41 protein-coding genes and 1 pseudogene are annotated in these 48,233 nt (G+C 65.1%); 21 read left to right on the plus strand and 21 right to left on the minus strand.

The features are described from left to right. Positions 1 to 93 precede the first annotated feature (93 nt). From FFS52_RS18990 to FFS52_RS23775, 4 genes are all read left to right on the plus strand, one after another. A complete protein-coding gene (locus FFS52_RS18990) occupies positions 94 to 903 on the plus strand; it encodes a DUF4194 domain-containing protein (RefSeq protein ID WP_137810591.1) in 810 nt (269 codons plus the stop codon). Then, a complete protein-coding gene (locus FFS52_RS18995) occupies positions 900 to 4,244 on the plus strand; it encodes an SbcC/MukB-like Walker B domain-containing protein (RefSeq protein ID WP_137810592.1) in 3,345 nt (1,114 codons plus the stop codon). The genes FFS52_RS18990 and FFS52_RS18995 overlap by 4 nt, the downstream gene beginning before the upstream one ends. Positions 4,245 to 4,713: 469 nt before the next feature. After that, on the plus strand, positions 4,714 to 5,577 hold the full coding sequence (locus FFS52_RS19000) for an AAA family ATPase (protein WP_137810624.1): 864 nt from the start codon (positions 4,714 to 4,716) through the stop codon (positions 5,575 to 5,577). After that, positions 5,574 to 6,113 carry a hypothetical protein gene (locus tag FFS52_RS23775; protein WP_212743655.1) on the plus strand — a complete coding sequence of 180 codons (540 nt, stop codon included), beginning with the start codon at positions 5,574 to 5,576 and terminating at the stop codon, positions 6,111 to 6,113. Before FFS52_RS19000 ends, FFS52_RS23775 begins: the two co-directional genes overlap by 4 nt. 228 nt (positions 6,114 to 6,341) lie before the next feature. Here the strand turns inward: FFS52_RS23775 and FFS52_RS23780 are convergent, their stop codons facing one another. After that, the gene (locus FFS52_RS23780) at positions 6,342 to 7,034 is read right to left on the minus strand and encodes a hypothetical protein (protein ID WP_137810593.1); all 693 of its coding nucleotides are present in this window, start codon (positions 7,032 to 7,034) and stop codon (positions 6,342 to 6,344) included. A gap of 500 nt (positions 7,035 to 7,534) precedes the next feature. Continuing rightward, the gene (locus FFS52_RS19015) at positions 7,535 to 9,202 is read right to left on the minus strand and encodes an AAA family ATPase (protein ID WP_137810594.1); all 1,668 of its coding nucleotides are present in this window, start codon (positions 9,200 to 9,202) and stop codon (positions 7,535 to 7,537) included. A 128-nt stretch (positions 9,203 to 9,330) separates the two neighbouring features. On the opposite strand from FFS52_RS19015, the gene FFS52_RS19020 reads away from it, so the two are divergent. Next, positions 9,331 to 10,653, plus strand: a complete 1,323-nt coding sequence (locus tag FFS52_RS19020) for a site-specific DNA-methyltransferase (protein WP_137810595.1) — start codon at positions 9,331 to 9,333, stop codon at positions 10,651 to 10,653. Between the two features lie 583 nt (positions 10,654 to 11,236). On the opposite strand, the gene FFS52_RS19025 is transcribed toward FFS52_RS19020, so the two are convergent. The 4 genes and pseudogenes from FFS52_RS19025 to FFS52_RS19040 all read right to left on the minus strand — a co-directional run bounded on the left by FFS52_RS19025 (position 11,237) and on the right by FFS52_RS19040 (position 13,898). Continuing rightward, positions 11,237 to 11,842, minus strand: coding sequence for a class I SAM-dependent methyltransferase (locus FFS52_RS19025; RefSeq protein WP_137810596.1), 606 nt, complete (start codon positions 11,840 to 11,842; stop codon positions 11,237 to 11,239). A gap of 71 nt (positions 11,843 to 11,913) precedes the next feature. Continuing rightward, the gene (locus FFS52_RS19030) at positions 11,914 to 12,432 is read right to left on the minus strand and encodes a hypothetical protein (protein WP_137810597.1); all 519 of its coding nucleotides are present in this window, start codon (positions 12,430 to 12,432) and stop codon (positions 11,914 to 11,916) included. A 151-nt stretch (positions 12,433 to 12,583) separates the two neighbouring features. After that, a pseudogene (locus FFS52_RS23930) lies at positions 12,584 to 12,895 on the minus strand (uracil-DNA glycosylase); the annotation flags it as partial. A 244-nt stretch (positions 12,896 to 13,139) separates the two neighbouring features. Next, complete coding sequence (locus tag FFS52_RS19040) at positions 13,140 to 13,898, minus strand: DUF3558 family protein (protein WP_137810598.1); 759 nt, start codon at positions 13,896 to 13,898, stop codon at positions 13,140 to 13,142. Positions 13,899 to 14,412: 514 nt separating this feature from the next. Here FFS52_RS19040 and FFS52_RS19045 point away from each other — a divergent pair. From FFS52_RS19045 to FFS52_RS19060, 4 genes are read left to right on the plus strand one after another with little or no spacing between them, the layout of a single operon-like run. Then, positions 14,413 to 14,805, plus strand: coding sequence for an SseB family protein (locus FFS52_RS19045; protein ID WP_137810599.1), 393 nt, complete (start codon positions 14,413 to 14,415; stop codon positions 14,803 to 14,805). Beyond that, positions 14,802 to 15,446 carry a hypothetical protein gene (locus FFS52_RS19050; RefSeq protein WP_137810600.1) on the plus strand — a complete coding sequence of 215 codons (645 nt, stop codon included), beginning with the start codon at positions 14,802 to 14,804 and terminating at the stop codon, positions 15,444 to 15,446. The genes FFS52_RS19045 and FFS52_RS19050 overlap by 4 nt, the downstream gene beginning before the upstream one ends. Then, the gene (locus tag FFS52_RS19055) at positions 15,447 to 21,893 is read left to right on the plus strand and encodes a putative T7SS-secreted protein (RefSeq protein WP_249358713.1); all 6,447 of its coding nucleotides are present in this window, start codon (positions 15,447 to 15,449) and stop codon (positions 21,891 to 21,893) included. Position 21,894: 1 nt separating this feature from the next. After that, a complete protein-coding gene (locus FFS52_RS19060) occupies positions 21,895 to 22,413 on the plus strand; it encodes a hypothetical protein (RefSeq protein ID WP_137810601.1) in 519 nt (172 codons plus the stop codon). 157 nt (positions 22,414 to 22,570) lie between these two features. On the opposite strand, the gene FFS52_RS19065 is transcribed toward FFS52_RS19060, so the two are convergent. From FFS52_RS19065 to FFS52_RS19075, 3 genes are read right to left on the minus strand one after another with little or no spacing between them, the layout of a single operon-like run. Beyond that, positions 22,571 to 23,056, minus strand: a complete 486-nt coding sequence (locus FFS52_RS19065) for an SRPBCC family protein (protein WP_137810602.1) — start codon at positions 23,054 to 23,056, stop codon at positions 22,571 to 22,573. Between the two features lie 33 nt (positions 23,057 to 23,089). Next, complete coding sequence (locus FFS52_RS19070) at positions 23,090 to 23,815, minus strand: TetR/AcrR family transcriptional regulator (RefSeq protein WP_249356538.1); 726 nt, start codon at positions 23,813 to 23,815, stop codon at positions 23,090 to 23,092. Positions 23,816 to 23,859: 44 nt separating this feature from the next. Beyond that, complete coding sequence (locus FFS52_RS19075; RefSeq protein ID WP_137810603.1) at positions 23,860 to 24,615, minus strand: M23 family metallopeptidase; 756 nt, start codon at positions 24,613 to 24,615, stop codon at positions 23,860 to 23,862. 167 nt (positions 24,616 to 24,782) lie between these two features. On the opposite strand from FFS52_RS19075, the gene FFS52_RS19080 reads away from it, so the two are divergent. Continuing rightward, the gene (locus FFS52_RS19080) at positions 24,783 to 25,073 is read left to right on the plus strand and encodes a hypothetical protein (RefSeq protein ID WP_137810604.1); all 291 of its coding nucleotides are present in this window, start codon (positions 24,783 to 24,785) and stop codon (positions 25,071 to 25,073) included. Between the two features lie 7 nt (positions 25,074 to 25,080). On the opposite strand, the gene FFS52_RS19085 is transcribed toward FFS52_RS19080, so the two are convergent. Continuing rightward, positions 25,081 to 25,686, minus strand: a complete 606-nt coding sequence (locus FFS52_RS19085) for a TetR/AcrR family transcriptional regulator (protein WP_137810605.1) — start codon at positions 25,684 to 25,686, stop codon at positions 25,081 to 25,083. Between the two features lie 356 nt (positions 25,687 to 26,042). On the opposite strand from FFS52_RS19085, the gene FFS52_RS19090 reads away from it, so the two are divergent. The 5 genes from FFS52_RS19090 to FFS52_RS19110 all read left to right on the plus strand — a co-directional run bounded on the left by FFS52_RS19090 (position 26,043) and on the right by FFS52_RS19110 (position 31,790). Continuing rightward, a complete protein-coding gene (locus FFS52_RS19090; protein ID WP_137810606.1) occupies positions 26,043 to 27,278 on the plus strand; it encodes an ABC transporter substrate-binding protein in 1,236 nt (411 codons plus the stop codon). A gap of 66 nt (positions 27,279 to 27,344) precedes the next feature. Continuing rightward, positions 27,345 to 30,128 (plus strand): branched-chain amino acid ABC transporter permease/ATP-binding protein, encoded by a 2,784-nt coding sequence (locus FFS52_RS19095; protein ID WP_137810607.1) that lies wholly within the window; start codon positions 27,345 to 27,347, stop codon positions 30,126 to 30,128. Further along, a complete protein-coding gene (locus tag FFS52_RS19100; RefSeq protein WP_137810608.1) occupies positions 30,125 to 30,847 on the plus strand; it encodes an ATP-binding cassette domain-containing protein in 723 nt (240 codons plus the stop codon). The genes FFS52_RS19095 and FFS52_RS19100 overlap by 4 nt, the downstream gene beginning before the upstream one ends. Positions 30,848 to 31,074: 227 nt before the next feature. Then, positions 31,075 to 31,395 (plus strand): helix-turn-helix domain-containing protein, encoded by a 321-nt coding sequence (locus tag FFS52_RS19105; protein WP_171011678.1) that lies wholly within the window; start codon positions 31,075 to 31,077, stop codon positions 31,393 to 31,395. Then, positions 31,386 to 31,790 carry a VOC family protein gene (locus tag FFS52_RS19110; protein WP_137810609.1) on the plus strand — a complete coding sequence of 135 codons (405 nt, stop codon included), beginning with the start codon at positions 31,386 to 31,388 and terminating at the stop codon, positions 31,788 to 31,790. The genes FFS52_RS19105 and FFS52_RS19110 overlap by 10 nt, the downstream gene beginning before the upstream one ends. Here FFS52_RS19110 and FFS52_RS19115 read toward each other — a convergent pair whose 3' ends face one another. After that, positions 31,791 to 32,972 carry a DUF2235 domain-containing protein gene (locus FFS52_RS19115; protein ID WP_137810610.1) on the minus strand — a complete coding sequence of 394 codons (1,182 nt, stop codon included), beginning with the start codon at positions 32,970 to 32,972 and terminating at the stop codon, positions 31,791 to 31,793. 103 nt (positions 32,973 to 33,075) lie between these two features. Between FFS52_RS19115 and FFS52_RS19120 the strand changes: the two genes are divergently transcribed. The 4 genes from FFS52_RS19120 (at position 33,076) to fadD5 (ending at position 37,446) form a co-directional block, all read left to right on the plus strand. Then, positions 33,076 to 33,576, plus strand: coding sequence for a M15 family metallopeptidase (locus tag FFS52_RS19120; RefSeq protein WP_137810611.1), 501 nt, complete (start codon positions 33,076 to 33,078; stop codon positions 33,574 to 33,576). 463 nt (positions 33,577 to 34,039) lie between these two features. After that, positions 34,040 to 34,417, plus strand: a complete 378-nt coding sequence (locus FFS52_RS19130; RefSeq protein WP_137810613.1) for a YciI family protein — start codon at positions 34,040 to 34,042, stop codon at positions 34,415 to 34,417. Beyond that, positions 34,414 to 35,646, plus strand: a complete 1,233-nt coding sequence (locus FFS52_RS19135) for a DUF6596 domain-containing protein (protein ID WP_137810614.1) — start codon at positions 34,414 to 34,416, stop codon at positions 35,644 to 35,646. Before FFS52_RS19130 ends, FFS52_RS19135 begins: the two co-directional genes overlap by 4 nt. A gap of 189 nt (positions 35,647 to 35,835) precedes the next feature. Beyond that, entirely contained in the window at positions 35,836 to 37,446 is a 1,611-nt protein-coding gene (gene fadD5, locus FFS52_RS19140) for a fatty-acid--CoA ligase FadD5 (RefSeq protein WP_137810615.1), read from the plus strand. Positions 37,447 to 37,688: 242 nt separating this feature from the next. On the opposite strand, the gene FFS52_RS19145 is transcribed toward fadD5, so the two are convergent. From FFS52_RS19145 to FFS52_RS19190, 10 genes are all read right to left on the minus strand, one after another. Beyond that, positions 37,689 to 38,489, minus strand: coding sequence for a crotonase/enoyl-CoA hydratase family protein (locus tag FFS52_RS19145; RefSeq protein ID WP_137810616.1), 801 nt, complete (start codon positions 38,487 to 38,489; stop codon positions 37,689 to 37,691). 4 nt (positions 38,490 to 38,493) lie between these two features. After that, on the minus strand, positions 38,494 to 39,219 hold the full coding sequence (locus tag FFS52_RS19150) for a hypothetical protein (protein ID WP_137810617.1): 726 nt from the start codon (positions 39,217 to 39,219) through the stop codon (positions 38,494 to 38,496). A gap of 56 nt (positions 39,220 to 39,275) precedes the next feature. Further along, the gene (locus FFS52_RS19155) at positions 39,276 to 40,394 is read right to left on the minus strand and encodes an FAD-dependent oxidoreductase (RefSeq protein WP_137810618.1); all 1,119 of its coding nucleotides are present in this window, start codon (positions 40,392 to 40,394) and stop codon (positions 39,276 to 39,278) included. Next, entirely contained in the window at positions 40,391 to 41,323 is a 933-nt protein-coding gene (locus FFS52_RS19160; protein ID WP_137810619.1) for a DUF1295 domain-containing protein, read from the minus strand. Before FFS52_RS19160 ends, FFS52_RS19155 begins: the two co-directional genes overlap by 4 nt. Beyond that, on the minus strand, positions 41,323 to 41,799 hold the full coding sequence (locus FFS52_RS19165) for a glutathione peroxidase (protein ID WP_058250513.1): 477 nt from the start codon (positions 41,797 to 41,799) through the stop codon (positions 41,323 to 41,325). Before FFS52_RS19165 ends, FFS52_RS19160 begins: the two co-directional genes overlap by 1 nt. 60 nt (positions 41,800 to 41,859) lie before the next feature. Further along, a complete protein-coding gene (locus FFS52_RS19170) occupies positions 41,860 to 42,576 on the minus strand; it encodes a ferredoxin reductase (protein WP_137810620.1) in 717 nt (238 codons plus the stop codon). Continuing rightward, positions 42,573 to 43,169, minus strand: coding sequence for a sulfite oxidase-like oxidoreductase (locus FFS52_RS19175; RefSeq protein WP_058250515.1), 597 nt, complete (start codon positions 43,167 to 43,169; stop codon positions 42,573 to 42,575). Before FFS52_RS19175 ends, FFS52_RS19170 begins: the two co-directional genes overlap by 4 nt. 178 nt (positions 43,170 to 43,347) lie before the next feature. Continuing rightward, positions 43,348 to 44,691, minus strand: coding sequence for a permease prefix domain 1-containing protein (locus FFS52_RS19180; RefSeq protein ID WP_058250516.1), 1,344 nt, complete (start codon positions 44,689 to 44,691; stop codon positions 43,348 to 43,350). After that, entirely contained in the window at positions 44,688 to 45,047 is a 360-nt protein-coding gene (locus tag FFS52_RS19185; protein WP_137810621.1) for a helix-turn-helix transcriptional regulator, read from the minus strand. Before FFS52_RS19185 ends, FFS52_RS19180 begins: the two co-directional genes overlap by 4 nt. 74 nt (positions 45,048 to 45,121) lie before the next feature. Continuing rightward, positions 45,122 to 45,325 (minus strand): DUF2945 domain-containing protein, encoded by a 204-nt coding sequence (locus FFS52_RS19190; RefSeq protein ID WP_004018570.1) that lies wholly within the window; start codon positions 45,323 to 45,325, stop codon positions 45,122 to 45,124. Positions 45,326 to 45,422: 97 nt separating this feature from the next. Between FFS52_RS19190 and FFS52_RS19195 the strand changes: the two genes are divergently transcribed. Together FFS52_RS19195 and FFS52_RS19200 are read left to right on the plus strand one after the other, a co-directional pair. Further along, entirely contained in the window at positions 45,423 to 46,388 is a 966-nt protein-coding gene (locus FFS52_RS19195) for an ABC transporter ATP-binding protein (RefSeq protein ID WP_137810622.1), read from the plus strand. A 4-nt stretch (positions 46,389 to 46,392) separates the two neighbouring features. Then, entirely contained in the window at positions 46,393 to 47,982 is a 1,590-nt protein-coding gene (locus FFS52_RS19200) for a multidrug ABC transporter permease (protein ID WP_137810623.1), read from the plus strand. Positions 47,983 to 48,233: the final 251 nt, after the last annotated feature.

The following is a 48,233-nucleotide window of genomic DNA, read 5'->3' on the forward strand; positions in this document are numbered from 1 at the left end:
TCGACCGGAGTTCCGGGCCGACACATCTCGCCCATGACAGCACCGTCAGCCACGAAGTAAGTCAGACCCAAACCCGGTCAACCACCCACACCCATTCTCACTGCCACGAAGGGTCCCGACACTGACCCCAGCGCCCCCACAACCCCCGACGAATTCGCCGGCTTCGACGACCTGCCCACCGTCGCGAACCGCGCGGCAACCCACACGCCGAACGCACCGCGCTTCGACGGCGACGTCAGCGAGCTGCCCGACCGCGCGTGCTGGGCGCTGCAGAACCTGTTGACCCGCCGCTACATCAGCGGCGACCGGCAGCCGCAGCTGTGGTCGTGGGTGGCCGAGTACCAGGACGTGCTGCGCGGTCGTCTCTCCGAACTCGACCTCCGGCTACGCATCGTCGACGAGCTGCAGGTCGCCTTCGTCGAGCAGGCCGGCTACGACTCCCGCTGGGGCCGAAAGATTCTCAAGCGCGAGACGATTCACACCTACGACGCCATCCTGGCGTTGCACCTGGCCAAGTACGTGCGCGCCGCCCGCGACGAGCCGGTGCTGATCACCCGCGAGGAGATCCACGAGCTCTTCGCGGGCGTCACCAACACCATCGACCGCGACCTCGCGCTCTTCGACAAACGCATCGAACGCGCCCTCGACAAGATGGAGGAGCTCGAGTTCCTCCGCAAGCAGCGCGACGACGCGGACACTTTCATCGTCAGCCCGGTGATCTCCGCGGTGATGACGGCGTCGGTGATCACCGATCTGCAAAGACAGTTCGAGCAGTTCATCGGTTCCGGTGACACCGGGGAAGTGCCGCCGGAGGACCTCGCCGACGAGCCTGCCGAACGCGACGACGACGCAGCCGACCTCGACGGGGCCTACGGCGAGAACGACGAAGGAGACGACTGGTGAGCGGGCAGGTCGACCAGTACCACCTGTCCCGGTTGCAGCTGATCAACTGGGGCGTGTTCGACGGGTATCACTCGATCCCGTTCAGTCCCAACGGTTCTCTAATTACCGGTTCGTCGGGTAGCGGTAAGTCGTCGTTGCTCGACGCCATCTCGCTGGCGTTCTTGCCAGATCATCGACGCAACTTCAACGCCTCGGGCGATGCGACGGCGGCCGGATCCTCCAGCGGTAAGCGCACGGTCGGCAAGTACGTGCGCGGCGCGTGGGGTGAGCGGCGCGACGGCACCAACGCCCACCGCGAGATCATGTACCTGCGTGGCACCGGCCCGGCATGGGCGGCCATCGCGGTCACCTACACCTCCAGTTCCGGCGAGGCCATCACCGGCCTGGTACTGAAATGGCTTGCCGCGGGCAAGATGACCGACGCGCACAGTTCGTACTTCATCTACGACGGTGACGCCGACATCGTCGAGGCCTGCAACGAGTGGGCCGCCAACAACTACAACTCGGCCAAGTTCCGCGACCGCGGCTGGCGTGGCGGCCCCGGCGAGGGCAAGTACCTCTCGACGCTGTACTCGCTCATCGGGATCCGCGGCTCCGACGCCGCGCAGCAGCTTCTCGGAAAGGCAAAGTCGCTCAAGAGCGTCGGCGGTCTCGCGCAGTTCGTGCGGGAGTTCATGCTCGACGCCCCGACCAGCATCGTCGGGATCGCCGACGCCCTCGACCAGATCGATCCGCTCGTCGAAGCGCGCGAACTGCTGGACGTCGCCCGCCGCAAGCGCACCATTCTCGGCAACATCGAGGAGGTGCACGAGCGGTACGCGGGGGAGGCGGCCACCTTCTCGGTCCTCGACACCATCGACAACACCACCATCCGCAGCTACGTCAACAACCTGCGGATCCACAACGCGCAGCCCGAGGTCGCCGACCTCGACGACCAGATCACCCGTCTCGACGGTGATCTCGCCGCGCTGACCACCCAGCACGACCAGCTCCGCCAGGACCACAGCCTGCTGCTGTCCCGGATCGCCACCTCCACCGGCGACCTCGCGCCGCTTCGCGAACAGCTCGGTGGTGCACAGAAACTCAGCACCGAGGTCACCGCCCGACGCAACGCGTATGAGGACAAGGTCTCCGCGCTCGGCTTCACCCCACCCACGCGGGCCGAGGGCTTCTGGCTGCTGCGCGAGGAACTCACCGAGGAGGCCGCCAAGATCGACGGCCAGCTCGACGCCGGGCGCGCCCACTACGCAGAGGCGCTGGCCAGCGAGGTCGCCGCGCGTACCCGCCGCGACGCCGCGATGGAGGAACTCGGCCGCGTCGAGAACGCCGGCTCCGCGCTGCCGCGCACCGAACACGAGATGCGCCGCGCCATCGCCCACGGACTCCAGATCGACGAGTCCGAGCTGAAGTACGTCGCCGAACTCGTCGAACTCGATCCCGACGAAGAGCGCTGGCGTCTGGCCGTCGAGAAGGTGCTGCGCAACGTCGGCCTGCGTCTGCTGGTGCCCGACAAGCACTTCCGCGCGGCCCTGCGGTTCGTGAACTCGCACGACATGCGCGGCCGGATCCAGCTGCACCAGGCCGACTCCCGCCCGATGCCCGTTCTGGAGCCGGGGACCTTGGCGTCGAAGCTGCGTCCCGTCGACGCCTCGCACCCGTGTGCCCCCGAGGCGATGACGGTCCTGTCGAAGCTGGGCAACCACATGTGCGTCGACAGTCCCGGCGAGTTCTCCCAGCATGCCAAGGCCGTCACCGACCAGGGCCTGCGCAAGGATTCGGCGAAGCTCGCGGTGAAGGACGACCGCCAGCAGCTGCGGCGGTCACAGTACATCTTCGTCGGCGACGTCGCGTCGAAGATCGCCGCACTCCGCGACGAACTCGATTACGAGGAGCGGGCGTTCGAGGATGCCCGCCAGGATTGCGCCGAGCTCGACCGTGAACGCAGTGCCAAGGAACGACGCCGCGACGCGTATCGCCGTGTGTGCGAGCAGTTCACGCAGTGGAACGAGATCGACGTCGATTCCGTCGATGACCGCGTCGACCAGCTCACCGATCAGTACGACCTGCTGATCGAGGAGAACCCCGACGTCGAAGCCCTGCAGCGCAAGGCCGAAGACCTGTGGGAGCAGGTGCGCAACGCGATTTCGCAGGCCGCGCTGGTCAAGGACAAGATCGCCCGCCAGGATTCGCGGCGCACGCAGCTCCTCGACCTCATCGACCGGCTGAAGCCCGAAGACGTTCCCGCACAGGCGGAGAAGACCCTCGACGGTTTCCGCGAGGACCTGTCCGCGACCCTCGACGTGCTCAACCCGGAGCCGTACCGCCAGGAGATCGTCAAGGCCGCAAGCCGCGAGCGCGACCGTATGCGTTCAGATGCTCGACGCTCCCGTGATGAGCTGGCTCGCATCCTCGACACCTACGACGAGGAGTTCCCGGACGCCATCCCGAACGACAGCGACGACTTCGACGAACGTCTGCACGACTACGTCGCCGTCTGCCGCCGCATCGACGAGCGTGAGCTGCCGGCCGCCTACGAGCGGATGCGCCGCCTCATCACCGAGCAGGCCCCGGGCGCGATCCTGGGTTTGCACATGGCCGCCGACGCCGAGGAACGACGCATCGTCGAGCAGATCGAGCGCGTCAACACCGGCCTGGGCGCGGTCGCCTTTAACCGCGGCACCCGCCTGCGGCTGCGACCGGGCCGCAAGAAGCTCGCCGCGGTCGAGGAACTGACCGAGAAAGCCCGGCAGATCTCCAACCGCGCAACCGCGGTCAGTTTCGGCGACGAGCAGGCCATCCTCGAGCAGTACTCCGACATCCTGCTGCTGCGCGAACGCCTCGCCGGCAACACCCCGGAGGACCGCCAGTGGACGCGCGACGCCCTCGATGTGCGCAACCGCTTCGACTTCTACTGCGAGGAGCACGACGCCGAATCGGGGGAGACCATCCGCACCTACTCGAACGCCGGCGACAACTCCGGTGGCGAGCAGGAGAAGCTGATGGCGTTCTGCCTCGCCGGTGCGCTGAGCTTCAACCTGGCCAGCCCCCACGGCAACGACAACCGGCCGATCTTCGCTCAGCTGATGCTCGACGAGGCGTTCTCCAAGTCCGACCCGCAGTTCGCCCAACAGGCGTTGAGCGCGTTCCGGAAGTTCGGGTTCCAGCTGATCATCGTTGCGACAGTCCAGAACACCAGCACGATTCAGCCATACGTGGACAACGTCGTGATGGTGTCGAAGACAGAGGCTGGGCCGGAGTTGCGGCCGGTTGCTACCGCTACGTCGACAGGGATCAGAGCGTTCTCGGAGCTGAGGCGGTCGGGGAGTCAGTTGCCAGTGTGAGTGTCCCTACCCGCCGACATCGAAGGTCGAAGGGAAGGCGTCCTTGAGCCTCGGCGTACACCCAAAAGGACACAGTATTCACGCTTTCTGGCGCGCCTGCGTTGCAGGCCAGACCTCCTCCATCAGGTTGCAACCCTGCTAGTTCCGTCACAGCAGGTCGGCGCCGAGTCATCGAAACCGATGGGCGGGGACTGTCGGTCGTTCTGCCCGAAGGAGGGTCCTATCTTGACAGCTGCGTGAACAAGGTTCACACTAGTCCTTACGTGAACATTTTTCACAGGGGAAGGCGATGGCGGACGAACTCGTCGGACTGGCGGAGGTTGCGGAACTCGCAAAAGTAGGCCGCAACGTGGTCGCAAACTGGAGAAACAGGGATGATCGCTTTCCGACGCCTGTGGCTGAGTTGCGGAGCGGTCCCGTATTTAGTCGCGGATCTATCGATAGGTACTTACGAAGAAGGGGTAGACACATGGCGAGTGTTATTTCGACAATAAACCTAAAGGGTGGGGTGGGAAAGACTACAACTACCATTGGTTTAGCGGAATTACTGGCGACGCAATTCAAGAAACGCGTTCTGGTGATTGATCTCGATCCGCAAACCAACGCAACTACTGTGCTAATCGGCGAAGAGAAGTGGCGCAAACTCAACGACCACGGTTTCACCTTGGCCTCACTGTTCGAGGATGCCTTGCGGGCAGAGGGGGAGGACAGTCGATTCGTATTGGAGAAGGTTTTACAGAAGAACGTCAGCCCAGTTGCGGAAGTCCGCAACGTTGACTTACTTCCTTCGTCCCTGGACCTGATTGACGTCCAAGACCGTTTAGCCTCAATGTCGTCTGGCAAATTCTATTCGAACAATCCAACTGATCTTCTTCGTCGTGCTGTGAAACCGATTCTTGATAACTATGACTACGTGCTTGTTGATTGCCCGCCAAACCTCGGGATTGTCACTTTGAATGGGCTCAGGATTAGCGATGGCTACATCATCCCAACGATCCCAGATGTGTTAAGTACATACGGAATTCCCCAGATCCAATCGCGAGTAGAGGCTTTTGCGCACAATCTTGGAGACACGATCCATGAATTAGGAATCGTCGTCACCAAGTACAGGGCCGCTTCCACCGTGCACAACGCGACCATTAAACGTCTTCGCGAGAGTGATGACTTGCCGGTTGTGTTCGATACGGTAATACCCGAGGCGAACGCCATAGCCGGGTCCGCGGAGTTTGCGGGCACGTCTACCCTCCGCCAGAAGTATCAATACCAGGGAGGTCACGAAGTTTTTCGGACCTTGGCTGGCGAGTTCATCAAGGCAGTCGAGGATGTGACATGAAAAAGGAAATGGATGATTCTTTGGTTGTAGACAGTGCGGCCGCCGCATTGGCGGCGTTACATAGAAAGGATCCGAATCTCGCAAAGTGTTTGGCTCGATTGACGGAAGCCGTGGCAACCGAAGCGATGCGTAGTCCTAGATTCGCGACTGCGATCGCCGGCGCGCTCGTGTCGGATGAAGAGCTGGTGAACCCGTCCAAACGAATCGGACGCCGTTCGCCGGGTGTGCTCAATCCATTCGAAGTGTACGCGGACTCGGGAGAATTAGGCCTCCGTAGCCAGCTTGGTGCTCTCAAGTTGGATGAGTTACGTGACATCGTTGCTGAACATGGAATGGACCACGATCGTCTAGCGATGAAATGGAAAACCCCTAGCCGGGTGATTGATCGAATTGTTGAGAAGGTCTCGTCACGGACAGCTAAGGGCTCTGCATTCCGCACGTCTACAGAATCATCGCACGGCCGTGATGCCGACCGAGGCACTGGAATGAGTCTTCGGACCCATGAGAACTCGGATTTGCCTCCCGAAGGGCATTGAACCTAGCGGTGGGTAGATTTGTGGTTTTCACTGTCCTGGGCTCTTAGCAACGATGCAGCCAGACCGTTACCGAAACGGTATCCGTGAAGTTGACAACTCGTAAATAGACCGCTGAAGGCGGCGTGTCATCCGGGGCCGCTCTCAGAGGAGACGAGATCAAACTCGCACGGCAGCGGCTCTCGTGTGAACTGCAATTCACGAACCTTCCGGTCGGGCCTCAGAGTTGGGCTACAAGATCACCACTTCCCGCACGAGCTGGGACACGTGATCAATATTGCCCACCCCGATCATCGCAGCCCCTCCGGGCCACGCCAGTGCGGTTTCGCTACGGTCAGGCACAACCTCGGAGGGACCGATCACGTAGGACCATCCGTCTGTCGCGAAACCCGACCGCGCCTCTATTAGGTACGACGACGATTGGTGGTACCCATCTCGGCCCACATAAGTGCCGTCAATGCTCCACTTACATTCGAACATCAATGCTCTCGATCCCGCCCGGCAGAGCATCACGTCAGCTCCGATCGTTTTACGGGCGACGTTCACAGCAGACGTAGCAGACCAGTAGGGCGATTCGACACCGTACCGCTTCGCGGCGCCTGACGCTTCGAACCAAAGGTCCCAAACGTCCTGTCCTATCGCGACTTCAAATTGCGGACCAACTGACTGGGATGCGCTCAGCGGGGCCTTCCACCGGACGCGTCCATTTAGCCCACGCAGTGCCTGGAGAACCTCGCCAAGGACAGACAGGTGGAACAGGCGCCACTGCAAGTCCGGGATCGGTTCAATAATTTCGTACGCGAGGAACTCGAGGTCGGTCTCTGCTCGTACGAGAGCGTCTGACACCACCGCGAGCGTTGACCACGGTGCGCCGGAGCCGGCAAGCGACCGAATGTCGAGGCGATCAGGGCGTACGGGTTCCACGTCATCAAATTCTAGGTCTACTACCGCCGCCATCGATGTGATGTACGGTTCGATCTGTTCCGCGAGTAGCTTCGACGTCGGCTGGACTCCATGCAACATTGCGTCCAACCGACGAGCTACCCACACCAAGACCTGCACCGTAGTTTCATCGTGCGTACGCGACCGGGGGTTCCCGACCCAGGCGGACGGCGGCCACCCAAAGCGCCGCGCCGTCGAAGCCCAATCCGTCGGCCTTAGCGGCCGGGAAGCCACCTCGCGCGACAAGGTCGCAGCGATCGGGACATGCGGCAGCCATTCCGATGCGACCAGAGGAAGGCGCTGCAGGTCGGGCGTCATCCTTTCGAGGAGCACTCGTGACGCGCGACGTTCAATATCACGCGCGGACCACTCAAACGAAGTATCCACGCTGCCCGCCGCGCCGAGGGCCTCATATATCTGGCCGTCACTGGTCCATCCTCGGAGCAGTTCACTTAGACCTCGGCGTGGAAGGGCCGGCATTCTTAACTGAGAACGTTGCGTTGCTTGGCTACCCATATCCACTGTCCGTGCGGAAGGCCGTTCTCATCGGTCACGATTCGTTCTTGCAGCGCATCGAAGGTGCGATCGTCGAATCCGGCGAGGTAACGACCAACGCCCATCACGTATGCCTCAGCTAGCAACTCCGAAAGAAGTGGGGTGTCGACACCTTCTGAGTCTTCTGCAGGCCAAACGGCGTCATCGGGTGTCGGAGGCAGACCGGCCAGCAAGTAAGACGCCATACGCAGGAACACAGCTGGGCCAAGTGCGGTGGCGCTATCCGCCAGGTGCGCGGCATACAGACCCGAGATCGCCGCAACTGCGTCGGCGGCGAGGCTCACGAACGTCTCCTCAAGCAACTGTGTGAACTGCCCTGGCTTGATCGCCGGCACAGGGATGACGACAAACCGCCTAGACAGCGCCTGACCGAACCTGAACACTCGCTGCGCGTCTTGCGGGTTGTAGGTTCCGAACAGACGAAAGTCGGTACCCGCTAGGTAACGTAGCTGATCCGGGTCGTCGATGACGGTCGACCGCTGGCCCTTGCCCCAGCCGATGTGGATCGCGGTCCCGCCGTGAGTCTCGGACCGCCCCACCTCGACCTCCTGATCTGAAAGCCACGTCAGGAGCGGACCCATGATCTTGTCCATGTCGCCGCGATTGGTCTCGTCCAGAATCAGCCAACGGTCCTCATCGATGGCGCTGAGTAACGCGCCGGGTGTCCAGCGCAGTTTGCCGTCCGTCGGATCGGGGGCGAGACCGCCGATGAGCTCGAACGAGGTCCAACTCTCATCGGGGGTTCGCCACATGGGGTCGGGAGCGAAGCCGTCAGCGAAGCCGAATGCCTCGGGTTGTTTGGAAATTTCGGTTAGCGCCCACTTCAGCAACGTGCCCTTACCTGTCCCTGGTGGGCCGACGAGCAGGATGGATGCAGTGGTCTTGATCGCGAGCCGGAGCATCCGCTCGACGCGAGGGTCGACGCTGACGGACGTGGGGGCGGTCCTCGGCGCTGACGTAGTCTGCGTCGACGGCGCCTGTACCACCACCGACTCGGGTGGTCCGAGGCTCTCGGGAATCGTCGTTGCGTCCCACTCGACCTGTCCGAGGAGCGGTACTCCGAGCGGTGTTTGCGAAGTGATGGCGTCGAGCTCAGCTTGAGAGAGGCCCAACCGGTTGAGTAACTCTACCTTCGCGACGGACCAGTCGTCGCCCTCTGCAAATTCATGGTCAAGGAGGATCAGCACAGCTAGTGACTGCCACGCGGGCTTCTCCGCCGGGAGGAGCGCGCCGAGCAAGACTGCTGCGTCAGGAAGGAGACCCCCGCGGATGTCGTGGTTGGCGAAAAGCGTAAGAGACTTCTTGTTCCCACCCCGGGAGTTGTTGTTCCAGACGGTCTTGCGTCCCGTTCCTTCGACCGTCTTCCAGTCGTACCGGAAGGGGGCGAGTCTCCCTAGAGGGATTTCGGGCAAGACGGTGAACACCTCGGGGACTGCCAAGCCGATGTTGCTGAAGGATGGTAGAGCACCGTCCTGGTTCGCGTGCACCCACTTCGCGGAGAGGAATGCCTCGTAGGCGGACGCGTCTTGAGTGGAGTACTGCAGGGATTGGAAGTCCGCTAGGGCGGCGTTCATCGCCTCTGCGCTCAGCCGCATGCTGGTCCTCTTTCATCGACGTGGTGGATACCACCTTCACGTAATGCTGACAGGCTAGAGGAGTCCTAGAGCGCGACACGCGGGCACTGCGAGCGATCGCCGTCGGTGAGACGCTCTAGGGTTGCATCATGAGCACCGGCCGCAGTTCCCAGACTCCTCAACGACGGAAGCGCGTTGCCGGGCCACCCTCCCCAGACTTACCAAACATCTATCCCCGGACAGCGATCGCAAAGTTGGATCGGACGACGTACGCGGAGCGCACAGAGACTTTCCCAATCGAGGCGGTCGCTCCCGTTGTGGGCATGGCTCCGTCGTTCATCCGAAAGGTTGTCGGCAACAAAAAGCGGGTCGATGTGGCGGACATATTGGAATTGCTTGACCAGGACGCGTTCGCGGAAACATTCGTGCCCCGTAGTCGGGTTCTGGACTATTTGTTCTCGAACGCTGATGCGAAGGCCGTAAAGAGGATCGAGCAGTTTTCTGATGAACAGAAGTACAAGTTAATCCATGGCGACTTTATGCAAGTCGTTGATTCCCTTCCTGCTGGAAGCGTGCAGTGCGTTGTTACCTCAACTCCGTACTGGGGAATGCGCATTTACAAAGAGTCCCGCGTCGTCAAGTGGTCCGACGGCGAGGAGTGCGCCTACGGCCACGAGCAAACGCCCGAAGGCTTCGTTCGTCACACAGTCGAGGTACTTCACCGGTTGCGCCCAATACTGACCGAGTCTGCTTCGATCTGGTGGAACCTGATGGACACCTACATGACGCGGACGCAGATCCGAGGGAACGCATACGAGGCTTTGCAGGCGATGGATGGCCGCAACCGAAAGAAATGGGGCGATCACGAGCATCATCGATACAGCGCCGGGCACGCGTACGTAAAAGACGGGGAACAGTGTGGGATCCCGGCGTTAGTAGCCTCTCGGGCTAGCCGAATCGGGTACTTCGTTAAGAGCACCATTACTTGGGCGAAGATCATTAGCCTGCCCGAACCGCAGAACTCCCGCGTGAGCCGTAGCTTGGAGTATGTTATGCACTTCTCGACGCAACGGGCTCCTAAGTTCGAGAAGGAGGCCTACCGCCGCCTAACCGCCAGTATGGGTGGGCGGAATGCTCTCTACGAGGGAGATAAGCTATCCGACGTGTGGGTTCTACCAGTCTCGTCCGGTGGAGATGGCCATGGAGCGCAATTCCCCCTCGCTTTGCCTGGACGGTGCATCGCGATCTCCACCGACGTCGACGACGTTGTGCTCGATCCTTTTGTCGGTTCAGGGAACACAGCAGTCGCTGCGCTTACACTGGGCCGGAAGGTCATAGGCGTAGACGTATCCCAACAGTATCTGAACGTGGCTGAGGAGAAGGTTCGCGAACTTGACGAACGGCTGCCGATCGACACTGCGACGAAGTCTCCAGTGCAGGTTGCGGAGGAGATCTTCCGCAAGACAAGTTGATGGTTGCCCAAATTCACTTAGCAGCGATCTACGCGGTGCGAGACACCGGTGACAGTCGATTCTGCAGTAGATATGGCAGTAGACCGCGGTTGCCGTTCTGGTTCGGTCTATTCGGACATGACGTCCCAACCCTGTTTCCGCGTTCAATTTATCGGTCTGAAGTCCCTGCGGCCGAGGTGATCAGCAGGAGAAGAGACCCTCTTCCAGCAACTGCGTCAACCTGGAGAATGCTTGCAGTGCGGTCCGAGACGGACAACTATTGCAACCAATCAGTTGACGTCTCGGCGCTAACCCGTACAGCTCACGTGCGAGAGCTGCGCCGGTGTCGTAGGCGAGGACGTAGTGTAATTGATTACCTAGGCAGAGGAGCCACGTCTGCCGTCGATGCCGGCGGTGCAAAGCGCTACGGCGGCACAAATGACTTCCCATCGGCGCCCCGGGGACTACGTCCTAGCGACGAGAACGGATGACGATGATAGCCATATCGGACCATAATTAGGTTGCCGCGATCGAGAGACCGCCGACGGCTGATTCGCTTGTCGTCAGAGCTCTTGACGGTTAGCGCACAGATGCCGACCAGTTCCTACGCGGGCCGCAAGACCGCTACGAGGAACTCCGACTTGTCGGTGAACGGGCGGACGTCCCAGGACTCCAGGAGCAGGTCCTGAGCGAAGCCGGCGGTGGCTGCGTTCTCGAGGAACTCGTCGAACGCGTAGTCCCGGCCGGCGCCGAACCCGATCACCGCGCGGCCGTCGTCGCGCAGATGTGCGCGCAACCGCTCGAGGACGGTGACACGGGTGCTCGGCGCGAGGAACGCCATCACGTTGCCGGCCGAGACGATCAGGTCGAACGGTTCGTCGATGCCGCGGGCGGGGAGATCGAGTTCGGCGAGGTCGTTCACCAGCCATCGCGGGCCTGGATGGTCTTCTTCAGCGGCTTGGATGAGGACCGGGTCGACGTCGACGCCAACGACTTGGTGTCCGACCTCGGCGAGGTACCCGCCCACGCGCCCCGGGCCACACCCGGCGTCGAGGATGCGGGACCCGCGCGACGCCATCGTGTCGATGAGCCGAGCCTCGCCGACCAGGTCGTTACCCTCGCGCGCCAGGGTGCGGAAGCGTTCGACGTACCAGCTGGAGTGGTTGGGATCCGCGGCGGACTTCTGCATCCAGATGCTCTGTTCGACCATGCCCGCATTCTGCCAAACGCCGGAATCATCGACCGAGCCGAAACGCAGCGGGGCGTTGGCCGACTGTCAGGTCACTTCTGGCGGAAGTGGGGCGCTGAACGCGGATGCCAAAGGAGACTCAGTACGGCGACTTCGATGACCAACAGCAGGACGTCGAGCGTGCTGGTCACTGACCTGTCGTAGGTTGCTACGGACGTGATCCCGGAGACGATGCCTACCGCGCCGATGACAGTGGCCGCCACGCGTGCCCAGCGGAAACCGCGCAGGTTGGCGTACGCGAGCAGTAGCCAGAGTCCGGCAAGTGCGAGGCAGGACGCGACGATCAAACCGGTCGCGACGTTGGTCCCGGTCTCGCTCGCGACATCTAGTGCGTCAGAGCTCCGATAAGTTGATCCGTCACCGAGGCGAACGGACTGCCGCAGACGTGCTTCTTCCCTGACTGCGTCGACCAACGAGAGCGCGTGGAACATGCCGATGAGCTGGATGCTCGCTCCGGTGATCATCAGTCCGGTGGCCAGCCACACCGTGGACGGTGTGGACGCGGAGCGTGTTCGCAACACTCGTTGCGCACCATGCGTGTCAGTCGTCATGCGATGACAGTAGGGCGGTTCGACGGCAGCGAGAGATCCTGCTGCACAGCGCATTGGCCCACTCCGGTCGGAGCCGTGTGGCGTCCCGAAGCTGCGACTGCACGCCGGTGGCATAACGTCACCGCAGTCCCCATCCGTTCCAGGTGGGTGCTCAGGCCGGCATGAGTCTCGTCGATACGTCGGCGATCGCGGCTTCGAACCTCTTGCGCCCGCCTGCGGTATTCAATCCACGCATCGAACAGTGCAGAATCTTGCCTGCCGGCACGTAGATACCGGCGCGCGTGATGGATGCACGACGCCAACCATCGCGAGCGGAACCACCGAGAAGCTGGACGATCTCGAGATTTGGGAGCAGACTTACCACTTCCCGGGTCCAACGGGCCCCGCGCGCCCGCTCCGCCGGGGTCGATCCGCCGTTCTTCAAACCAGCAACCGGGAACGGCACCACGTTCCAGTGGACGACACTGCGATGAGCCGATCCAATCGGTTAGAGCGCGGACACCCATAACCGGAAGACGGATGAACTGTGCATACGACTCGGAGTTCATGATGGAAGTCCGTGACGCGTTCGATCGTCAATCGCCAGGTTCGCCAAGTACTCAAGCGGGCATTTGGGTGTCTGCCCGGCCACCACTTCGCGATCGGCACGCACGAGGCGCCCGACCCGATTCAATTATGTAGGAGCGGTGAGTCATCCTTCGCCGGGGCTACAAAGGAATATCGGCGATCGTTGCGCGCAGAAACTCAACTGCCGTATTGCAAACTTCGGCAGTCGGAGGTCGCACTATGTCGAATCTATTAACGGTAGTCACAACTACCGCATCGCCAGAACGAACGAAGACCGAGCATGAACCGGGTAGTCGGCTTCCTTGCAGCACCTGCCTACCGCCAACCTCGAGGTCGGGTAGCAGATCGAAAGTGTTCCCGATTCGGTCTTTGTGGCCGCGCAAACCTTGGTCGGGCCGCACGAGGTTACCCACAGACTGACTGATTGACGAAAGAGCGTCATCGACGTAGTACCAACGGCATCCGCGCGCGGTCTGAAAGTCGGATGAAGCGGCGTCTTCCACAGACCCGGGATCGAGTCCAAAACGGATTACCGTCGACTGGGCCACGTAAGTGCATGGTTCGTAGTTCGTAGCATCATTGTTGACGCTCCATCGATTCGGAAAACGATTCACAAAGGGTAAATATCGTCCCTGATCGTCGGTCTGCCTGATTCCCGCGACTTCTCCGCTCGGTTGGGCCGATGATTCATAGACACCCGAGCTTCCCGCCTGCGGCGTACCCGATACCGCGCACGAGCTGATAGCCAACGATGCCGCCGCCAAGAAAACAGAAATGACCAGACGACTCGACTCACTAGGCCTCAATTGACAAGGCGCTCTCTTCGTCCGTGGACGAGATCTGCTGTGAAGCTTGTACGCACTGACTCGCGAGGCTTCGCGCAGTCCTGAGATTCTCATCGATCTGCGTGCTCAGCTGATCAAGTGCGCGGGTGAATGCGTTGAAGAAGTTGTCACCTTCAATGCAATCGCCAAAGTAGTTCGTCGATTCAACCTCGCCCAGGGCTATCGAAGCGGCTGTTAAGTGATGCGCAGCGTCTGAGGCGACGGCCGCGCGTTGCTCCCACGCAAGTCGCTCAGACCGTAGGATCGTGGAACGCCCGTGAGGACTAATCGGCATGTCCGGGACGGGCCTTGGCAGCAACGAGTCGTCTTCGAAGGGCGTACTCACAGGCTTCCTCCCCGTGTCGGGCCTGAGCGTTGGTCTACCTCGACGAACACAGTAGTACGGCTTCCCTGGTCACGACGTCAACCATCTGTCTTGTGAGTTGGCGGACCACTTCGATGATTCACCGCTGACCTCTCCAGCAAGACGGCGGTGAACTGATGTCTGTTGTGGACACCGCCGCGAGAACCTGGACTTCATCATCTAGCATCAACCGGCACACGGTGATGACTGCGGGGGAGTCCGGTGATGACGACATATGTCGATGAGGTGCGGGCGTATTTGTCCGGTTTCGGCGATCCACCTCGGCTCTATGATGCTCTCCGCGATGCCACCCTCGCTGTTCCTCTCGACCTCCACGGACGCCTGTTCACGCTGGTGGAGGCCGGTGTCCCGTGGATGCTGGCGTTCACGACGCCGGAACGCCTGCGTGACTTCGCCGAGCTCACCGACCGCGACCTGGACGAGGTCCGCTACCTCGACGTTCCCGGTCATGCGCTGATCGACCGAGTCCTCGACCAAGCCCCTGAACCCACCGGCCTCGTGGTCGATCCTGCGACACCGTCGACGATGACGTTCCCGCCATCCCGCGAGCTGACACCGCACTGTTACTACGATGGCGAGGGCGAGGTAGTCCGATGACCGACAATCTGAAAGTCGACCCCGCCGACCTCATCAAGGCCAGCGCCGGCATCAACGGCGTGATCAACGGGCTCGCCGACACCGGGGTCGGTTCGGACTACAGCGCCGCGATCGGTCGCGGATACGGCGACCTCGACCTCGACGGCCGCACCATCGGTCACGCCGACCCGAAGAGCGGACTCGAGGAGTACTGCGACCGCTGGGAGTGGGGCGTTCGCGCGCTGGTCACCGGCGCAGCTGAGATCTCGAAAGGACTGGGACTCGGAGCAAGCCACTACGAACGTGAGGAGACGTGGGCAGGCGACCAACTTAAGAACTTCACGATGGATGTAATCGGCGACCCGAGCCTCACCCCGGAAGACCTCACGACCATGTCGTGGGGCGATCTGTGGGAGCACAACAAGAACGCCATCACCGACCCACAGTGGGCCCTGACGCCGGAAGAGATGCGGAAACACCAGGAGCTCGGTCAACAACTCCGACAGACGATGGTCGAGGACCTCGAGACCATCGGACGCCATTCGGTCGATCCGTCGTCGCTTGTCACCGACACGATCGACGGCTTCGAACGCGACGGGTTCACCGCCCCCTCAGCAAGCACCGCCGAGAGCAAACCAGCTGACATGCCGGGGACGAAGTAAGTGGGCCTGTTCGACGTCTTCGAGGGTGGTAAGGAGGTCGTCGGCGGACTCGTCGACGGCGCCACCGAGCTCCTCGGCGGCGGTTTGCGGGCTGTCGGCCTAGACAGCATCGCCACCAACGTCGAAGATCTCGGTGACGGCGTCGCCAACTCGCTGGGCGCCATGCCCGACGAGCAGCAATTAGGGCAGACCAACGACCCCAAGGAGCTGATTCTCGGTGACCCTGCCGGGATCACCGCTCTCGCTGAGAAGTTCACGGGCTTCGCCGGGAATTTCGTCGCGGCGGGTGAAGGGCTACGCGGCATCTCGGTCGGCGACTGGTCCGGCACCGGCGCCGTGGAATTCCGGGATGCCTCCGGCCGACAGGTTCCGCAGTGGTTCGCAGCCGGCGACGCCGCGTCCAAAGCCGCTGCAGCACTCACTGGTTGGGCCGGAGTCGTCACCTTCGCGCAGCAGAAGGCCGCGGACGCCATCCGAATCTGGGAAGAAGGCGAGCGCAAACACGCCGAGTGGGTCACCAAGGCCAACATCTACAACGACGAACTCGACGACTACAAGAACGATCGACGCGACACCCCGCCCACTCATCCCGGACCCAGCCCGCGAGATGGATACCGAGCGGAGGCGGAGCGAGTCCTCAAAGTCGGCCGCGACCATCGCAACTCGTCGGCCCCGGGCGTCAAGGCCGAGTTGAGCGACGCCGCGAACATGGCGCCGCCGATGCCGTCCGCGTTCGATCAGGCGCGAATGACCGCCAGCGACGTCGGGACCGCCGCGTTCACGAGCTTCACACACTTCGAGGCAGGTCTGATCGGGTCGGTCACCGAGGTTGTCAAGGGGCTCAACATGATGCTCCCGCAGAACCCGTACAACATCGCAAACCCCCACCAGTACATGCGCAACTCGGCGACCATGGTCACCGGGATCGTGCACCAGGTCGCCCATCCCGACGAGTTCGTCCGGAACTTCGCCGGATCCGGATGGTCGACGGATCCGTCCCAAGCGCTGGGCAACGTCATCGGCAACACGGTGATGATGATCGCGCCCGGGCCTAAGGGCGGCGGCCTACTGACTGGGTTCACGAAAGTTGGCCGCAACGCCCCGACCCCGTCACCAACTCCACACATCAGCCCGACCTCGTATCACCCAGACGCCCCGCCCGCGGCACCACACCCGACGCCCGTGCCGCACGGATCGTCACCGAACACGCCTGGTGCCAGTCCCAGTGCCGAGTTGCCCGGGCGGCAAGGTCCCGACCTCGCGGTCGACCACAACGCGCCTCCCGTCCCCAGAGCTGACGGTCCCGCGCCGGACGCTCCGGCCCCCGAATCACCTGCGCCCGCCGGCCCACCGAATCCGGCTCCCACCCCCGACGCGGGCACACCATCGCCGGGCGCCGTCGACACTCCGCCCAGCGGGGGTGCACCTGAACCGCCCGCGCCACGCCCCGACGCCGGGTCGCCGGATCAGCCCGTCGCCGGCGGACCTGTCGACGGGCCCGGCCCGCACACACCCAACCCCGAGACCCCGGCACCCGCCCCGAATCCCGAGCCCACGCCCTCGCCTGTGTCCGACGGGCCGGGATCTCCTACGCCGGGACCCGCGGACAATCCCTCTGGACCACGAAACCTGGGTGACGACGACCCGCCGGGACCTAACCGCGGCGACACCACCACTCCCGCAGCCGCACCCGGTGGCGACCACTCACCCGGGCAGTCCACTCCCGGACACAACGCCGTCGACCGCGATGGCGCACCGAACCCGACGCCCCATGAACCGTCGGTGCCCAAGCCCGACGAGCCCGTCGTCGACCGGACCCCAACCCGGCACGACGAGCCGATCGGCGGGCACCCACCCAAAGCCGACAAACCAGCAAGTCCCACAACACCTCACACGCGACCCGACCCAGACGCGCCTGGTCCACGCCCCACGCCGGCCTCGATCCATCCCGACGCGCCGACAACTCGACCCGACGTCGTCGAAACCCCAACGCGCACGCCTGACCACGCCGACACGCCCGCAACGGGACCCGTAGCACCGGTCGCCGGTCACCACCCGGCGTCGACGCCACATGCCACACCCGATCCCGCGCAATCGAAACCCGCTCCGACGCCGGCCGGTCCCGGCGCCCCGGCGCGTGCGGACGCTCCCACGACACCTCCGCGCGCACCCGACCACACCCCGGACCGCACGCCACCTGCGCGCACCACACCGGAATCCGCTCCGCCGCGCGACGTCGATCGCAGTCGCCCGGTCCCGTCGAACGCCCATCACGTTCCAGAACCCAGCGCACGGAACGCGCCGGACCCAACGCCTCACCCGCCACGCAGCGGTCCCGACGACCGGCCGATCCCACCGACTGTGATTCCGGACCGCCCGTTCACACCGGAACGTCCATCGGCGAATCCCCGCTCAGCGAGTCCCGACGCGCCGTCGTCGCCGCGAGACCCCGCACCCGGCAACCGACCGGACGGCGACAACCCGGACGGAACCAGCTCCACCCCGGACAACGACACCGGCGAACCCCTCGACCCCTCGAATCCCGATCGCACCGACGCAGGTTCGACGGAGCGCGCCGACACCAGTGAAGGCAACGAGTCGCCGGACCAGTGTCGGAGCAACGGCGAACCGGTCAACGTCGCGACCGGCGAGTACTTCCTTCCGCTGACCGACGTCGATCTGCCCGGGGCCCTACCGCTGCAGCTCACGCATCGGCACCGCTCTCGATACCGGTGGGGTCGATGGCTCGGACCGACGACACCGTCCACGTTCGACGCCCGCGCCATCGTCTCCGACGACCTGGTGACCATCGTCGACGGCGACGGCACCATGACGAACTTCCCCAAGCCGCAGGCTGACTCCGTGTCACGGAGCGTGAACGACACCGACTGGGAACTGCGGGCAACGGCAACGGACGGCTACCAGCTGACCCATGTCCGCACGCTCGTCAGCTGGTTCTTCATCCCGATCCCAGAGCTCAACGGCGTCGACGTCACGGCCGGGAGCATCGCAGTCTCCGCGATGACCGACCGTCATCACAACCGCATCCGCTTCGTGTTCGACGAGAACGGAAGACCCTCGGCGGTCGAGCATTCCGCCGGATACCGCATCGACGTGCAATGCGACGGCGCTCGAATCCTCGGCTACCGCTTGGTCGCCGGGGTTGACGGCGTTTCGGTCAACCAGCAGCTGTGCACCTTCACCTACCACCGTGGTCACCTCGCAGCGTCGACCAACGCCGTCGGTGCGACAACGTATTTCGGCTACGACGACGCCGGGCGGATGACCTGGTGGCGCGACTCGATCGGGATGGAGTACTGGAACCGGTACGACGACCTGGGTCGTGTGACCATCCAATCCGGCATGAACGGAGTGTGGTCCGGGCGATTTGACTACCAGCTCCGGACAGCGGGTCCAGGATCGATGACGACCTACACCGACGCCGTCGGCGCGACGACGCTGTACGGCATCGATGCAGACAATCGGGTGCGGCAGGAGATCGATGCGCTGGGTCGGATCTCCCGGACCGATTACAACGACAGTCGACAACCGATGGTGCTCACCGGTGCGGATGGACTGTCGACGCGACTGCACTACAACGCTTTCGGTGATGTTGAGCGGATCGTCGGACCCGACGGTGCAGCGACGGAAGTCAGTTACGCGGGTCCGGGACGGCCCGACCGGATCGTCGAACCGGGTCCGGTCACCACGCGTATCGCGTACACCGACAGTGGACGTCCGCTGACGGTGACCGACAATGCCGGCGCGGTCACGTCGTACGCCTACGACGACCACGGCGCGCTGACGTCGCTCACGGATCCCGACGGCGTGATGGTTCGCTACCGCAACAATGCGGCCGGACTACCCACCGAGATCATCGACATGCTCGGCAACACCACGCGGATCAGATACGACGCGTTCGGGCGGCCGGTCGAGGTCGTCGACGCCGAGGGCGCCAGAACCACCGTCGGGTACGACGCGATGGGGAATCGGACCAGTCTCGTCGCTCCCGATGGTGGACAGTCTCGGTGGGAGTACGACGGCGAGGGCAACTGCGTCGCCTACGTCGATCCCGTCGGCGCGACCACTCGTTGGGAGTACGGCCACTACGACCTGCCGGTCGCGCGGATCGATGCGGATGGTTCGCGAACCGCGTTCACCTACGACACCGCACGCCGGCTCGTCGCTGTCACCAACCCCGACGGTCTGGTGTGGAGCTACTCATACAACCCGGACGGGTCGTTGCAGTCCGAGATCGACTTCAATAACGCGACAACGACCTACACGTACGACGCGGGCGGACAGCTCGCAACGCGGACGAACGCGGCTGGGCAAACGGTAGCGTTCGAGTACGATGCTGCCGGTCGCGTTGTCGCTGAACGCAGTTCGGACCCTGTCAACCCCGACTTCGACGGGGAGGTCACCGAGTACAGCTACGACCTCGCCGGGCGGCCGGAAAGTGTCGTCGGCGGGTTCGGGCGGTGGCACTCGACGTACACGGCGGCGGGCATGCCGCTACTGACCGGCGTGAATGACGGATCCACCGATTGGGTGAGCGAATCGGGGTGGACGGGCGCGGGCCGCTTGGCATCGGTCACGACGCCGACGGCGGTGTACACGCGTTACGGCTACGACCCGCGCGGCGTGCTCGACTTCATTTGGACGGCGGGTCGTACCTGCGACATCACCACCAGCGCCTCCGGCCGCGAGCAGCGTCGGCGCTTTGAGGGCACGGCCATCGATTCGTCGTGGGATCCGGTCGGACGGCTCATTGGGCGTTCGATTGCGACGGTCTCTGCCAATCCGGCGACGCTGAACCTCGGTTCGAGTGGATCGGCCGGCGGGGGACCGGAACGCACCGTCGCACGAGCCGAGTACACCTACCGCGCCGACGGCATCCTCACCGCTTCGACGACGACGCTCGCTGATCGCGGCCGGACGGACTACCAGGTCGACGTCCTTGGGCGGATCACCGCGGCGGTCGGCACCGATGGTACTGAGCAACTGACCTACGACGCGACCGGCAACATCACCGCCTACGGGCTTGCTGACTCGCGGGCGGGGACTACGCCGCCGCATGACCCGCAAGACAGCGGCCCGCCTCCGTTCTCTGAGGTACGAGGCGCCGGCCAGCCTCTGCTCCCAGAGGTGCGAGGCGCTAGCCAGTCTCCGTCCCCTGAGGTGCGAGGCGCTAGCCGAGCCTCGAAGGGTCCTCGCTGGCGATACTCCGGCACCCTGCTCGTTGACGACGGCCGGACGTCGTACCGGTACGATCCCGCGGGCCGCCTCACCACGATGAGTCGCAGGCGATTGTCGCGCAAACCCGATGTGTGGCATTACGTCTGGGACGCGCACAATCGGCTACGCAGCGTGATCACTCCCGACGGGACGACGTGGACGTACACCTACGATCACCTCGGGCGTCGCCTCAGCAAGACGAACACGGCGACCGGGGCAGTCACTCGGTTCCACTGGCACGGCGAGCAGCTGGTTGAACAGACAGAGTCAGTGCCGGATGCACCGGACGCCGGAACCAACGCGGACCTAACGGCGACTACCTGGACGTTCGCGCCCTACGCGTACACCCCTCTGGCGCAGACACGCAGTACAGAATCGATTACGGCGACGGACGATGCTGACTCAAGGAACAGCGCACCCGACGCGGACGTGAGCCTCAACCTCGGGTCACCTACGTTCGCGCCGTCCAGGCCGGTCGAGTGGACCCAAACCGAAGTCGATCGAGAGTTCTTCGCGATCGTCACTGATCAGATCGCGACTCCCACAGCCCTCGTCGACCCACACACCGGCGAAGTCGCCGGGCATGCGGCAAGAACGCTATACGGCGAGAGCACATGGGTGGGCTCGTCGACGCCGTGGGCGTTTCCCGGTCAGTACGCGGACTCCGAGAGCAGGCTGTACTACAACCGTTACCGGTACTACCAGCCTGGGACCGGACGGTATCTAACTCCGGACCCATTGGGGCTGACGCCGGCACCGAACCCACATACGTACCCCGACAATCCGGTGATCTACGCGGACCCGCTGGGACTAGCACCGACCGGAGCTTGCTCCTCCAACAACAGCTCGACCCCGGTTGGCCACGCTCTGCCAGGGGGTAGCGGAGGCGGTCCACGCCTGTCCGCTCCCGACCTGGACGCGTTATCCGCAAGCGGTGGGCGCCCGAGCACTGCCAAGAACCTAACCGTGGCTGGGCACAACTATCAGAAACACATGAACCGGCCCGGAAGCTACCTTGAAAAGGTTGGCGGCAAGCATGTCAACGAAGCCGGGCAGAATCACCTAGATGATATCCTCACGTCTCCCGGTATCCGGGTGGTCCGGAAGACCGGCGGGAACTTCCAAGGAGGGACAATTCATATCGCACCTAATGGACATGGCGCGGTCTTCGACGGTTCTGGCAACTTCCAGTTCTTCGGGAGGTTCTGAGATGGATGGCGCCGACACAAACTCGATCGAGCTGCTAAGGCGTTCCGTGGGGATGACCATCCGCGGCTTTAGCTGCTACGAATGGGATAGTGGCGCTGCTGCGGATTTTGTGGTCAAAAAGCCAATGCTCTTCGAGACATTTTGGCCGGTACTTGTCCACTTCGACAACAGTTCCTGCTTGCGCTTATATAGCGAAGTGTCAGCCACGGTAAGAATGACGGTCGAATCCGTCGCGGAACCATTTCCGCCGACCGTCCTAGTGACGGACAGAGTCTCTTCTGTCCGAATAGCAACCGGGCAGGTATCTCTCCTAGAGGTGAAGGAGACACTCTGGGCAGCCACGTTTGTCTTCGACAACGCGGAACCACTAGGTGTCGCTCTTGGTGAAACGAATCTCGACGGCGAGATCGAGATGATCCCGGATTCCTTCTCGGTCATACGCGACCGCCAGATCGCTGAGCGTTACTCTCCTGACGGAAGTCCGAACGGCGCGTGGGGCAGACCGATACCGCATCATTAGCTCTGCCGCACCCGCGGTTCAGCCCTACATTCTGGACGTCTCTGGCCCGGTTGCCGCATCTCTCAGCGACCGGATAGCTCAGGGTTGGAGACGGCAGGCCGAGTCTTAATTCCCGGGGCTGAGTCCAGAGTCGAGCGCCGAGGAAGACAGCGCAACATCAAACCCGCTGCCGGTGAACGACATTTGCGAGTCGTTCGAGCGTGTCCGTCATGCCTGCTCGCAGATCAGACTTGCGGTCCTTGAGTCCGTAGACGGGCCCGATCACGAACCACCCGAACAAGCTCAGCGGTCGGGTCACCTCGTACGACTCGGTGACCAAGGTGCCGCCTTGCTCAGGCTCGAATCGGTAGCTCCACCGAAGCGTGCCGGCGATCTTCTCCGTGCGTTCGAAGGTGAATTCGCGCCCGCGGTCTGCCACGGTGACAACCGGTTTGTTGTGCCAGTCGGGTCCACGGCCAACGCTGTTCCGGGCACGGAATCGGGCGCCCACAGCGGGGCCGGTGGCGCCGTCCAGCCACTCGACATGGGCGATCTCCGAGGACAATTCGGGCGTGCGCGTGACGTCGGAGACGATGTCGTACAGTTCATCGGGACTCGCGTCGATGTGCCGCGAAACCGAGTCGCTCGTGAGTTCTTGCCGCATGACAGTTCCTTTCCTGAGTGCCCCGAGGCCGCCTCAGGGCGAGTAGTGGCGCACCCACATCTGCAGGGCGTCGTCGAGTAGCTGCGTGAAGATGCCTGACTCATAAGTGGTGCCCGGCTCGTTCGATATCTGCTGAGAACCGATGCCCGATACGACAGCGGTCAGCAATCTGAAGGCTTCTATCGAATCGGCCGCCGGGCTCAGCTCACGTTGTGCGACGGCGGTCGCCAGATCCTCGCGGGCCTGGTCCACTATCGCGACAGCGGGCGCGAACGCCGCCTCGCTCGGCTCAAATCCCGGCACCGGGCGCCAGAATAGCAGCGCAGCCAGGCCTGGCTCGAGCATGGACCAACGGACGATCGCACGCGACTGCTCGAGGAGTCGGTCGAGCCCCGGGGCATGGTTCTCGCGGGCCGCGTCGACATAACGGGACAGCTCACGATTGCCAGTCTCGAAAAGGCTGTCGTACAACGCATTCAGCGACGGAAAGTACTTGTACAGCGAGGGAGGTCGAAGTCGCATCCGACGAGCCACCTCGGAGATGGACACCGCGCCGGCCCCGTTCTCGGCGATGATGTCGCGGGCGTGACGGATGGCCTCGTCGGTGGTGAATTGACGCCGCTCGGATCGTCGGGAAGAGCTATACCCCGTAGCCATAGCTACAGGGTATAGCCAGACCCGGAGGCAGACAAGGGCGGTGCGCGAGATCCGGTTCAAAGTTCCGTCGACAATCGCCCCAGCACAAAAGACGATCCCCACCGACGCTGTCGGTGGGGATCGATGTCAAACCAGGGGAGCAACCGTCACGGGTGAACGCCGCGCTTGTTGAGCCAGGCCTGGGGGTTGATCTTGGTGCCGTTGGCGTCCCAGACCTCGTAGTGCAGGTGGGGGCCGGTGGACTGGCCGCGGTTGCCGACGGTGGCGATCTTCTGGCCGGCGCGCACGTGCTGGCCGGGGTGGACGAAGCTTTCGTTGACGTGTCCGAAGACGCCGACCGTGCCGTCGTCCTGCTTCACGCGGACCCACTGGCCGAAGCCGGAGGCGGGGCCGGACTCGAGGACGACGCCGTCGGTCACGGCGTAGATGGGCGTTCCGATCTTGTTGGCGATGTCGACTCCGTTGTGGTGGGTGCCCCAGCGCGGGCCGTAGCCCGAGGTCACGGTGCCGCTGACCGGCTTCACGGCCTTCTTGATACCGGGGAGGTCGGAGCTGCCCGGGCCGAACGCCGACGGCGGCAGGACGTCGCGAGCGAGATCGTCGATCTGGGGCGGCAGAACCAGGCCGGCCGGGAGCTTGACGTTCTCGGGGAGCGCGATCTTCGGCGCAGGCGGGGGAGCGGGCTGCGCCGCTGCCTGCGCGGCGGTGCCGGCACTCAGGCCGACAGCGCCGACGAACGCGGCGAACGCGCCCGTTCGCAGGGCCGTGCGGGTGGTGGAGTGCGACGTGGCACGATGGCGGCCGGGTCGCCGAGTGCTCGACGTCGAGTCGAGCAGGGCGCGGGTGGCGGGGCGCGTCGAAGAGTCGGCGTTCAGTCGGTGAAGAGGCAAAGCGTTGTCCATCTCAGATTAGGTAACAGTTCGGTATCGGCAAGGACACGGCGAAGTTACCTTCCCGGACATAAGCAGACACTGAGAGTCAGCCCGAAGCGCCAACGAAGCCGCAGGTGAGACCCCAAACGAGATCCCGGTCACACAGGGCGTCGGAACGGCATGGCACCGTGGAATCCATGCCCGAGCCCGAACACACCCCCGACGGCCACCACATCATCGTGAACGGCCGCAAGTGGCGGGCGACGGACCCGCTGATCCCGGACGAGCGGCGGTCCGAACTGCAGTCGATTCTCATGGCGTGGCGTCGGGACGTGAAGCGGACGAAGGGCGCACCGGAGTCACGCCACGGCGTGCAGGCGGCGAAGGTTGCGCTAGGGGAGCGCGGGACCCCGTGGTGGGAACAGACCGACGACGAACGTCGCGAGCGATGGGAGGCCCACGTCGCGCAACCCGGCGAAGAAGACTGACCAGCACCTACCGCGGCAGCAGCGACTCCGCGGCATAGCGGCCGGCACGTTCGAAGCTCTCGCTCACCTCGAAGCCGGGGTCGATCTGCCAGTACCGCATGCTCGACACGTAGATCGCCGCGACCATCTGGGCGAGGAACTCCGGCGGATGATCGGTCCGCACATCCTGCTGTTCGACGCCGCGCTCGATGAGCCGCAGCACCTCCGACGTGAACACGTGGCTGCGTTCACCGAGCGTCCCCGACATCGACGAAATCCGTTCGATCTCGCTTGTCACCGTCCGCATGTAGTCCGGGTCGGCGACCGACGAACGAGCGAAGTCGACGAACACACCCACCACGCGCTCGTACGTACTCAGCGGCTTCTCGAGCATCGCGTCGACGACGTGCGAGAACGTCCCCATCAGCTGGGCGTACAGATCGGTGAGCAGGTCGTCCTTGCTCGGGAAGTAGTTGAAGAACGTCGCCCGCGACACCTCGGCACGCTCGGCGATCGACTCGACCGTCGCGGCGCTCCCCTCGGAGGCGAGCAGTTCGCGCGCAGCGATCAGCAGGCGTTCGCGCGTCTGTTGCTTGTTGCGTTCCCGCCGGCCCATGGCCGGAGCTTCGGTCAATGTGGTGCCTTCCGTACGGGCGGGGCGACCCCGACCGACCAATTCTTGCATTCCGCCCCCAAAGTTTGGATGGGCGTCTAACTTTTTCCTCTGAGTCCAGTGTGAGGTCGTCGATCCATCAGACGACGTCACGCGAGTCGACCGCGGGGGGATCTTCCGGCGCCGGACCGACGACTTGTGCTGCCATGCGCACCGGCCATCAACCGAGCCGAGACTCATTGCAGGACAGAATATTTCGAATCCGACCGACGACTGCGACCTGCGGGTTACAGTCGCCACCGAGTCAGCAAATCCGACATTTCGTCCGTCTCCGCAGCGGGGCGGCGACTTGTCGAATCACGATCGAAGGGGATCGCATGAAATCACCCAGTGCACTCAGGCGTGTGCTTCGGACCGCGACGGTGATCGGCTGTTCCGGGGTGCTCGCGCTCGGAGCGCTGACGGCCTGCGCCGACGACAGCTCGGAGAGCTCCACCGGCGGCGAGACCAGCCAGCTCCCCAGCAACCCGGCCACCGGCGACCCGGTCAAGGTCGGCCTGATCGTCCCCGAGGGCGGTGCGGTGACGACGCCGATGGTGCGCGAGGGCAGCGAAGCCGCCGTCGAATACCTGAACAACAACGGCGGCGGCATCGGCGGTCACCAGATCGAACTGGTCGTGTGCAAGCAGCAGGAAGAACCCGCCTCGGCCACCAAGTGCGCGAATCAGATGGTGGAGCAGCAGGTTTCGGTCGTGGTCTCGCCGCTGGGCGCGCAGGGTGCGGTCATGCTGCCGATCATCGCCGGCGCCAAGATCCCGTTCGTCGCACAGGCTCCGGTGTCACAAGCGGAGATGGCGACCCCCGGCTCGTTCATGCTCTCCGGCGGCATCGTCGCCGTCCTCGCGGGACAGGCTGCCACCGCCGCCAAGGACGGACTCAAGAAGGTCACCCTGATCATCGGCGACTCCGGTGATGCAGCTGCGTCGGTGAAAGCGCTGGGCGATCCGATGTTCCAGCGTGCCGGGGTCGCCCTCAACGTCGTCACCGTGCCGGTCGGCGCCGCCGACCTCACACCGCAGATCACCGCCGGCCTCGCCGACAACCCGGATGCGGTCAGCATCCTCGGCGACACCCGCCAGTGCATCTCGGTCCTCAAGACGCTGCAGACCGTCGCCCCCGACGCCTCGAAGTACCTCATCGCCAGCTGCCTCGACAAGCCCGTCCTCGACGCCGTCGGCAACGACGCGGTCTCCGGCGCCAAGGCGTTCACCACCGTCAACCTCAGCTCCGACGACCCGAGCGTCACCCAATACCGCAGCGTCATGGCGCAATACGCGCCCGACACCGACCCGGCCGGCCTCGCCTACATCGGCTACCAGGTCATGACTGCGCTCGGCGAGCTGAACGGTCTCGAGGGCACCGTCGACGCTCAGACGTTCACCACCGCACTGTCACAAGCCAAGAACGTCCCGCTCCCGGCCGCACCCGGCATCACCTTCACCTGCGACGGCAAGGCCTTCCCGCCGCTGACGTCGCTGTGCAGCAAGGCGATCCTGGTCAGCGACGTGACCGCCGAGGCCAAGCTCGAGAACACCGTCGTCACCAACAACTAGTTCCGCTCCAGATCGGGGGTCGCGTCCGCGCGGCCCCCGATCCCCGCACTTCCCAGTGGGAGTTCCATGACCGACCATCTCGCCTTCCTGGTCCTTGGCCTCGGCAACGGAGCCGTCTTCGCCGCTCTCGGCCTCGCGCTGGTGATGACGTTCAAGAGTTCCGGCGTCGTCAACTTCGCGACCGGCGCGGTGGCGCTGTACGCCGCCTACACGTACGCCTTTCTGCGCCAGGGGGAACTCCTCAACCCCATCCCAGGCTTCCCGGCGACCATCTCACTCGGCTCCGAACTGGGAGTCGCTGCAGCGCTGCTCATCTCCGTGGTCGTCGCCGCGATCCTCGGTGTTCTCCTCTACCTACTGGTGTTCCGCCCGATGCGGGCCGCCCCGGCGCTGGCCAAGGCGGTCGCTGCGATCGGTCTGATGCTGGTCATCCAGGCGCTCATCGCGCTGCGGGTCGGCGAGAACGCGCCCAGCGTCGGACCCATCTTCAAGGTCGACACATTCACGATCGGCTCCAGTGCCGTTCCGACGGACCGTCTGATGTTGGCCGTGGTCATCGTCGGACTCGCGATCTGCGCGGGACTCGTGTTGCGCTACACCCGCTTCGGCGTGGCGACCGAGGCGGCCGCGGAATCCGAGAAGGGTGCACTCGTCACCGGCCTCTCACCGGACCGGATCGCGGTCGCCAACTGGGCGTTGTCGTCGGCCACCGCCGGACTCGGCGGCGTGCTCATCGCCCCGATCGTTCCACTCAATCCCGTGGCCTACACGATGTTCATCGTGCCGGCCCTCGCGGCGGCGCTGGTCGGCAACTTCACCGCGATATCGATCACCGTCGGCGCCGGGCTCGTCATCGGCATGCTGCAGTCTGAGGCCACCAAACTCCAGACCACCTGGGATTGGATGCCCGACGCCGGTGTCGCCGAGGCGGTCCCGTTGATCCTCATCATCGGCTTTCTCCTCATCCGCGGGCGTCCATTGCCGGGCCGTGGCGCGGTCACTCGCAACGACCTCGGCCGGTCACCGCGTCCGAACCGTCTGGTGATCCCGGGGATCGTCGGTGTCGTCGTCGCGGTCCTGGCACTCGTCACCACCTCCGGCAGTCTCCGGCTCGCCGTGATCGCCACGATGATCTACGCCATCATCGCGCTGTCCCAGGTCGTCGTCACCGGGTACGCGGGCCAGGTGTCGCTGGCGCAACTGACGCTCGCCGGCGTCGGCGCCTACGCGCTCAGCCGACTCACCGACGACCTCAACATCCCGTTCCCGCTCGCCCCGCTACTGGCAGCCTGCGCGGCGATGGTCATCGGCGTGATCGTCGGCCTTCCCGCACTTCGGGTCCGTGGACTGCCACTGATGGTCGCGACGCTCGCTCTCGCCGTGTTCTGCGAGGCGTTCTGGTTTCGCAACCCGTCGCTCAACGGCGGATTGCAGGGTGCGCCAGTCGAATCCCCGTTACTGTTCGGCATCGACCTGGGCATCGGCGCAGGTGAGGGGTATCCGCGAATCGCCTTCGGAATCCTGTGCCTCGTGGTGCTGACCCTGGTGGCCTACGCGGTGGCGCTTCTGCGTCGCAGCGGCCTCGGCGCGTCGATGCTGGCCGTACGCGCCAACGAACGGTCGGCAGCCGCGGCCGGGATCAATGTCGGCGCAACCAAACTCATCGCCTTCGCAATCGCGTCATTCCTCGCCGGGCTGGGTGGATCGCTGCTGGCATACCAACAGACCCTCGCGACCGCAGGTAGCTACGCCGTCTTCGCCGGGATCGGACTCTTCGCGGTGTTCTACATCGCGGGCGTGACCTCGATCTCCGGAGCGATCCTCGCCGGCATCATCGCGCCCGGCGGGCTGATGTACTTCGCCGCCGACAAGTACGCGTCGTTCGGCGACTACTACATGCTGGTCAGCGGAATCCTGCTGGTGCTCACCGTCGTCACCAGTCCCGACGGCGTGATCGGGTATCTGCACAAGATCCCGATGCCGGGTCGACGTCGTGCGCCACAATCGGACCACGACGCCGCCCAGGCCGCACCGACTCCGCCGGTCACACCGCCCAGTGGCAAGGTTCTGCTCTCGGCTCGCGACGTCACGGTGCGCTACGGGGCGGTGACCGCGGTCGACCGAGTCAGCGTCGACCTCCGTTCCGGTGAGATCGTCGGCCTCATCGGGCCCAACGGCGCCGGCAAGACCACGCTCATCGACGCCATCAGCGGTTTCGCGAACGCCGACGGAACGGTGACTCTCGGCGGCACGACCCTCAACGGCCTTGCACCACATCGACGCAGCCGCGCTGGGCTCGGCCGAACTTTCCAGGACATCGAGCTCTACGGTGAGCTGTCGGTCGCCGAGAACCTGGCGATCGCCGCGCGCCGGGCGCCGGGGGATACCGCCGAGAACGTCCGCAACGTCCTGCGGATGCTGGAGATCAGCCACCTCAGTGATGTTGTGGCAGCGGACCTCTCGCAAGGTCAGCGTCAGCTCGTCGCGGTGGCTCGCGTACTCGCCGGTCAGCCCGAGGTTGCGCTGCTCGACGAACCGGCCGCCGGACTCGACAGCACCGAGAGTCGATGGCTGGGCGACAGGTTGCGCGCCGCACGCGCACACGGGGTTTCCATGGTCCTCGTCGACCACGACATGGATCTCGTACTGAGCCTGTGCGACCGTGTCATCGTCCTCGACCTCGGATCCGTCATCGCCGAAGGCACCCCGGACGAGATTCGACGCTCACCGGCAGTCGTCAACGCCTACCTCGGTACGCCGTCGTCGGCGGTGGCGGGGTCCGAGGATTCGTCGCCAAGGGACAGCGCAGTCTCCGAGCCACATTCGACGACAAAGGAGATGACCCCGTGACAGTCCTCGAATGCCGCGGTCTCGACGCCGGGTACTCGCGCGGCAAAGCCTGCGTCCACGGTCTCGACCTGTCCGTCGAGGCGGGAGAGATTGTCGCCCTGCTCGGACCGAACGGAGCCGGAAAGACGACGCTGCTCACCACCCTCGCCGGTCTGCTGCCGCGACTCGACGGCGAGGTCAGCGTCGGCGGCCACACGGTTCGGGCGGGGGATGCGCGCGCGGCCGTGCGTGCCGGACTCGTCCTGGTTCCGGACGACCGGTCGCTGTTCAAGCAACTCACGACCCGACAGAACCTCCAGCTGGCCATTCGCCGACGCGGGGCGGCTCGGAACAACGCCGTCGACCGGGTGCTCGACCACTTCCCGTCCCTCCGTGCGCGGCTCAAGGTTGCCGCGGGCGAGCTGTCCGGGGGAGAGCAGCAGATGCTCGCGATCGGGCGCGCGCTGTTGCAGCAGCCGAAAGTACTGCTGATCGACGAACTGAGCATGGGACTCGCGCCCATCGTCGTCGAGTCGATCCTGCCCGTCCTGCGGGATGTCGCCAACACCGAGGACACCGCGGTGGTTCTCGTCGAACAGCATGTCCGGTTGGCGCTCGGGATCGCGGATCGGGCGGTGGTGCTGGTCCACGGCGACATCGCTCTGACGGACTCCGCGGCCTCGCTTGCCGGTGACATCGGAAGAATCGAAGAGGCGTATCTCGGGAGTGCTGCTCACTAGCGTCGGGGAGCTGCCGTCCCCTGCTCCCGCCTCCCTTTGCTCCCTGAGGTGTGAGGAGCGCGAGCGACGAACCACGAAGGGCATCGCGAGGCGCCTCACCAGCCCTTCGAGGCTCGTCGCTCGCGCTCCTCGCACCTCAGGGGGCAAGGGGTGGACACCGCAGGGGAGCGGTGGGGGTCGCTCTTGCGGCTCGGGGAGCAATGGCGAGCGCGGCGTCCACCATTGACATGCAAGCAGCGACTTGCCTATTGTCAGGTGTGGCCGACGTGTTCCATGCACTCGATGACTCGACGAGGCGAGCAATCCTCGACGAGCTGGTCGAACGGGACGGCCAGACGCTGTTCGAGATCTGCGGTCGCCTCACGTCTCGGCGTGGGCTCAACCTGAGCCGACAAGCGATTTCGCAGCATCTGGGTGTGCTGGAGACGGCCGGGCTAATCCACACCGAGAAACGCGGACGCTCCAAATTCCACTACTTCGACCCCACACCGCTCGGCGAGATCGCCGAGCGGTGGCCCGCCCATCGAAAGGACCTGCCATGCGAATGACACTGATGTCCGTCTTCGTCGACGACCAGCGTAAGGCGCACGAGTTCTACACCGAGATACTCGGATTCACGACTCGCCATGACATTCCGATGGGCGAGAACACGTGGTGGCTTACGGTCGTTTCCCCTCACGATCCCGAGGGGATTGAACTCCTTCTCGAACCGTCTGGCCACCCCGCAGTCAAGCCCTACCGGGACGCGCTCAACGAAGACGGAATCCCGTTGGCGCAGTTCGCCGTCGACGATGTTCAGGCCGAGTACGAGAGGCTACGCGGCCTCGGCGTGGAGTTCACCCAGGAACCGACCGATATCGGACCTGCGGTCGTCGCGGTCTTCGACGACACGTGTGGAAACCTCATCCAGATCGCTGCAACGAAAGACGTTGCCCCGCAGTGACTATTGCTGTGGAAGCAGCGACTCTGACGCGGGGGATGCCGGTTGTCGGGTAGTCACCGGCGCCTCGAGCGGAGGAATGTCGACCGCGCGGACCGATAGGTCCTTGATCAGCTCTTCCCACGCGCCGATGTTCGTCGCCCTCTTCTTGCGTGACCCGACGTTGTCAGTCCACCGAGTGAGCGCGGGCGCGGCTATGTACAGCGGCCGTGCTGGATCATTCTTGTTCGCCTCGAGCAATCGCGACTGACCCTTGTGACGCACGGTTTCTCCGCGCATCCGCAGCGGGCCGAATGCGAGCTTGAAGATGTTGACGATGCGGTACGCGGCGTTCATCGACTTGTTGGTCGCGTACTTCTCGTTCGACGGGTCAATGGGGAAGCTGATGGGCGTGAATCGCTTGTAGCAGAACTGCAGGCCGGCAAGTTCCGCCTCGCGCACCATCCAGGACAGACTCAGTTCCGACGGTTCAGTGACCGCCAGACCACCGCCGATGTCGGAGTGGACCCCTTCGAACCACACCTGTTTGACGTCGATCTCGCCCTCATCTGCCTTGTCGACTTCCCAGACGCAGGGATCGAATGTCAGCCGACGTTCGTCGATGGCGAGCGCCTGTCTGGCCACTGCGACGTTCTTGCCGAGCTTCACGTCGTGGAACTTGTGCTTGACGCGGGTGATGCCGGGAACGCCGAGGGCACCAACGGTGTCGAAGACGCCGATGAACTTGACCGGCACCGGGGCGCCTGGGGTCTTCGCCGGGCGATCCTCCCGCTTCGTCCGGTAGTACCGCAGGACCGTTTCGAACAGGTTCTCGGTCGGGTGCTGCGCGAGTTCGAGCGGGGTGACAAGGCCGATGTGCCAGATCATGCCCCCGAGACTCCTCGCGGTGTACGCGCCGCGACTGAACCCGAAGACGAAGATCTCATCGCCGGGCTCGTAGTTCAGGGCGAGGAATCGGTAGGCATCGATCAGGTTGGCATCGAGGCCGCGACCGAACGCCCCGCCGATGACGCGGTCGGACCAGCCCGACCCGGTTCCCACACCGTTGACGTAATGGACCAGCTGCACGGCGCCGTCGTCGGCATCGGTGGTGACGGCTCGGGCGATCTTCTCGACATTCGAAATTCGTGGGTCCTTCGACGACTTCCACGTGCCGTCGCAACAGACCACCAGACGCTTCTTCATTTTTCCGACCCTCCACAGGCTCGCACGCGGCCCACCCGCACTAAACGGTAATAGCTCCGACGGTTCGATGCGATAGGCGTCGGTCGTACGGTTTACTGCGGTCATGAGGTTCATCGACATCGCGGCCCGGCGAATCGCGTTCATCTGTACCGCCGTACTCGTGGCCCTGCTGCTGTGCGGGCTCGGCGGCGTACCGGCGAATGCCGCGCCGCCCACCGCCGGCCTCGATCCAGCGCTGGCGACGGCCTACCAGCAGGCGTCGAACAGCGCACGCGCACAGGGGGTCTCGTTGTGGATCACGTCCGGTAAGCGAACAGACGCGGAGCAGCGTCAGATGTGGCGCGATGCGATCGCGACCTATGGCAGCCCGGAAGCCGCTCGACGGTGGGTCCTGCCGGCGGAGGAGTCCCCACATGTGAGCGGCCACGCCATCGACGTCGGCCCGCGGGAAGGCGCCGCTTGGCTCGAACGAACCGGCTACCGCTGGGGTCTGTGCCGAACCTTCGCCAACGAGTGGTGGCACTTCGAGCTCGCGACGGTACCCGGTCTTCCGTGCCCTGCGATGTGGCCCGATGCCGCGGCCCGCGCTGACCGGCTTCGTTAGTGGTGGCGTTTTGTGATGACCCTTCGTGACGGCCCTCCGCAAGCTCCGGGCCTCCTCAGGGAGCGAAAGGGATACGGCCCTCCGCAAGCTCCGGGCCTCCTCAATATCTGCGGCCTGGCGGCCATCGTGACCAATAAAACAGTCGTAAACGTCCCAAAGGAATGCTCCCTGAGGTGCGAGCGAAGCGAGCCACGAAGGGTGTGGCAACTTGTCTCGCCGGGCCCTTCGTGGCTCGTCGCTTGCGCTCCTCGCACCTCAGGGAGCAGAGGGAGGGCATCGCTTGCACCCTACGGACCAGCAATTTTGTGGTTCTTCGGATCAGGGAGCAGGGGTTATGCGCTCCGTCTGATTAGGGGCAGCGGTAATCGAAGAACGATGTGCCGAATGTGTCGAATGGCGTCCGGCACGCTCGTCATCACTGCACACGGACCGACGAGCGGCCCGCTGAACGAGAGGCCTAATCATGCATTACTCGCTGCTGCTGCACTACCCGGAGATGGACGCGTCGACCCTCGGTGAGGAAGCCATCGCTCAGGGCCAGGCCGCCTTCGCGGCCTACACCGCGGCCCTCCAAGACGCCGGCGTGCTCGTGAGTGCCGAAGTCCTACAGCACTCGGACGTCACGACGACGCTGCGCAAGGTCGACGGCCGGCTCGTCGTTCAGGACGGCCCCTTTGCCGACACCAAGGAACAGCTCGGCGGAACCGTCGTCATCGATGTCGACGATCTCGACGCCGCCATCGAGTGGGCGCGTCAGGCACCGCCGATCGAGTGGGGTGTCGTGGAGATCAGGCCCGGCGCGACCTACACCGTCGATGGTGCGTGGACCCCCAACGCATGACCCGACGAGAAGCGCACACCGCCGCCGAACACGCTGCCCGCGAGTCATATTCGCGGCTGGTGGCGCTTCTCGCCGTCACGTCGGGGGATCTCGCCCTCGCCGAGGATGCACTGGCAACCGCCTTCGAACGTGCGCTCACCTCGTGGCCGTCAGATGGGGTGCCCGCGAACCCGGAAGGCTGGCTGCTCACGGTCGCACGCAATCAGCAGCGCGACGTCTGGAAGTCGTCGGCGCACCGCACGTCGACGGTCCTCGACGACGCCCTTTCGCCCGGAGTTGCTGTGATGCCCTTTGACGATGTGGACCTCGACGCCATTCCCGACAAGCGGCTCGAGCTGCTGTTCACCTGCGCCCATCCGGCCATCGACGCAGCCACCCGCACGCCGCTCATGCTGCAGTCGGTGCTCGGCTTCGAGGCCGCCGACATCGCTGCCGCTTTCGCCGTCGCACCGGCGACGATGTCGCAGCGTCTTGTACGAGCCAAGCGCCGGATTCGCGACGCCCGGATACCGTTCGTCGTACCCGACCGCTCGGCGATGCCCGAACGACTGCCCGCAGTGCTGGAAGCGGTCTACGGGTGTTTCGCTATCGCGTGGAACGACGCCGACGGGAACGGTTCCGACACCGTCGAATCGATGGCGGGGGAGTCGCTGCACCTGGCCGTCACGCTCGCCGCGCTGCTCGACGATCCCGAGGCGTGGGGTCTCGCTGCGCTGATCGCGCTGTCGTTGTCGCGGGCGCCGGCACGGACCGGCCCGTTCATCCCGCTCGAGGAGCAGGATCCGGCCACCTGGGATGTCGCGCTCATCCGGGACGGGGAAGCGATGCTTCGACGCGCATCGGCGTTCGGCCGGCCGCACGGTCGGTTACAGCTCGAGGCCGCGATGCAGTCCGTCCATGCCGACCGCGCACGCACCGGTGTCGTCGACTGGGCCGCATTACAGTCGCTGTCGTCCGCGCTCATGGCCGTGGCGCCGACGCTTGGTGCGCGAATCGCCCACGCTGCGATCGTCGGGCGGGCGAGTTCTCCCGCAGATGGACTATGCCTGCTTGACGAGTTGGGCGGTGACGCCGCGGGTTTCGGCCCGTTCCACGCGGCGAAAGCAGATCTGCTGGTTCGGGTCGGGCACTCCGACGCGGCGCGTGAGCACTTCGAGCGGGCCGCCGAGCTCACCGGCGACGAGCGAGCGCGAAAGTATCTGCGGCGACGTGCGCGCGAGGTTGAGTAGGCATCGTCGCGAGCCCGACGGAAAACGACGCACGGTCGAGGGTGTCGCCGGCCGGGTGTCACCAAACGGCGGGAATGCCTGATTCTGGCAACACGGACGACCTAATGTGTGACCCGAGACACAACAGTGCCGGTCCCTCGCCGAGGGTGTTCACAACGGGTCGAGTCCGCTCGACGAATGGAGGCAGTCATGACTGCAAGTGCCGAGGTCACGAACAATCTGACCACCGAGCCGTACCGCTCGCGCCGCAATCACTGGAACAACCAGGTCCGCCGGCACGCCATGATGACCCCGGACAACACGGCGATCACCTACCTCGACAAGAACACGACCTGGAAGGAGCTCGACGACCGGTCGCGCGCCTTCGGTGCGGCACTCCATAGGCGGGGGGTCCAGTTCGGTGATCGGGTCCTGATGGCACTGCTCAACCGCACCGAGTACATCGAGGCGATTCTCGGGGCCACTCTCATCGGCGCCATCCCGGTGCCGGTCAACATCCGCATGAGCCCCGCCGAGGTCGCCTACCTCGTCACCGACAGCGGTGCGAAGGTCGTCGTCACCGAGACCCTCCTCGCGCCGATCGCGGACGCGGTCGCGGGGTCGACCGGTCAGATCGAGACCATCATCGTCGTCGACGGCAGCGACAATGCCGACCACCTCGACTTCGAGACCCTGCTGGCCGAGGGCGCGTCAGACCTGCCGGAGGTCGACGTGCCCGAGGACACCGTCGCCGCCATCATGTACACCTCGGGCACCACGGGAAAACCCAAGGGCGCCATGCTCACCCATCAGAACATTCAGGCGCAGGCGGTGACGACGATCGCCACGGCCGGGGCACAGTCCGGTTCCGATGACGTCGCCTCGATCGTGCCGCCGCTGTTCCACATCGCGGGGATCGGCGGCTTCGCACCGATCTTCTACCGCGGGATCCGCGCGGTGCTCCACCCGCTCGGCGCCTTCGATCCCGACACCATGCTCGACACACTGGAGCGTGAGGGCGTCACGTCGGTCTTCATGGTCCCGGCTCAGTGGCAGGCCGTGTGCGCGGCGCAGAAGGCGCGTCCCCGGAAGCTCAAGCTGCGCACGATGAGTTGGGGCGCGGCCCCGGCGTCGGACACCGTGCTGAACGCGATGAACGAATCGTTCCCGGAGGCCGCCAACATGACCGCGTTCGGTCAGACCGAGATGTCACCGGTGACGACGATCCTCGAGGGCAAGGATGCACTGCGCAAGCTCGGCTCCATCGGCAAGGTCGTCCCGGCGGTCACCGCGCGCATCGTCGATCCGCTGATGAACGACGTCAAACCCGGCGAGGTCGGCGAGATCGTGTATCGCGGGCCCAACATGATGATCGGCTACTGGAACAAGCCCGAGGCGACCGCAGAAGCCTTCCGCGGCGGCTGGTTCCACTCGGGCGACCTGGTGCGCCAGGACGAAGAGGGCTTTCTCTACGTCGTCGACCGCGCCAAGGACATGATCATCTCGGGCGGCGAGAACATCTACTGCGCCGAGGTCGAGAACGTCCTGTTCAGCCATCCGAGCATCACCGAGGCGGCGATCATCGGTCGGGCGGACGAGAAGTGGGGTGAGGTGCCGGTCGCGGTGGTCGTGCTCGCCGAAGGCGTCGAGGACCTCACCCTCGCCGATCTCGAGCCGCACCTCAACGAGAACCTCGCGCGATTCAAGCACCCCAAGGACCTGGTGATCATCGACGAACTCCCACGCAACGCCGGGGGAAAGGTCGTCAAGCCACGGCTTCGAGATGCCTACGGCAGCAAGGACGCCGGCCTGTCGAACTGATCACCCCCGCTCCCTGAGGTGAGCGTCCGATTTCTCTGCTCCCTGAGGTGAGCGTCCGATTTCTATGCTCCCTGAGGTGCGAGCGAAGCGAGCCACGAAGGGTTTGGCGACGCATCTCACCAGGACCCTTCGTGGCTCGTCGCTTGCGCTCCTCGCACCTCAGGGAGCAGGGGGCAGTTCTTTCGGATCAGGGAGCAGAGGGGGCGCAAGAGCGAAAGCGACGAGCCACCAAGGGCAGCCGGTCACTCCGGGTCGGTGAAGCGCGCTTCGCGTCGCGCCATCCCGGCGTGTACCGCCTCCATCTGATTGGGGGATCCCATCAGTCCGACCTGGAGTTCGCTCTCCAGCATCAGCGCCGCAGCCGGATCCGTGCCTGCCCACGATTCGTCGTAGAGACGCTTGGCGGCGCGGACCGCGTGCGGCGACTTCGACGCGATCTCGTGCGCGAGATCCAGTGCGGCGGTGAGCGGATCGTCGACGACGCGGGTGACCAGCCCGAGTCGTTGGGCCTCGGCGCCGTCGACGATGCGTCCGGTGAACGTGAGTTCCTTTGCCACATCGGCGGACACGAGTCGCGGGAGGGTCTGGGTGATGCCCATGTCGGGCACCAGCCCCCACTTGACCTCCATGATGGACAGGCGCGCGTCGGGGGTCGAATAGCGGATGTCGGCGCCCAGCGCGATCTGTAGGCCACCGCCGAAACAGTTGCCGGTGATGGCCGCGATCACCGGTGCCGGGATGCGGCCCCAGTCCAGTGACACCCGCTGCGCGTGGTTGCCGAGCACGCCCGGTTCGCGCTCCAGCAGCGAGTTCACCCCGCCACCCTGACCCAGGCTCGACACGTCCAGGCCGGAACAGAAACTCTTGCCTGCACCGTGTACCACCACGGCCCGGACGCGGTTGTCCTCGGCGAGGGTGCCCGTCACGTCGATGAGGGCGTCGAACATCGCCGGATCGAGCGCGTTGTGTTTGTCGGCTCGGTTGAGCGTCGCCGTGGCGACACCGGCGTCGTCGATGTCCACGACGATCCGCTGCTCGGTCATGTATCTACTTCCGATCTGTTGTGGGCGGGTGTTTGATCTCGCGGAGCTGACGTCCGCGACGCTGGTAACGCCAGATGAAGTAGCCGACGCCGATCGCCAGAACGACCCCGATGATCACGCCCCAGGCGGTGGCGGCGCGGAAGCCGGGCGCTTCGACGTCGAAGATGCGCTCGCCGGCATGCGCGCCGTTCCCACCGCCGGCGACCACCGTGAGGGTCAGCAGGTTGGGGATCGCGACGAGCACGCCGAGAACGGCGAACATGATCGTCGGGACGTTCTTCATGCGGCTGCGGTTGACGAACGCCAACGTGAAGAACAGCACGGGCAAAAAGGTGCACACGATGCCGAGAACCAGGCCGGTGCCGATGCCGCGGCTGAACGATCCTTCGACGCGCTGCCCGATCTGACCGGCCCACCAGCGCGGCAGGAACGCCTCGAGGATGAAGTAGGTGACGACCAGCAGCGCGGCGATGACGAGCCCGATCACCACCTTCTTCACCACGGAGTTCGCGCGTTCGGCGGCGGTCGGTTTGACCGGGGTCGTCCCATCGGCCGTCGAGTCGGTCGGCGCGACGCCGGGCGTGGTTCCGGCGGAATACTGGGAGGCTTCCGGTGGCGGCGCGGCGGGAGGCACCGCTCCCGACGGGTACGCGCCGGAGGGCGTCTGTCCGGGCCCGCCCGGGGTCGGCGGCTGTCCGGATGGATTGGCAGAGAACGGTTCGTTGCTCATGGGCCGAGTGTATGCGCGTACCGCGGCCCGTCCGCCCGGAAGAGCACCCCGTGCACTCACCGCTTCCGGATGCCGCCGTAGATTCCGCGACGGACGATCCACGGTTGCAGGATCGTGTCGACCGACCACGCCGGGAATCGGAACGGGCGCCCGTTGGGCGCGAACACCTGGAGACCGTCGGCCTGGACACCGAGCACCGAACCCCAACGCCGCCGTGGGGGAGCGTAGCGCCGCGCACGGCCCGGCCGCCCGGTGAGGTCGGACCGGATGTTGTGTGCGAGCAGACGATCGGCACGATTCCGAGCGGAACTGCGGAGGTCGTCGGTCGCCGCGACGTCGCCGATCGCGTAGACGAGATCCGCACCGGGTACGCGCAGTTCGGCCGTCACGCGCACGAAGCCCGACGGATCGAGCACCTCGCGCGGAAGCCAGTCCGTGTTCGGTCTCACCCGGCCGATGGCCCAGAGCACGGCATCGGCCTCCACCGGCGGCTGCCCCGTCGAGAACCTCACCGGCCCCGGAGTGATCTCGTCGCAGGCGAATCCGTCGGGCACGACCGCACGATGGCCGCCGTGCACGCCGACGCCGAGCCGGCGCAACCGCGCCAAGACGGTCGCCCATGTCCGCGGATGATGCTGCGGCAGAGCACGTTCGCCCGGGTGATACAGGTCGACCTGTTTGCCCGGCCAGGTCTGCGCCAGGTTGGCAGCGGCACTCACCGCCGCCGCACCGCCTCCGATCACCGCGATGGTCTCGGCATCGGCGAACCGCGCATGAGCCGAACGCAACTCGGCGTCGACGTCGGCTTCCGACTGCAGTTCCGGATGTCGCCAGAACCCATTCCGCACGCCGGTGGAGATGACCAGCGCGTCGAAACGCTCGACCCTCTCGGTGCCGTTGGCGTCGGCGACGGTGACGGTGCGGTCACCGAGGTCGGCACCCGTCAGTGTGCCGTGGACGGTCCGGATTCCGTCGAGCTTCCGGAAGCGCCCGAACGGAATCCGGTAGTCGCGCGCCCACGCATCGGGCCGGCTGATCCGCAGCCCGAGTTCCTGCCCGCTGACCAGCCCTGGCTTCGACGAGATGCCCACGACGTCGGCATGCGGGGCGAGATGGATCGCGGTCAGTACTCCGGAATCACCGAGGCCGGCGACGACGACGCGTGGTCGGCTCACGCGGTGACCTGATCCGGCGGATGCGCGGCCGAGCGCGGGGGTCGGGGGACGAAGCGTGGCACCCGGTCGATGACGTCCTGGTAACCGGGGCGCCGCTCGAAGCTCCGCTTCTCCATCATGGGGATGCTGGCACCGAGGAACATCGCGAGCATCAGGACCGCGCCCACGAACAGCCACCACCAGTCACCGGGCGAGGCGGCGAGTCCGAACAGCGCCATCGACACCCAGAACAGGACCTCGCCGAAGTAGTTCGGGTGTCTCGACCAGGCCCACACTCCGGTGTCGAGGACGGCGCCCGGTGTTCGGTGAGCGGCGAACCGTCGCAGCTGCCCGTCGGCGACGTACTCGAGCGCCGTCGCGGCGAGTCCGACGACGGCCGCGACCGCGGTCAGCCAGGCCAGCACGCCGCCGGTGTGGGTGACCGCGACGTAGATCGGGATCATGCCGAGGAACACCTGGATCGTGGGGAAGACGTGGATCGCCATCAGGTCCACGGGCAGTTCCGCCCGGCCGGCACCGGCCTTCAGCATCGGGTAGCGCCAGTCCTCGTGGTGGAGACCCGGCCAGCCGATCGCCCAGTTCGCAGTCAGACGGATCGCCCAGGCGCCGATGACGATCGCGATGACCCAGCAGTGCACCGCGTCGATCCCGACGTCACCGGCGGCCCACCAGTAGATGAACAGCGCGGGCGGCACGACGCTCCAATAGGCGTCGTAGAAGCTCGAATTCCCGTAGAACCGGCTGAACGCGAAGATCACGAGGGTGGCGAGCAGATCGGCGATCAAGGTGTCGATCCAGAGGTAGGCGGTGGCCGGACCCCAGACTAGCCAGGCGGCCGCGACCGCGAAGGCCAGCACGTAGGCGATCGTCACGCGGACGAACGAACCGCTTCGGCTGATGGTGCCGTCGGTGCTCACGGGCGTCCCCATCACAGCTGTTCTTCGATGGATCCGGCGAGTTTCTCCGGCTTGGTCGTCGGCGAGTATCGCGCGACGACGGACCCGTCCCGTCCGATGAGGAACTTGGTGAAGTTCCATTTGATCCGGCCGCCGAGCACGCCGGATTTCTGGTCCCGCAACCACGCGAACAGCGGGTGGGCGTCGGGACCGTTCACATCGACCTTCGCGAACATCGGGAAGGTCACGTCGTAGGTCAGCGAGCAGAAGTTCTTGATCTCCTCCTCGTCGCCCGGCTCCTGATGCCCGAACTGATCGCACGGGAAGCCGAGCACTCGCAGACCCTTGTCGGCGTAATCCCGGTGCAGTGCCTCCAGACCGCGGTACTGCGGGGTGAACCCGCACTGCGAGGCGGTGTTCACGATGAGCAGGGGAGAGCCCTGGAACTGCGAGAGTTCGACGGGATCGCCGTCGATGCCGGTGGCGGTGAAGTCGTACACAGAGGTCATGCCGCTACGCTACGTGCCGATCAAGCACTTGCTTGGGAAAATCGTCGAAGCGTCCCGGGGTCACTCACCGAATCGCTCGGTCCGGATGCGGGTGCGGTCGTGTCCGGCCTCGACCATCCACTGTGCGCAGTTCTCGACGAACCTGTTCGGACCGCAGATGAACACGGTCGGCGAGGTGGCCGGATCCATGGTCAGCGCGGCGAGTTCGTCGGCGGTGACACGTCCCGCGGGCCGCGGCGCGTCGTCGGGTGCCACCCGGGTGTGGATCAGGTGAACATCCATGCGGCGGTGCGCGATCAACTGCCGGATCTCATCGCGGTAGTAGACGCGTTCGGGACTGCGCACCGAGTAGACGAGCGAGAACGGGGTCTGCGGCGCCTCGACCTCGCGGCTGCGGATCATCGACATGAGTGGCGCGATCCCGGAGCCACCGCCGATCAGTTGGACGGGACGGTCGTCGCCGGACGGCCAGGTGAACCAGTATCCGTGCGGATCGCTGATCTCCAACGGGTCGCCGACCTCCACCATGTCGACGAGGTAGGGCGACACCTCACCGTCCTCGAGTCGTTCGACGGTCACCTCGATCGACCGGGTCTCGCGGACGTCGGACAGCGAGTAGGCGCGCGCGGTGGAGTAGCCGTCCTCGGCGGTCAACCGGATGTCGACGTGCTGGCCGGGCAACGCATGCACTGCTTCAGGGAGGGCGAGGCGCAGCGCTCGCGCGGTGGGAGTGAGGTCGACGACCGCGGTGACCGTCGTGAGATGCCAGGTCGTCACGAGTAGCGCTGTTCGCGCCAGGGGTCGCCGTACATGTGGTACCCGCGTTCCTCCCAGAATCCGGGCGCGTCTTCGGCCATGAAGCGAAGTCGCCGAACCCATTTGGCGCTCTTCCAGAAGTACAGGTGGGGCACGAGGAGGCGAGCCGGGCCGCCGTGCTCGGCGGACAGGGGTTCGCCGTCGTAGGTGTCGGCGATCCACCCGCGGCCGTCGACGAGGTCGGCGAGCGGCACGTTGGTGGTGTACCCGCCGTGGCAGTGCGCCATCACGAACGGGGCCGGTTCCCACGGCAGCGCCTGCAGCAAAGTGTCGAACGAGACCCCGCGCCACCGGGTGTCGAACTTCGACCACCGTGTGACGCAGTGGATGTCGGTGGTGATGTCGTCGTGCGGAAGTTCCTGGAACTGGTCCCATGTGAACGTGGCGGCCCGGTGGTCCGCGGACTGCACGGCCAGCATCCAGTCGTTCGGGACGATCGCGGGTGTCGGCTCCGCGGACAGGACCGGGAAATCGAGTGTCGTGTACTGACCGGGAGGGAGACGCCGCGCGTCGCGGTCGCGGCGCCCCACGAACCCTCGGTTGACGATCGCCATGGTCGCGGAGTCTACGCGGCTCGCTTCTATTCGGCCCGCTCGCTCCGCTCCCCGGCGCCGGCATCAATTCGGCCCGCTCGCTTCGCTCCCGGCGCCGGCATCAATTCGGCCCGCTCGCTTCGCTCCCGGCGCCGGCATCAATTCGGCCCGCTCGCTTCGCTCCCGGCGCCGGGTGCGGTCAGGCGAAGTCGAACAGCATCGGTACCACGACGACGACCGCGGCCGCCCAGAGTGCGAACACCGGCAGATAGTCGGTCTGCCACCGCTCCGTCGCATCGAACCCGCGGCGGCGGCGGACGAAACCGAAGAGCAGGTACGCGGCCCACGACAAGTTCACCAGCAGGACGAGATTGAGACCGAGCGCCACCGTCTTGTTGGCCGTGAACCCGAACTCCGCGATCCGCGACGCCATGATCGTCAGCATCACCGCGTCGACCGCGAGCGCAGTCACGACCAGAATCAGCTGCAGGCGGTCAAAGAGCTCCGGGCGTAGATGCGGATCGCGCGCGGAGATCGCGTACAGCAGCAAGCCGAGCACGACCACAAGGATCAGGTCCACCAGGATCAGCAGTTCACGGTCGACGTCCACGACGTCGCCACTGGTCACCATCGCGATCAGCAGCACGACGAGCATCACCGCGGTGACGGGCGTGAAGACCTTGGTCAACACCGGTGCGATGTTCTCGACCACGCTCTGCTTCGCCTCCACCAGCCATGCCGCCAGCAGCACGATGCCGGGCGCGGCGATGGGCGCCAGCCACTGGGAGATCACGGTGTCGACGTCGATGTCGAGCGCACCGAATGCCCCCGCGGTCAGACCGGTGAGGACTCCCGCACCGAGGCCGAGAAGCGTTGCATACACGACCCATTCGCCGGTGAACCGGATGAAGTCCATCCGACGCGGTCCGGACGTCCAGCGGCCGCCGACGTAGGTCACCCCCATGAGGAACCACAGGACGATCGGCGCGTGGATCGCGACGATGGCCTGGGTGGTGCCGTCGTCGACGAACGGGTAGACGTTGACGACGATTCCGGTCACGACGAATGCACCGATCACCGTGAGCGCGGTTCGCGTCGAAACGCGGCGCTTCCAACCGAAATACAGTGCCATGAAAGGAAGTACGAGCAACGCGGCATTGCGGACGAGCACCCATTCCGGCATGACCTCGACGGCGACGCGGACGGTCGTGGCGGCCGCGACGACGAGGCCGATCACGACTCCGAGTTCGTGACGTCGTCGGCCCAGATCGCCGGATGGTTCCGCGGTCAGCACCAGCTGCTTCCACAACCGGTCGGAGTGCTCGCGGGCGAACTCACGCGACAACGCATCGACGCGGCCCATGCGCTTGACGGCGACCAGGAACGCTTCGTCGTCGTCGAGGCCACCGGCGGCGAGGTCGGCGATCTGCCCGCGGAGGTGGTCTTCCATCTCGTCGGCGTCGGTGGTGGCGATGGCTTGGTGTCGGAGAACGTATCCGCGCCATCGGTCGATCTGGCTCTCGAGCTCGGTCTCCGCGGTCATGCCAGGCCCTCCGCGGTCGGCGGCAGGGCGACCGTCCGCCACACCTGGTCGAGCGCGTCGGCCACGACCTCCCACTGCGACCTCCGCTCGGCGAGCGCGGCCAACCCCGATGCCGTGATCGAGTAGTGCTTGCGACGCCGCCCGGTGTCGGCTGCACCCCAGCTCGCCTCGACGTGGCCGGCGCGCTCCAAACGGTGCAGAAGGGGATAGAGCATGCCGTCGGTCCACTCCATCCGACCACCGGACATCTCTCGGACCCGCTTGAGGATGGCGTACCCGTACGACTCGCCCTCGGCGAGAATCCCCAGCACCAGCGGGGTCGCGGACGCGGCCACCAAGTCCTTCTCGATATACATAGCACTCCTATACCTAGAACTGCTAGGAGCATAGCAGTTCTAGGTATAGGAGTCCTCGGACCGGCGTGTGCCGATTACTTCTTCGACAGGGACGACTCCTTGTGGGCGGCCTTCGAGCCCGTCTTCGACGACTTGACGATCCAGTACGGCTCGTCCTCGCTGGCCTTGAACTTCTGCCCCTCGAAGGTGAATTCCTTGGTGCGCTTCTCTTCCGCAGTGCCCTCGGTCTCGCCCTGAGAGGTGTTCCAGCGGACGGTGTCGTTCTTCTTGATCGCCATGGCGGCAGTGTGCCCCGACGGCGTCGACGGTCAAACCTTCTCCGCTGCAAGAGTCGCTGTGGAACGATCATCACGTCGTGTCGAGCCGGAGGTACGCATGAGCGTCGAACGTTCCGAGAACCCGCAGAGAACCGAGCCCGCCATCGACGTCCGGGGTCTGCGTAAGTCGTTCGGTAGGTTCGAGGCGCTTCGCGGACTCGACCTCGAGGTCTTGCGAGGGGAGGTCCACGGCTTCCTCGGGCCCAATGGCGCGGGCAAGTCGACGACGATCCGGGTCCTGCTGGGTCTGTTGCGCGCGGACGGGGGAGAGGTCCGACTCCTCGGCGGCGACCCCTGGCGTGACGTCGTCGAGCTGCACCGCCGGCTGGCGTACGTACCCGGCGACGTCGCGTTGTGGCCGACGATGACCGGCGGGGAGATGATCGATCTGCTCGGCTCGATGCGCGGCGGACTCGACGAGGGGCGCCGGGCCGACCTGGTCTCCAGGTTCGAGCTCGACACGTCCAAACGTGGACGGCAGTACTCCAAGGGAAACCGGCAGAAGGTCGCGATCGTGGCGGCGCTGGCGTCGGACGTAGAGCTGCTCATCCTCGACGAGCCGACGTCGGGCCTGGACCCGTTGATGGAGAACGTCTTCCAGGAGGTCGTGGGGGAGGCCACCGCTCGCGGTACCACCGTGCTGCTGTCGAGTCACATCCTCGCCGAGGCGGAGACCCTGGCGGACCGGCTCAGCATCATCCGCGACGGGGCCGTCGTGGCGACCGGCTCCTTGGCCGAGCTGCGCGGGCACACCCGCACTTCCGTTCGCGCCGAACTGGATTCGGCGCCGAGCCCGGACCTTCTCGCGCAACTGCACAACGCCGAGGTGCACGATATCGATTCGCACGACCACGACTCCGGCGGGCTCCGACTGAGCGCGACCGTGGACTCGGATCAGATCGGTCCGGTGATGTCAGCGCTGACCGGCTGCGGCCTGCGATCGCTGACGGTCGAACCGCCTTCCTTGGAGAGCTTGTTCCTGTCGCTGTATGAGAAGAACGACATGTCCGCCGGAGGACGGTGAGGCCATGACGGCGTCGACGATCGGCACCGCTCCACTACTGCGAGCCTCCCTGCACCATGAAGGTCGCAGCTTCGCGCCGTGGATCGTCTTGCCCACCGCACTGGCCGTGTCGTCGGTCATCGCCTACCCGTTGCTGTTTCCCGACGCCGCGGAACGCGCCGCGTTCGCCACGACGATCGGCTCGAATCCCGCACTCGGGCTGATCTTCGGACCCGCTTACGACCTGGCCACGGTCGACGGATTCGTCGCGTGGCGCAGCCTCGCGCTGGGCGGTTTCATCGCCGCGCTCGGTGCGATCTTCATCGTGGTCAAAGCCGCACGTGGACAGGAGGATTCCGGCCAGGCCGAACTTCTCGCCGCGGGGGTGCTCGGACGTGCCGCCCGACTGTCGACCGCGTTGATCATGGCCGGCGTGTGCTCGATCGCCATCGGCATCCTGGCGGGTCTGGCGACGTCGCTGTGCGGTGGGGCCTGGGGGTCGTCGTTCCTGCTGGGCGCCGGGTTCACGGTCACCGGTTGGATGTTCGGCGCCATCGCCGCGGTCAGCGCCCAGGTGGGTTCCGACGCCAGGGCCGCCACCACGATCGCCGTGTCGCTGCTCGGCGTCCTGTTCGTGCTGCGCGGGTTTCTGTTCTCGGTGAACGCACCGACGTGGACGACGTGGGTCAATCCGTTGGGATGGGTTCAAGAGACCAGACCCGCGACCGGCGATCACTGGTGGCCGTTGCTGATCGGCGTCGCGTTCGTGGTCGTCGTCGGTGCAGCGGCTTTCGCATTGCAGCGTGCACGGGATTTCGGTCAGGGACTCATTCCGGCCCGGCCGGGTCCGGCGCGGGGCCGCATCGGCTCGCCACTGGCTCTGGCGATCCGCCTCAACCGGGCACCGATCGTCGCGTGGTCGATCGCGTTCGTCGGGCTCGGTGTCATCTTCGGCTACTTCACCCGGTCGGTGCGCGGCCTGCTGACCGCGAATCCCGCCATGGCCCAGATCTTCGCCTCCGGCGCGGCGTCGCCCGCGGACCTGGTATCGGCCTTTGTCACAACGATTCTCGGTCTGGTCGGGATCATCGCATCCGTGGCCGGGGTCCAGATCGTCAATCGCATCCGGACCGAGGAGCTCGACGACCGCGCGGAAGCGGTGCTCGCGACCGGCGTCAGCCGTCCGAGGTACTTCGGCGCCGTCACCGGTGTCGCCCTCGTCGTCCCCGCCGCGCTCGTCACCATCGCCGGGCTGGTCGTCGGCGTCTTCGCCGCCACGGCCGATCTCGGCCTCGGCTTCGGCGACGTGTTCCTCCAGTCCATCGCCACGATCCCCGCCGTGTGGGCGGTCGTCGGCATCGCCGTCGCCGTCATCGGCGCCCGACCCCGCGTGCGACCCGCGATCTGGCTGGGCGTCCTGGTGTCCTTCGTGCTGACGATCCTGGGCCCGAGTTTCAAACTCCCGGACTGGGCGCTGGGCTTCAGCCCGTTTCATCACGTACCGGATGTGTCTGCCGCCCAGCCGGATTGGTGGGGACTGGTCTGGGTGGGGGTCGTCGTGGTGCTGCTCGTCGCTCTGGGGTTCGCCGGCTTCCGCCGGCGGGACATCCCGTGACGGCGTCGCTTCGAGAGCGAGCGGGCCCCGTCCCTGCTCCTGAAAGCAAGCCCGACAACTGCTCCCTGAGGTGCGAGCGAAGCGAGCCACGAAGGGCTTCGCAACCTGTCTCACCAGGCCCTTCGTGGCTCGTCGCTGGCGCTCCTCGCACCTCAGTATCTGCGGCCTGGCGGCCGTCGTGGGGGTCGAAGAGTTCGTGCTGGTCACCGGCGCGTGGGGGGTTGATAGTGGAGGGGTGGGATGCGGTGACC

The sequence above is a fragment of the Gordonia sp. ALPHA1B1 genome (assembly GCF_005502615.1).
Classification (GTDB): Bacteria; Actinomycetota; Actinomycetes; order Mycobacteriales; family Mycobacteriaceae; genus Gordonia; species Gordonia hongkongensis.

Bases quoted from the DNA above. Each gene is read 5' to 3' on its own strand.
- FFS52_RS19000 (WP_137810624.1), top strand. From the start codon at position 4,714: ATGGCGAGTGTTATTTCGACAATAAACCTAAAGGGTGGGGTGGGAAAG.
- FFS52_RS23775 (WP_212743655.1), top strand. From the start codon at position 5,574: ATGAAAAAGGAAATGGATGATTCTTTGGTTGTAGACAGTGCGGCCGCC.
- FFS52_RS19015 (WP_137810594.1), bottom strand. From the start codon at position 9,202: ATGCGGCTGAGCGCAGAGGCGATGAACGCCGCCCTAGCGGACTTCCAA.
- FFS52_RS19020 (WP_137810595.1), top strand. From the start codon at position 9,331: ATGAGCACCGGCCGCAGTTCCCAGACTCCTCAACGACGGAAGCGCGTT.
- FFS52_RS19025 (WP_137810596.1), bottom strand. From the start codon at position 11,842: ATGGTCGAACAGAGCATCTGGATGCAGAAGTCCGCCGCGGATCCCAAC.
- FFS52_RS19030 (WP_137810597.1), bottom strand. From the start codon at position 12,432: ATGACGACTGACACGCATGGTGCGCAACGAGTGTTGCGAACACGCTCC.
- FFS52_RS19040 (WP_137810598.1), bottom strand. From the start codon at position 13,898: ATGAGAATCTCAGGACTGCGCGAAGCCTCGCGAGTCAGTGCGTACAAG.
- FFS52_RS19045 (WP_137810599.1), top strand. From the start codon at position 14,413: ATGACGACATATGTCGATGAGGTGCGGGCGTATTTGTCCGGTTTCGGC.
- FFS52_RS19050 (WP_137810600.1), top strand. From the start codon at position 14,802: ATGACCGACAATCTGAAAGTCGACCCCGCCGACCTCATCAAGGCCAGC.
- FFS52_RS19060 (WP_137810601.1), top strand. From the start codon at position 21,895: ATGGATGGCGCCGACACAAACTCGATCGAGCTGCTAAGGCGTTCCGTG.
- FFS52_RS19065 (WP_137810602.1), bottom strand. From the start codon at position 23,056: ATGCGGCAAGAACTCACGAGCGACTCGGTTTCGCGGCACATCGACGCG.
- FFS52_RS19075 (WP_137810603.1), bottom strand. From the start codon at position 24,615: ATGGACAACGCTTTGCCTCTTCACCGACTGAACGCCGACTCTTCGACG.
- FFS52_RS19080 (WP_137810604.1), top strand. From the start codon at position 24,783: ATGCCCGAGCCCGAACACACCCCCGACGGCCACCACATCATCGTGAAC.
- FFS52_RS19090 (WP_137810606.1), top strand. From the start codon at position 26,043: ATGAAATCACCCAGTGCACTCAGGCGTGTGCTTCGGACCGCGACGGTG.
- FFS52_RS19095 (WP_137810607.1), top strand. From the start codon at position 27,345: ATGACCGACCATCTCGCCTTCCTGGTCCTTGGCCTCGGCAACGGAGCC.
- FFS52_RS19105 (WP_171011678.1), top strand. From the start codon at position 31,075: ATGCAAGCAGCGACTTGCCTATTGTCAGGTGTGGCCGACGTGTTCCAT.
- FFS52_RS19110 (WP_137810609.1), top strand. From the start codon at position 31,386: ATGCGAATGACACTGATGTCCGTCTTCGTCGACGACCAGCGTAAGGCG.
- FFS52_RS19115 (WP_137810610.1), bottom strand. From the start codon at position 32,972: ATGAAGAAGCGTCTGGTGGTCTGTTGCGACGGCACGTGGAAGTCGTCG.
- FFS52_RS19120 (WP_137810611.1), top strand. From the start codon at position 33,076: ATGAGGTTCATCGACATCGCGGCCCGGCGAATCGCGTTCATCTGTACC.
- FFS52_RS19130 (WP_137810613.1), top strand. From the start codon at position 34,040: ATGCATTACTCGCTGCTGCTGCACTACCCGGAGATGGACGCGTCGACC.
- FFS52_RS19135 (WP_137810614.1), top strand. From the start codon at position 34,414: ATGACCCGACGAGAAGCGCACACCGCCGCCGAACACGCTGCCCGCGAG.
- fadD5 (WP_137810615.1), top strand. From the start codon at position 35,836: ATGACTGCAAGTGCCGAGGTCACGAACAATCTGACCACCGAGCCGTAC.
- FFS52_RS19145 (WP_137810616.1), bottom strand. From the start codon at position 38,489: ATGACCGAGCAGCGGATCGTCGTGGACATCGACGACGCCGGTGTCGCC.
- FFS52_RS19150 (WP_137810617.1), bottom strand. From the start codon at position 39,219: ATGAGCAACGAACCGTTCTCTGCCAATCCATCCGGACAGCCGCCGACC.
- FFS52_RS19160 (WP_137810619.1), bottom strand. From the start codon at position 41,323: ATGGGGACGCCCGTGAGCACCGACGGCACCATCAGCCGAAGCGGTTCG.
- FFS52_RS19165 (WP_058250513.1), bottom strand. From the start codon at position 41,799: ATGACCTCTGTGTACGACTTCACCGCCACCGGCATCGACGGCGATCCC.
- FFS52_RS19175 (WP_058250515.1), bottom strand. From the start codon at position 43,169: ATGGCGATCGTCAACCGAGGGTTCGTGGGGCGCCGCGACCGCGACGCG.
- FFS52_RS19180 (WP_058250516.1), bottom strand. From the start codon at position 44,691: ATGACCGCGGAGACCGAGCTCGAGAGCCAGATCGACCGATGGCGCGGA.
- FFS52_RS19185 (WP_137810621.1), bottom strand. From the start codon at position 45,047: ATGTATATCGAGAAGGACTTGGTGGCCGCGTCCGCGACCCCGCTGGTG.
- FFS52_RS19190 (WP_004018570.1), bottom strand. From the start codon at position 45,325: ATGGCGATCAAGAAGAACGACACCGTCCGCTGGAACACCTCTCAGGGC.
- FFS52_RS19195 (WP_137810622.1), top strand. From the start codon at position 45,423: ATGAGCGTCGAACGTTCCGAGAACCCGCAGAGAACCGAGCCCGCCATC.
- FFS52_RS19200 (WP_137810623.1), top strand. From the start codon at position 46,393: ATGACGGCGTCGACGATCGGCACCGCTCCACTACTGCGAGCCTCCCTG.